General features: G+C 72.7%; 52 protein-coding genes (1 of these 52 only partly in view). 30 read left to right on the forward strand and 22 right to left on the reverse strand.

Translation table 11 applies throughout. From position 1 onward, the window contains the following. The coding region (locus tag BGM09_RS06970) for a PucR family transcriptional regulator ligand-binding domain-containing protein (protein ID WP_188280554.1) at positions 1–597 on the reverse strand (597 nt) is incomplete at its 3' end. 289 nt (positions 598–886) lie between these two features. On the opposite strand from BGM09_RS06970, the gene BGM09_RS06975 reads away from it, so the two are divergent. The 6 genes from BGM09_RS06975 (at position 887) to BGM09_RS07000 (ending at position 8,339) form a co-directional block, all read left to right on the forward strand. Next, a complete protein-coding gene (locus BGM09_RS06975) occupies positions 887–1,792 on the forward strand; it encodes an FAD binding domain-containing protein (RefSeq protein ID WP_188280555.1) in 906 nt (301 codons plus the stop codon). Beyond that, complete coding sequence (locus BGM09_RS06980; protein ID WP_188280556.1) at positions 1,783–2,259, forward strand: (2Fe-2S)-binding protein; 477 nt, start codon at positions 1,783–1,785, stop codon at positions 2,257–2,259. Before BGM09_RS06975 ends, BGM09_RS06980 begins: the two co-directional genes overlap by 10 nt. A 2-nt stretch (positions 2,260–2,261) precedes the next feature. Continuing rightward, positions 2,262–4,676: a xanthine dehydrogenase family protein molybdopterin-binding subunit gene (locus BGM09_RS06985; protein WP_188280557.1), complete on the forward strand. Its 2,415-nt coding sequence runs from the start codon at positions 2,262–2,264 to the stop codon at positions 4,674–4,676. 136 nt (positions 4,677–4,812) lie between these two features. Then, positions 4,813–6,279 carry an NCS2 family permease gene (locus BGM09_RS06990; protein ID WP_188280558.1) on the forward strand — a complete coding sequence of 489 codons (1,467 nt, stop codon included), beginning with the start codon at positions 4,813–4,815 and terminating at the stop codon, positions 6,277–6,279. A gap of 43 nt (positions 6,280–6,322) precedes the next feature. Further along, a complete protein-coding gene (locus tag BGM09_RS06995) occupies positions 6,323–7,183 on the forward strand; it encodes a dihydrodipicolinate synthase family protein (RefSeq protein WP_223186445.1) in 861 nt (286 codons plus the stop codon). Between the two features lie 109 nt (positions 7,184–7,292). Next, positions 7,293–8,339: an aspartate-semialdehyde dehydrogenase gene (locus BGM09_RS07000; RefSeq protein WP_188280559.1), complete on the forward strand. Its 1,047-nt coding sequence runs from the start codon at positions 7,293–7,295 to the stop codon at positions 8,337–8,339. 239 nt (positions 8,340–8,578) lie between these two features. Here BGM09_RS07000 and BGM09_RS07005 read toward each other — a convergent pair whose 3' ends face one another. Continuing rightward, positions 8,579–9,862, reverse strand: a complete 1,284-nt coding sequence (locus BGM09_RS07005) for a M14 family zinc carboxypeptidase (protein WP_188280560.1) — start codon at positions 9,860–9,862, stop codon at positions 8,579–8,581. 305 nt (positions 9,863–10,167) lie between these two features. On the opposite strand from BGM09_RS07005, the gene BGM09_RS07010 reads away from it, so the two are divergent. Beyond that, the gene (locus BGM09_RS07010) at positions 10,168–11,292 is read left to right on the forward strand and encodes a ThiF family adenylyltransferase (protein WP_317452576.1); all 1,125 of its coding nucleotides are present in this window, start codon (positions 10,168–10,170) and stop codon (positions 11,290–11,292) included. A 312-nt stretch (positions 11,293–11,604) separates the two neighbouring features. Here BGM09_RS07010 and BGM09_RS38445 read toward each other — a convergent pair whose 3' ends face one another. From BGM09_RS38445 to BGM09_RS07025, 3 genes are all read right to left on the reverse strand, one after another. After that, positions 11,605–12,900, reverse strand: coding sequence for a M14 family zinc carboxypeptidase (locus BGM09_RS38445; RefSeq protein ID WP_188280562.1), 1,296 nt, complete (start codon positions 12,898–12,900; stop codon positions 11,605–11,607). A gap of 178 nt (positions 12,901–13,078) precedes the next feature. Continuing rightward, the gene (locus BGM09_RS07020) at positions 13,079–13,801 is read right to left on the reverse strand and encodes a flavin reductase family protein (RefSeq protein WP_188280563.1); all 723 of its coding nucleotides are present in this window, start codon (positions 13,799–13,801) and stop codon (positions 13,079–13,081) included. Between the two features lie 134 nt (positions 13,802–13,935). Beyond that, entirely contained in the window at positions 13,936–14,607 is a 672-nt protein-coding gene (locus BGM09_RS07025) for a M15 family metallopeptidase (protein WP_188280564.1), read from the reverse strand. 170 nt (positions 14,608–14,777) lie between these two features. Between BGM09_RS07025 and BGM09_RS07030 the strand changes: the two genes are divergently transcribed. Continuing rightward, positions 14,778–15,794, forward strand: coding sequence for an ADP-ribosylation family protein (locus BGM09_RS07030; protein WP_188280565.1), 1,017 nt, complete (start codon positions 14,778–14,780; stop codon positions 15,792–15,794). A gap of 21 nt (positions 15,795–15,815) precedes the next feature. Here BGM09_RS07030 and BGM09_RS07035 read toward each other — a convergent pair whose 3' ends face one another. Continuing rightward, positions 15,816–16,934, reverse strand: a complete 1,119-nt coding sequence (locus BGM09_RS07035) for a MerR family transcriptional regulator (RefSeq protein ID WP_223186446.1) — start codon at positions 16,932–16,934, stop codon at positions 15,816–15,818. Between the two features lie 288 nt (positions 16,935–17,222). Here BGM09_RS07035 and BGM09_RS07040 point away from each other — a divergent pair, with 288 nt between their 5' ends. Then, positions 17,223–18,353, forward strand: coding sequence for an NAD(P)/FAD-dependent oxidoreductase (locus tag BGM09_RS07040; protein ID WP_317452575.1), 1,131 nt, complete (start codon positions 17,223–17,225; stop codon positions 18,351–18,353). Between the two features lie 41 nt (positions 18,354–18,394). On the opposite strand, the gene BGM09_RS07045 is transcribed toward BGM09_RS07040, so the two are convergent. Continuing rightward, a complete protein-coding gene (locus BGM09_RS07045; protein ID WP_188280616.1) occupies positions 18,395–18,844 on the reverse strand; it encodes a MarR family winged helix-turn-helix transcriptional regulator in 450 nt (149 codons plus the stop codon). Between the two features lie 243 nt (positions 18,845–19,087). Between BGM09_RS07045 and BGM09_RS07050 the strand changes: the two genes are divergently transcribed. Further along, positions 19,088–19,630: a potassium channel family protein gene (locus tag BGM09_RS07050; RefSeq protein ID WP_188280567.1), complete on the forward strand. Its 543-nt coding sequence runs from the start codon at positions 19,088–19,090 to the stop codon at positions 19,628–19,630. Between the two features lie 206 nt (positions 19,631–19,836). On the opposite strand, the gene BGM09_RS07055 is transcribed toward BGM09_RS07050, so the two are convergent. After that, on the reverse strand, positions 19,837–20,343 hold the full coding sequence (locus tag BGM09_RS07055; RefSeq protein ID WP_188280568.1) for an O-acetyl-ADP-ribose deacetylase: 507 nt from the start codon (positions 20,341–20,343) through the stop codon (positions 19,837–19,839). Between the two features lie 46 nt (positions 20,344–20,389). Next, entirely contained in the window at positions 20,390–22,465 is a 2,076-nt protein-coding gene (locus tag BGM09_RS07060) for an AfsR/SARP family transcriptional regulator (RefSeq protein WP_188280617.1), read from the reverse strand. A gap of 190 nt (positions 22,466–22,655) precedes the next feature. Between BGM09_RS07060 and BGM09_RS07065 the strand changes: the two genes are divergently transcribed. The 3 genes from BGM09_RS07065 to BGM09_RS07075 all read left to right on the forward strand — a co-directional run bounded on the left by BGM09_RS07065 (position 22,656) and on the right by BGM09_RS07075 (position 25,154). Further along, the gene (locus BGM09_RS07065) at positions 22,656–23,546 is read left to right on the forward strand and encodes an alpha/beta fold hydrolase (protein ID WP_188280569.1); all 891 of its coding nucleotides are present in this window, start codon (positions 22,656–22,658) and stop codon (positions 23,544–23,546) included. 166 nt (positions 23,547–23,712) lie between these two features. Beyond that, a complete protein-coding gene (locus tag BGM09_RS07070) occupies positions 23,713–24,291 on the forward strand; it encodes a carboxymuconolactone decarboxylase family protein (RefSeq protein WP_188280570.1) in 579 nt (192 codons plus the stop codon). Beyond that, a complete protein-coding gene (locus BGM09_RS07075; RefSeq protein ID WP_188280571.1) occupies positions 24,288–25,154 on the forward strand; it encodes an RNA polymerase sigma-70 factor in 867 nt (288 codons plus the stop codon). The genes BGM09_RS07070 and BGM09_RS07075 overlap by 4 nt, the downstream gene beginning before the upstream one ends. Before the next feature lie 8 nt (positions 25,155–25,162). Here BGM09_RS07075 and BGM09_RS07080 read toward each other — a convergent pair whose 3' ends face one another. The 3 genes from BGM09_RS07080 to BGM09_RS07090 all read right to left on the reverse strand — a co-directional run bounded on the left by BGM09_RS07080 (position 25,163) and on the right by BGM09_RS07090 (position 27,255). Further along, positions 25,163–25,492 (reverse strand): deoxyxylulose-5-phosphate synthase, encoded by a 330-nt coding sequence (locus tag BGM09_RS07080; protein ID WP_188280572.1) that lies wholly within the window; start codon positions 25,490–25,492, stop codon positions 25,163–25,165. A gap of 72 nt (positions 25,493–25,564) precedes the next feature. Then, positions 25,565–26,503 carry a class I SAM-dependent methyltransferase gene (locus BGM09_RS07085; RefSeq protein ID WP_188280573.1) on the reverse strand — a complete coding sequence of 313 codons (939 nt, stop codon included), beginning with the start codon at positions 26,501–26,503 and terminating at the stop codon, positions 25,565–25,567. 149 nt (positions 26,504–26,652) lie between these two features. Further along, complete coding sequence (locus BGM09_RS07090) at positions 26,653–27,255, reverse strand: helix-turn-helix domain-containing protein (protein WP_223186447.1); 603 nt, start codon at positions 27,253–27,255, stop codon at positions 26,653–26,655. A gap of 188 nt (positions 27,256–27,443) precedes the next feature. On the opposite strand from BGM09_RS07090, the gene BGM09_RS07095 reads away from it, so the two are divergent. After that, positions 27,444–28,550 carry an NAD(P)/FAD-dependent oxidoreductase gene (locus BGM09_RS07095; RefSeq protein WP_188280575.1) on the forward strand — a complete coding sequence of 369 codons (1,107 nt, stop codon included), beginning with the start codon at positions 27,444–27,446 and terminating at the stop codon, positions 28,548–28,550. On the opposite strand, the gene BGM09_RS07100 is transcribed toward BGM09_RS07095, so the two are convergent. After that, positions 28,547–29,188 carry a helix-turn-helix domain-containing protein gene (locus tag BGM09_RS07100; protein ID WP_188280576.1) on the reverse strand — a complete coding sequence of 214 codons (642 nt, stop codon included), beginning with the start codon at positions 29,186–29,188 and terminating at the stop codon, positions 28,547–28,549. The genes BGM09_RS07095 and BGM09_RS07100 overlap by 4 nt on opposite strands. Before the next feature lie 307 nt (positions 29,189–29,495). Here BGM09_RS07100 and BGM09_RS07105 point away from each other — a divergent pair, with 307 nt between their 5' ends. The 4 genes from BGM09_RS07105 (at position 29,496) to BGM09_RS07120 (ending at position 32,577) form a co-directional block, all read left to right on the forward strand. After that, positions 29,496–30,953, forward strand: coding sequence for an MFS transporter (locus BGM09_RS07105; protein WP_223186454.1), 1,458 nt, complete (start codon positions 29,496–29,498; stop codon positions 30,951–30,953). An 88-nt stretch (positions 30,954–31,041) separates the two neighbouring features. Further along, positions 31,042–31,497, forward strand: a complete 456-nt coding sequence (locus BGM09_RS07110; protein ID WP_188280578.1) for a helix-turn-helix domain-containing protein — start codon at positions 31,042–31,044, stop codon at positions 31,495–31,497. Next, positions 31,494–32,099 (forward strand): hypothetical protein, encoded by a 606-nt coding sequence (locus BGM09_RS07115; protein WP_188280579.1) that lies wholly within the window; start codon positions 31,494–31,496, stop codon positions 32,097–32,099. Before BGM09_RS07110 ends, BGM09_RS07115 begins: the two co-directional genes overlap by 4 nt. Positions 32,100–32,223: 124 nt before the next feature. Continuing rightward, positions 32,224–32,577: a DUF2516 family protein gene (locus BGM09_RS07120; RefSeq protein ID WP_188280580.1), complete on the forward strand. Its 354-nt coding sequence runs from the start codon at positions 32,224–32,226 to the stop codon at positions 32,575–32,577. 47 nt (positions 32,578–32,624) lie between these two features. Here the strand turns inward: BGM09_RS07120 and BGM09_RS07125 are convergent, their stop codons facing one another. The 3 genes from BGM09_RS07125 to BGM09_RS07135 form a co-directional block, all read right to left on the reverse strand. Then, entirely contained in the window at positions 32,625–34,055 is a 1,431-nt protein-coding gene (locus BGM09_RS07125) for a PP2C family protein-serine/threonine phosphatase (protein WP_188280581.1), read from the reverse strand. Positions 34,056–34,311: 256 nt separating this feature from the next. After that, entirely contained in the window at positions 34,312–35,412 is a 1,101-nt protein-coding gene (locus BGM09_RS07130; RefSeq protein ID WP_188280582.1) for a C40 family peptidase, read from the reverse strand. A gap of 139 nt (positions 35,413–35,551) precedes the next feature. Continuing rightward, complete coding sequence (locus BGM09_RS07135; RefSeq protein WP_188280583.1) at positions 35,552–36,340, reverse strand: class I SAM-dependent methyltransferase; 789 nt, start codon at positions 36,338–36,340, stop codon at positions 35,552–35,554. A 1,139-nt stretch (positions 36,341–37,479) separates the two neighbouring features. Between BGM09_RS07135 and mshA the strand changes: the two genes are divergently transcribed. Together mshA and BGM09_RS07145 are read left to right on the forward strand one after the other, a co-directional pair. After that, positions 37,480–38,775 carry a D-inositol-3-phosphate glycosyltransferase gene (gene mshA / locus BGM09_RS07140; RefSeq protein WP_188280618.1) on the forward strand — a complete coding sequence of 432 codons (1,296 nt, stop codon included), beginning with the start codon at positions 37,480–37,482 and terminating at the stop codon, positions 38,773–38,775. After that, complete coding sequence (locus BGM09_RS07145) at positions 38,768–39,307, forward strand: YbjN domain-containing protein (RefSeq protein ID WP_188280584.1); 540 nt, start codon at positions 38,768–38,770, stop codon at positions 39,305–39,307. The genes mshA and BGM09_RS07145 overlap by 8 nt, the downstream gene beginning before the upstream one ends. A 64-nt stretch (positions 39,308–39,371) precedes the next feature. Here BGM09_RS07145 and BGM09_RS07150 read toward each other — a convergent pair whose 3' ends face one another. Then, entirely contained in the window at positions 39,372–40,715 is a 1,344-nt protein-coding gene (locus BGM09_RS07150) for an MDR family MFS transporter (RefSeq protein ID WP_188280585.1), read from the reverse strand. A gap of 92 nt (positions 40,716–40,807) precedes the next feature. On the opposite strand from BGM09_RS07150, the gene BGM09_RS07155 reads away from it, so the two are divergent. Beyond that, on the forward strand, positions 40,808–41,566 hold the full coding sequence (locus tag BGM09_RS07155) for a phosphoglyceromutase (RefSeq protein WP_188280586.1): 759 nt from the start codon (positions 40,808–40,810) through the stop codon (positions 41,564–41,566). Positions 41,567–41,671: 105 nt separating this feature from the next. Here BGM09_RS07155 and BGM09_RS07160 read toward each other — a convergent pair whose 3' ends face one another. The 3 genes from BGM09_RS07160 to phoU all read right to left on the reverse strand — a co-directional run bounded on the left by BGM09_RS07160 (position 41,672) and on the right by phoU (position 44,539). Next, positions 41,672–43,222 carry a DUF11 domain-containing protein gene (locus BGM09_RS07160; protein ID WP_188280587.1) on the reverse strand — a complete coding sequence of 517 codons (1,551 nt, stop codon included), beginning with the start codon at positions 43,220–43,222 and terminating at the stop codon, positions 41,672–41,674. A 246-nt stretch (positions 43,223–43,468) separates the two neighbouring features. Further along, entirely contained in the window at positions 43,469–43,642 is a 174-nt protein-coding gene (locus BGM09_RS07165; protein WP_188280588.1) for a hypothetical protein, read from the reverse strand. Positions 43,643–43,855: 213 nt separating this feature from the next. After that, positions 43,856–44,539: a phosphate signaling complex protein PhoU gene (phoU, locus tag BGM09_RS07170; RefSeq protein WP_188280589.1), complete on the reverse strand. Its 684-nt coding sequence runs from the start codon at positions 44,537–44,539 to the stop codon at positions 43,856–43,858. Between the two features lie 182 nt (positions 44,540–44,721). Here phoU and BGM09_RS07175 point away from each other — a divergent pair, with 182 nt between their 5' ends. Both BGM09_RS07175 and BGM09_RS07180 read left to right on the forward strand, forming a co-directional pair. Further along, positions 44,722–46,083, forward strand: a complete 1,362-nt coding sequence (locus BGM09_RS07175) for a sensor histidine kinase (RefSeq protein ID WP_188280590.1) — start codon at positions 44,722–44,724, stop codon at positions 46,081–46,083. Further along, the gene (locus BGM09_RS07180) at positions 46,080–46,760 is read left to right on the forward strand and encodes a response regulator transcription factor (protein ID WP_093716893.1); all 681 of its coding nucleotides are present in this window, start codon (positions 46,080–46,082) and stop codon (positions 46,758–46,760) included. The genes BGM09_RS07175 and BGM09_RS07180 overlap by 4 nt, the downstream gene beginning before the upstream one ends. 74 nt (positions 46,761–46,834) lie before the next feature. On the opposite strand, the gene BGM09_RS07185 is transcribed toward BGM09_RS07180, so the two are convergent. Continuing rightward, a complete protein-coding gene (locus BGM09_RS07185; RefSeq protein ID WP_188280591.1) occupies positions 46,835–47,470 on the reverse strand; it encodes a DUF461 domain-containing protein in 636 nt (211 codons plus the stop codon). A gap of 570 nt (positions 47,471–48,040) precedes the next feature. On the opposite strand from BGM09_RS07185, the gene BGM09_RS07190 reads away from it, so the two are divergent. The 7 genes from BGM09_RS07190 (at position 48,041) to BGM09_RS07220 (ending at position 55,124) form a co-directional block, all read left to right on the forward strand. Further along, the gene (locus BGM09_RS07190; RefSeq protein ID WP_033174074.1) at positions 48,041–48,523 is read left to right on the forward strand and encodes a CarD family transcriptional regulator; all 483 of its coding nucleotides are present in this window, start codon (positions 48,041–48,043) and stop codon (positions 48,521–48,523) included. Positions 48,524–48,831: 308 nt separating this feature from the next. After that, complete coding sequence (ispD, locus tag BGM09_RS07195) at positions 48,832–49,563, forward strand: 2-C-methyl-D-erythritol 4-phosphate cytidylyltransferase (protein WP_188280619.1); 732 nt, start codon at positions 48,832–48,834, stop codon at positions 49,561–49,563. Then, positions 49,553–50,122, forward strand: coding sequence for a 2-C-methyl-D-erythritol 2,4-cyclodiphosphate synthase (gene ispF, locus BGM09_RS07200; RefSeq protein WP_223186448.1), 570 nt, complete (start codon positions 49,553–49,555; stop codon positions 50,120–50,122). The genes ispD and ispF overlap by 11 nt, the downstream gene beginning before the upstream one ends. A gap of 110 nt (positions 50,123–50,232) precedes the next feature. Then, the gene (locus BGM09_RS07205; protein ID WP_188280592.1) at positions 50,233–50,622 is read left to right on the forward strand and encodes a PPOX class F420-dependent oxidoreductase; all 390 of its coding nucleotides are present in this window, start codon (positions 50,233–50,235) and stop codon (positions 50,620–50,622) included. A gap of 109 nt (positions 50,623–50,731) precedes the next feature. Next, positions 50,732–52,123, forward strand: a complete 1,392-nt coding sequence (gene cysS / locus BGM09_RS07210; protein WP_188280593.1) for a cysteine--tRNA ligase — start codon at positions 50,732–50,734, stop codon at positions 52,121–52,123. Between the two features lie 133 nt (positions 52,124–52,256). Continuing rightward, complete coding sequence (gene rlmB / locus BGM09_RS07215; protein WP_188280594.1) at positions 52,257–53,216, forward strand: 23S rRNA (guanosine(2251)-2'-O)-methyltransferase RlmB; 960 nt, start codon at positions 52,257–52,259, stop codon at positions 53,214–53,216. Between the two features lie 237 nt (positions 53,217–53,453). Continuing rightward, on the forward strand, positions 53,454–55,124 hold the full coding sequence (locus BGM09_RS07220) for a DoxX family protein (protein WP_188280595.1): 1,671 nt from the start codon (positions 53,454–53,456) through the stop codon (positions 55,122–55,124). A gap of 203 nt (positions 55,125–55,327) precedes the next feature. Here the strand turns inward: BGM09_RS07220 and BGM09_RS07225 are convergent, their stop codons facing one another. After that, positions 55,328–55,620 carry the 3' portion of a Uma2 family endonuclease gene (locus tag BGM09_RS07225; protein ID WP_188280596.1) on the reverse strand. 256 nt of this gene lie beyond the right edge of the window, so the window shows 293 of its 549 coding nt (coding positions 257–549); its start codon lies beyond the right edge, outside the window; it ends in the stop codon at positions 55,328–55,330.

A 55,620-nucleotide genomic window follows, 5' to 3' on the forward strand; every position in this document is an offset into this window, starting at 1 on the left:
GGTGCGGGCGGCGGCCTGCTGGGCGCCGGCCAGCTCGGCGCGGACCGAGGCGGCCAGCGACTGTCCCGAGCCGCCGATCTCCCGGCCGACCGCCGACAGCACCCAGGCGCGCAGGTCCAGGTCGCTGCCGAGCAGGTCGAGCACGGCGTCGGGGCCGCCGCCCGCGGGCCCCGACGACATCAGCCGCCGGTGCCGGTCCACGACCGCCGCGAGATCACCCGCCCGGCCGCTGGAGACCTGTCGGACCACGTACTCGGTGACGGTCGCGAAGGCCACCGTCTCGTCCACCGCGAACAGCGGCAGCCGGTGCCGGGCGCAGGCGGCCACCAGGTCCTGCGGGATCGTGCTCAGCCCCGCCTCGCCCGCCGCGAGCGCCGCCACCCCGGCACCGGCCAGCAGCCGGACGAAGGGCTCGCAGTCGCCGGGGCCGCGCCGCCAGGCCAGACCGGTGAGGACCAGTTCGCCGCCGGTCAGATAGCGGCTGGGGTCGCGCAGGTCCGTGGTCATCACCCCGCGGACCGTACGGTCCAGCTCGTCCTCGCCGCCGAGCAGCCGCAGGCCGAGGGCCTCGGTGTCCAGCAGTGCGCGCAGCCGCATAGTCGTCGCCTTGTCCTCTGCCGGGTCGTGGTCGCGGTCCCGGCCGTCGTCGCGGGAGTCCGGGGTCGCGGGAGTCCGGGGTCGCAGTGTCGAACACCGGTGTTGCGGGTGGGCTGCCGCGAGGTTTCGGAGCGGACCCTTTAGGAGGAATCTACAAGACCCGCCCCCTGGCCACCCAACCGCTTCATGTTTTCGGTGACTGCACCCGGACGGCCCCACAGCCGTGTACTAGGGCCACGCCGCGTGTACAGGACATGAACAGCCCACTCGGATTCGAGAAGAGAACCCCATGGAATTCCTGCGCCCCGCCAGCTGGGAGGAAGCGCTCGCAGCCAAGGCCGAGCACCCCTCCGCTGTGCCCATCGCGGGTGGCACGGACGTGATGGTCGAGATCAACTTCGACCACCGCAGGCCCGAGTTTCTGCTGGACCTGAACCGCATCGGTGAGCTCCAGGAGTGGGAGGTGGCCGAGGACACCGTCCGGCTCGGCGCCTCCGTCCCGTACACCCGGATCATGGAGAACCTCAGAGCCGAGCTGCCCGGCCTCGCGCTGGCCAGCCACACCGTCGCCTCCCCGCAGATCCGCAACCGCGGCGGTGTCGGCGGCAACCTCGGCACCGCCTCGCCCGCCGGAGACGCCCACCCGGCGCTGCTCGCGGGCGGCGGCGAGGTCGAGGCGCAGTCCGTACGCGGCACCCGGCTGATCCCCATCGACGACTTCTACCAGGGCGTGAAGCGCAACGCGCTGGAGCCCGACGAGCTGATCCGCGCCGTGCGGCTGAAGAAGGCGACCGGGCCGCAGCAGTTCTCCAAGGTCGGCACCCGCAACGCGATGGTCATCGCGGTCTGCGCCTTCGGCCTGGCCCTGCACCCCGAGACCCGCGAGGTCCGGACCGGCATCGGCTCGGCCGCGCCCACCCCGATCCGGGCGAGGACGGCCGAGGAGTTCCTGGCCGCCGCGCTGGACGAGGCCGGGCTGTGGGAGAGCCGCGGGGTGATCCCGCCCGCCGTCGCCCGGCAGTTCGCTGAGCTGGCCTCCGGGGCCGCCAACCCGATCGACGACGTCCGCGGCACCGCGTCCTACCGGCGGCACGCGCTGGCCGTCATGGCCCGCCGCACGCTCGGCTGGTGCTGGGAGCAGTACCGCGGCAACGAGCCCCACGAGCTGGACGACAGGAGCAAGCCATGCGCGTGACCTTCACCGTCAACGGCAGCCCGCAGGAAGCCGACGACGTATGGGAGGGCGAGAGCCTGCTGTACGTGCTGCGCGAGCGGATGGGCCTGCCCGGTTCCAAGAACGCCTGTGAGCAGGGCGAATGCGGCTCCTGTACGGTCCGCCTGGACGGCGTGCCGGTGTGTTCGTGTCTGGTGGCCGCGGGCCAGGTGCAGGACCGCGAGGTCGTCACCGTCGAGGGCCTGGCCGGCGAGGGCGGTGAACTCTCCACCGTCCAGCAGGCGTTCGTGGACGCGGGCGCCGTCCAGTGCGGCTTCTGCACCCCCGGACTGCTGGTCGCCGCCGACGAGTTGCTCGAACGCAACCCCGAGCCGTCCGACGGCGACATCCGCGAGGCGCTGTCCGGCAACCTGTGCCGCTGCACCGGCTACGAGAAGATCCTCGACGCCGTACGGCTCGCCGCCGCCCGTACCGAAGGAGCGGTGTGAGCATGCCCAACACGCCCGCGCCCAGTGCCGGTTCGTCCGTCACCCGGACACCCACCAGCCTCACCCAGGGCACCGCGTCGAAGGGCGGCATCGGCGAGTCCACGCTGCGCCCCGACGGCATCTTGAAGGTCACCGGCGAATTCGCGTACTCCTCGGACCTGTGGCACGAGGACATGCTGTGGGGCTACACGCTGCGCAGCACCGTCGCGCACGCCGAGATCCGCTCCATCGACACCTCCGAAGCGCTGGCCACCTCGGGTGTCTACGCGGTGCTCACCTACGACGACCTGCCCACCGAGGTGAAGAACTACGGCCTGGAGATCCAGGACACCCCGGTCCTCGCCCACGGCAAGGTCCGCCACCATGGCGAGCCGGTCGCGCTGGTCGCCGCCGACCACCCGGAGACCGCGCGCCGCGCCGCCGCGAAGATCCGTGTGGAGTACGTGGACCTGCCGGTGATCACCGACGAGGCGTCCGCCACCGCGCCCGGTGCCGTACTGGTCCACGAGGGCCGCGACGACCACCACATCGGCCATGTCCCGCACCCCAACATCGTCCACCGCCAGCCCATCGTGCGCGGCGACGCGGAAGCGGCGGCGGCTCGCGCCGACGTCGTCGTCAGCGGCAGTTACGTCTTCGGCATGCAGGACCAGGCGTTCCTCGGCCCCGAGTCGGGCCTGGCCGTACCCGGCGAGGACGGCGGCGTCGACCTCTACGTGGCCACCCAGTGGCTCCACTCCGACCTGCGGCAGATCGCGCCGGTCCTCGGGCTGCCGGAGAAGAAGGTCCGGATGACGCTCTCCGGCGTCGGCGGTGCCTTCGGCGGCCGTGAGGACCTGTCGATGCAGATCCACGCCTGCCTGCTGGCGCTGCGCACCGGCAAGCCCGTCAAGATCGTCTACAACCGCTTCGAGTCCTTCTTCGGCCACGTCCACCGCCACCCCGCCAAGCTCTGGTACGAGCACGGCGCGACCCGCGACGGCAAGCTCACCCACATCAAGTGCCGGATCGTGCTGGACGGCGGCGCCTACGCCTCCGCCTCCCCGGCCGTCGTCGGCAACGCCGCCTCCCTGTCGGTCGGTCCGTACGTCGTCGAGGACGTCGACATCGAGGCGCTGGCCCTCTACACCAACAACCCGCCCTGCGGCGCGATGCGCGGCTTCGGCGCGGTCCAGGCGTGCTTCGCCTACGAGGCGCAGATGGACAAGGTCGCGGCCGAACTCGGCCTGGACCCTGTCGAGTTCCGGCAGATCAACGCGATGGAGCAGGGCACGCTCATGCCGACGGGCCAGCCCGTCGACTCGCCCGCGCCGGTCGCCGAACTGCTGCGCAGGGTCAAGGCCCGCCCGCTGCCGCCCGAGCGCCAGTGGGAGGTGGCCGGGGGAGCCGCCGACGTACGCGCGCTGCCCGGCGGGCTGTCCAACACCACGCACGGCGAAGGCGTCGTACGCGGTGTCGGCTACGCGGTCGGCATCAAGAACGTCGGCTTCTCCGAGGGCTTCGACGACTACTCCACCGCCCGGGTCCGGATGGAGGTCATCAACGGCGAGCCGGTCGCGACCGTGCACACCGCGATGGCCGAGGTCGGCCAGGGCGGCGTCACCGTGCACGCCCAGATCGCCCGCACCGAACTCGGCGTCACCCAGGTCACCATCCAGCCCGCCGACACCCAGGTCGGCTCGGCCGGTTCCACCTCCGCCTCCCGGCAGACGTACATGACCGGCGGCGCGGTGAAGAACACCTGCGAAGCCGTACGCGAGAAGGTGCTGGAGACCGGACGCCGTAAATTCGGCACCTACCACCCGGCGTGGGCCACCGCCGAACTCCTGCTGGAGGGCGGCAAGGTCGTCACCGACGGCGGCGAGGCGCTGGCCGACATCGCGGACGTCCTGGAGGACGAAGCCGTCGACCTGGAACTGGAGTTCAGGCACCGCCCGACCGTCGCGTTCGACCTGCGCACCGGACAGGGCAACGGCCACGTCCAGTACAGCTTCGCCGCGCACCGCGCGGTGGTCGAGGTCGACACCGAACTGGGCCTGGTCAAGGTGGTCGAACTCGCCTGCGCCCAGGACGTCGGCAAGGCGCTCAACCCGCTGTCGGTCGTCGGCCAGATCCAGGGCGGCACCACGCAGGGCCTGGGGGTGGCGGTGATGGAGGAGATCATCGTCGACCCCAAGACCGCCAAGGTCCGCAACCCGTCCTTCACGGACTATCTGATCCCCACGATCCTCGACACGCCGACCATCCCGGTCGACGTGCTCGAACTCGCCGACGAGCACGCGCCTTACGGGCTGCGCGGCATCGGCGAGGCGCCCACGTTGTCGTCCACTCCCGCGGTCCTCGCGGCGATCAGGAACGCGACGGGGCTGGAGTTGAACCGGACCCCGATCCGGCCGGAGCACCTGACCGGAACGTAGACGGCCGGGGGGCACCCGCCCCCCGGTCACCCTCTCTTGTTCGCCTCGGGCCGTCCCCCGGGTCGTGCAGGCCACGCAGATCCCAAATCTCGTACACCGCGTACGAGTGCCCCTGTGAACCTTGGGAGTTGGCACCATGACCCAGACGCCAGTAGAGCCGCGGACGGCGGCGGAGGACGCGGGCGAAGGCTCGCGACAGCCCGCCGGGAGATCCTGGCTCGACCGGTACTTCCACATCTCGGCCCGAGGCTCGTCGATCCCCCGCGAGGTCCGCGGCGGCATCACGACCTTCATGGCGATGTGCTACATCCTGCTCCTCAACCCGCTGCTGCTGTCGGGACCCGACGTCGCGGGGCACAAGCTCAGCCACGCCGCGCTGATCACCGCAACGGCGCTCGCCGCCGCCGTCTCCACCCTGCTGATGGGCTTCGTCGGCAAGGTGCCGCTGGCGCTCGCGGCGGGGTTGAGCGTGGCCGGGGTGATCTCCACCCAAGTGGCTCCGAACATGACCTGGCCGCAGGCTATGGGTATGTGCGTGATCTACGGCGGCGTCATCGTGCTGCTGGTGGCCACCGGGCTGCGCGAGATCGTCATGAACGCGATACCGCTGGCGCTCAAGCACGGCATCACCATCGGCATCGGCATGTTCATCGCGATGATCGGCCTGGTCAACGCCGGTTTCGTCGGCAAGGGCGACCCGAAGGGCTCGGCGCCTGTCGCGCTCGGCGCGGGCGGCCAGTTGCACGGCTGGCCCGTGCTGCTCTTCTGCGTCACCCTGCTGCTGATCTTCATGCTCCAGGCCAGGAACCTGCCGGGCGCGATCCTGATCGGCATCGTCGTCGGCACGGTGCTCTCGGTGATCGTCAACGCGGCGGGGAATCTGACGGCGGCCGACTGGGGCGGCAGCGCGCCCAAGCTGGAGGGCAGCGCGGTCTCGATGCCGGACTTCGGGCTCTTCGGCCATGTCGAGTTCGGCGGCTGGGGCTCGATCGGCGGTATGACCGTCGGCGTCATCGTCTTCACCCTGGTGCTCGCCGGATTCTTCGACGCGATGGCCACCATCATCGGCGTCGGCACCGAGGCCGGGCTCGCCGACGACAAGGGCCGGATGCCGGGCCTGTCGAAGGCGCTGTTCATCGACGGCGCGGGCGGCGCGATCGGCGGCGTCTCGGGAGCGTCGGGGCAGACCGTCTTCATCGAGTCCGCGACCGGCGTCGGCGAGGGCGCCCGCACGGGCCTGTCCTCGGTCGTCACCGGCATCCTCTTCGCGCTCGGCCTGTTCTTCACCCCGCTGGCCCAGATCGTGCCCGGCCAGGTCGCCGCCGCCGCGCTCGTCGTGATCGGCGCGATGATGATGAGCAACGCCCGGCACGTCGACTGGTCCGACCGCGCCGTGGCCGTACCGGTCTTCATGACCGTCGCCCTCATGCCGTTCACCTACTCCATCACCGCGGGAGTCGGCGCCGGCGTCGTCTCGTACACCGCCATCAAGGCCGCGCAGGGCAAGTGGCGCGAGCCGGGCCTGTTCATGTGGGTTCTCACGGCCGTCTTCGTCGCCTATTTCGCCCTGCACCCGATCGAGGGCTGGCTCGGCGTCAAGTGACGGCCGCGAAGCGCGAGTCGTAGGAAGAAGGAGCTGGAACGCCATGCTGGACATCGCTGACGAGTTGTACCGCTGGTGCGGTCTCGGGCGTCCGTTCGCCGTCGCGACGGTCGTCGCGACCGGCGGCAGCGCCCCGCGCCAGCCCGGTGCGGCGCTCGCCGTCGACGGCGGCGGCGACGCCATCGGCAGCGTGTCCGGCGGGTGCGTGGAAGGCGCGGTCTACGAGCTGTGCCAGGAGGTGCTGGCCGCGGGCCCCGACGCGGCTGCGGTCCTCCAGCACTTCGGCTATTCCGACGAGGACGCCTTCGCCGTCGGCCTGACCTGCGGCGGCGAGATCGACATCTTCGTGCAGCGGATCGACCCCGCGGTACGGCCCGAGGTCGTCGCGGCGCTGGCCGCGGCCGGTCCCGTACCGCTGATCGTCTACCACGTGCCGTACCGCACCGGGCAGCCGCTGACCGCCCGCACCCTGCGCGAGCTGGCCGCGCTGCCGGGCGTGACCGGTGTGAAGTACGCCACCGGCGGCATCGACGCCGAGACCGTGGACCTGCTCGGCGATCACCCGGACGGCTTCGAGATCCTCGCGGGCGACGACATCTTCGCGCCCGCCCTGTTCGCGCTGGGCGCCACCGGCGGCATCCTCGCCTCCGCGCACCTGGCCACCGCCCGCTGGGCCGAGCTGGCGGAGGCCGCTGCCAAGGGAGACGCCAAGGGGGATACGGCCCTCGGCCACCGCCTCGCCGCCCTGGCCGCCGCCCTCTTCCGCGCGCCGAACCCGACCGTCATCAAGGCCGTGCTGCACGCGGAGGGCCGCATCCCGACCCCCGACGTACGGCTGCCGCTGCTGCCCCCGACGCCCGCCACCGTGGACGACGCCCTGACCAGGCTGCGTCTCGTCCCCTGAAATGCCCCGCCGCCCCGCTCCCGCCCCGGGGGATACTCGACAGGGCGGCCACGCCGACGCGCGGGCCCGCGGCCGTACGCGACGGCACACATCGATCGGAGAGAGCCGGATGAGGATCGGAATCGTCGGAGCGACCGGACAGGTCGGCTCGGTCATGCGCAAGGTGCTGGCCGAGCGCGCGTTCCCGGTGACGGAGCTGCGGCTGTTCGCCTCCGCCCGGTCCGCAGGGAGCACCCTGCCGTGGGCCGGCGCTTCCGGCGGCGGGATCACCGTCGAGGACGCGTCCACCGCCGACTACAGCGGCCTGGACATCGTGCTGTTCTCGGCCGGCGGCGCCACCTCCCGCGCCCTCGCCGAGAAGGTCGCCGCCCAGGGCGCGGTCGTCATCGACAACTCCTCCGCCTGGCGGCGCGACCCCGACGTCCCCCTGGTCGTCTCCGAGGTCAACCCGCACGCCATCGCCCACCGTCCCAAGGGCATCATCGCCAACCCGAACTGCACCACCATGGCCGCGATGCCGGTGCTGCGCCCGCTGCACGCCGAGGCGGGGCTGACCGCCCTGGTCGCCACCACCTACCAGGCCGTCTCCGGCTCCGGCCTGTCCGGCGTCGCCGAGCTGCACGGCCAGGCGACCAAGGTCGTCGAATCCGCCGACCGGCTCACCTTCGACGGCGACGCCGTCGCCTTCCCCGAGCCCGCCGTCTACGCCCGGCCCATCGCCTTCAACGTCGTCCCCCTCGCGGGCAGCCTCGTGGACGACGGCAGCTTCGAGACCGACGAGGAGCAGAAGCTGCGCCACGAGTCGCGCAAGATCCTCGAGATCCCCGAGCTCAAGGTCTCCGGCACCTGCGTACGCGTCCCCGTCTTCTCCGGCCACTCCCTCCAGCTCAACGCCCGCTTCTCCCGGCCGCTCGGCGTCGCCCGTGCCTATGACCTTCTGCGGTCGGCACCCGGCGTCGAGCTCTCCGAGATCCCCACTCCCCTTCAGGCCGCCGGGCGCGATCCGTCCTACGTCGGCCGCATCCGGCTCGACGAGACCGTCGAGAACGGGCTCGCGCTTTTCGTCTCGAACGACAACCTTCGCAAGGGCGCTGCGCTGAACGCCGTCCAGGTCGCCGAGCTCGTCGCCGCCGAGCTCGCTGCCGCGAGGGTTTAACCCGCCCCGGACGGCTCCTCTACCTGGGCGGTACGCCGATCTTTTCAGGGGCGCGGGGAACTGCGCGCTCAGCCACGGCGGTGGCGCGCCTTTGAGAACCGGCCCGGGTGGGGCAGATGCGGTTGTTTTTGGGCTGACAGCCCGGTGGGGGCGGGCCGCGCAGTTCCTCGCGCCCCTGAAAAGATCGGCGTGCCGCCTCTCGCAGAGGCGAGGCACAGGGGCCGCGCCCCTGACGGGGGTCAGCTCTCGGCGAGGAGGCGGAAGGCTGCGAGAACTGTTTCCGACTGAAGGTCAACTTGGTCGGGGACGGGCACCCACGTCAACTCATGACCGGCGGCCAACTCGGCCGCCCAGCGGGCGTGCTGGGCGGCGCAGTCGCCGTGGAGGGTGCGCGCGGCGGAGCCGCCGTGGCCGTCGAGGAGGCGGAGCATGATCCCGGTGGCGCGCAGGGAGATGCGGCGGGCCGCGATGTCGAGGGCGTTGAGGTGCGCGAGGGTGAGGGGGACGGGGGAGGGGTGGAGCCCGTCCCAGTCGTCGGCGACGCTGCGCATGATGGCGGGCATGCCGCCGGTGATGCGCAGGAGGGGCCGGGCGGCGGGGGAGCCGGGGTCGGGAACCAGCGGCCGTACGGCGTCGAGCAGGGCGTGGGTACGGTCGGCGTGGCGGCGCAGGAGCGCGGCGAGAGCCGCGAGGGCGCGGGCCGGGTCCGGGTGCGCGGTGGTGTCGGCGACATCGCGGCTGGCCCACATCGGGACCTCGAAGAGCGCGGTCATCCCGCCGTAGCGGTGCGGGCGGATCCAGGTCGAGCGGTTGACGTCCTCGGGCAGGTTCTCGAACTGGGCGCGCTGGCCGGGCGCGGGCATCAGGTAGACGCCGGGCCCCGACACCGTCCAGTACAGGGCGTCGTACGTGCCGGTCTGCACGGGCACGTCCCGCTCGGCGGAGAGCTTGCCGAGAGGTTCGGCCAACCCCGGTATGTCACGCGTGAGTTGGACCCAGCTGCCGCCGAGGTCGTTGCCGTGCAGCGAGCACTGCAACTCCGGCCGCAGCTCGTCGATGAGGCTCACCAGCGTCTGGGACTCGGGGAGTTGGTCGTCCGGCGGCCGGATCGACGGCGCCCACTCCGGCTGTTCGTCGGCGGGCGGCCGGTACGCGTGCCGGAAGTGCTCGGCGGGCGTGCGCCGCACCGGCGGTCCGGCCTCGCTGCGTACGGTCCCGTCCGGGTCGAGACAGAGCAGGAAGTGCCAGGAGGCGTCCGCCCCCGCGTGCAGGCGGCTGTCGGCGGCGACCCGGTGCGCCAGCCGCAGCGCGGTCGCGGGCCCGACGCGCTCGTCGGAGTGCGGGCCCGCGACGACCAGGATGTGCCGCCGGCCGCGCCCGACGGTCAGCAGATGCAGCGGACGCCCCTGCCGGGACCGGCCGACCACCCGCAGGGTGCTCAGCACGGGCCGCGAGTACGCGAACGCGGAGGCCGCCGCTGCGACCTCCGCGACGCTGGGATAGGCGTCGGCGTCCGACGTCACGTGCCGTTGGAGTTGCTGTCGCCGGTGGTCTCTTCCTTGTCCAGCCGTCGGATGACGAGAGTGGTGTTCGCCACGGTGACTCCTCTCTGTCCAAGCAGGGTGCAGCGCTGAGGAGTTGAACGGTTTGGCCCCTGGATCCCCCACTGATTCCCCCGCACCTTGCCAAGGCTCCGGCGGCCCGGCGACAGTGTCAAGGTCCGTACGTACTCATGCGTACGGGCGGAGCACGAGGGGGTCGGCTGATGACGGCACCACCGCACACCGAACCGCACACCGACGAGTCCGAGGCGCTGCTCAGGCCGCGGATCAAACCCGAACACCAGGCATATCGCACCGCCGACGGCAACGTCAGGATCGGCAGCGTGATCTACGGGATCGGCGCCGAGATCGAGGACCCCGACGGCTGGATCTGGACCCTTACCGAGGCGATGGACGGCACACGCACCGCGGCGCAGATCGCCGCCGAAGTCGCCGCCGCGCACCCCCGCTTACTCCTGCCCGCCGCCACGATCGGCTCCGCGATGGCGGACTTACGGGAGGCGGGTTTCGTGGACGACGCGGCGGCGCCGCTGCCCGCGGGGCTCGTCGACCGCGACCGCGTACGGCACGCCCGCGGTGTCGCGCTGCTGCGCTGGATGGACCTCAGCTCACGGGCCAGTCCGTGGAACGCCCAACTGCGCCTGGCCGGCGCCCGCGTGCTGGTCCTCGGCGTCGGCGGCACGGGCGGCATGGCCGCGCAGGCGCTGGTCGCCTCCGGCGTCGGCCACGTCCACACCGTCGACCCCGACGTCGTGGAACTGTCCAACCTCAACCGGCAGACGCTCTACCGCGAGGCCGACATCGGACGGCCGAAAGCCGACGCCGCGGTGGCCGCGCTGCGCGCCCTCAACTCCGATGTCACCGTCACCGGTGAACGGCGGGAGATCCGCGGCCCCGACGCCCTCGCCGCGCTCCTCGCCCCGGACGGCGGCGGCCGGTCACCGTACGATCTGCTGGTCCTCGGCGCCGACCGGCCGCCGGAGATCCGCCGCTGGGCCAACCGTGTCTGCATCGCACTCAACCTGCCCTGGGTGGAAGGCGGTTACCGCGGTCCGCTGGTCACCGCGGGCGTCCACGTACCCGGCGACGGGCCCTGCTGGGAGTGCCAGCGCGCGGGCGAGGACGAACGGCGCGACCTGCGGCTGCGCCCCGGCCAGAGCGAGGACGCCGCCTCGCCCCGTATGCCGTGGAATCCGGCGAGCGCCGTCACCGCGGGCCTGTCCGGCACGCTCGTCGCCCACGCCGCCATCGCCCTGCTCACCGGCGTCCCCCGGATGCGCCCCGGCTTCCGCTACGGCATCAACCTCATGGCACTCGGCGACCCCGTACTCCAACGCCACCCGCGCCGCCCCGACTGCCCAGCCTGCGGCCCGCTGGACCACCCCACGTAAGGGCCAACTCCCCATCGGCGGCGGGCGACCCGCACGAGCGTCGTGCCCGAGCCCGCTCAACCGATCGGCTCGCCGCCCGGACGAAAGGCGGTGCGCCCCGTCAGGGGCGCGAGGAACTGCGCGAGCAAGCCACCACCGGCGGGTGGTCCGGACACGGCCGGGCTGCCCCTCTGGGGCGGGTGGTGGCCGGGTGCGCCTACGTGGTGGGTCGTGCCCGGAAGGGGCGCGGGGAACTGCGCGGTCGGCCCCCACCGGCGGGTGGTCTGTGGCCGACCGGTGTGCCCCTTTGGGGCGGGGTCTTGGGGGGGCGGGTCACCGCGCCGACGCGAGGTCGACGGTCGCCAGGACGGTCCTGGCCTGGAGTTCGGCCTGGTCGCCGACCGGCACCCAGTGGGCGTCGGTCGCGGCCAGCAGGTCACGGGCGCCGGAGTCGATCCGGCGCTCCAGCCGGCCGCGCAGGCGGCCGTGGTCGCCGCCGGGGTCGCCCTCGCCGCCGCGCTCCTCGTCGAGGAGCCGCAGCAGCATCCCGGAGGCGCGCAGCGGGATACGGCGGGCGGCGATGTCGAGGGCGGCGACGTGGGCCATGGTCAGGGGGACGGGGGAGGCGTCGGCGAGCGTCTCGTAGGCGTCGGCGAGGCCGGGAAAGGCGCCGACGGCCTGCTCGACACCGCGCAGCAGCGGGCTGTGCGCGGCCTGCGGGGAGAGCAGTCGCCAGGCGCGGTCCAGCGCCGACGCGGTGGCGGCGCCGTCCTTGCGCAGCCGGGCGGCGAGGGAGGCGACGGCCTGGGCGGGGTCGGGGTGCGCGTCCTGGTCGGCCACGCGCCGGGTCGCCCACATCGGGACCTCGACCACGGCGGTCAGCCCGCCGTGCCGGTGCGGGCGGGCCCAGGTGGACCCCGCCGCGCTCTCCGGCTCGCCGGCGAACCGCTCGGACGTGCCCGCGGGGGGCCGCACGAAGACTCCGGGCCCCGACCCGGTCCAGGACAGCGCGTCGTAGGCACCGGTCTGCACCGGGATCTCCAGTTCGGCCGCGTATTTGCCGAACGGCTCGGCCAGGCCCGGCACATCGGCGGTCAGCCGCACCCAACCGCCGCCGACGTCCGTGCCGTGCAGCGTGCACTGGAGGAACGGCTTCAGCTCGTCGATCGCCGCCAACAGGGCCATCGTCTCCGGCAGTTCGTCACCCGGCGCGCGGAAGGACCCGGCCCGCTCGGGCTGATCGGCCGCCGCCGGGCGGTAGATGTGCCGGTAGTGGACGGCGGGCGGCCGGGGCCCGGCCGGACCCGTCTCGTTGAGCACGCTGCCGTCGGGGTCGAGGCAGAGCAGGAAGTCCCAGGTCAGATCCGCTTCGGCCTGCCGCTGCCGGTCGGCGACCGCGTGCTCGGCCAGCCACAGCGCGCTCGCCCCGCCGGTCTGCTCGTCCGGGTGCGGCCCGGCCACCACCAGCACGTGCCGGCTGCCGTGCCCCACCGACAGCAGCCACAGGGGCCGCCCGGCCCGCGACTCCCCGGCCAGCCGCATCCGGCACAGGTCAGGATGGCGCCGGGTCAGTACGCGGGCCGCCGCCGCGACACCTGACACGGTCGGATACGCGTCCGGCCCCCGCATGACGGCTCCTCCTCGTCCCGCGTCCACGACCACGACGGCGTCCACCCGCCGTGCCCACCCCCGCCGCGCGCCGTCGTGCCGGCGCGCCGCGTATCGCACGTCGCGCGCCACCGGCGGGGTATCGGAGTTCGGGTGCCGTGGGCGCGCCACCCAAGGCTGTGCGGGCCGCCCCCGGGTGTCAAGAGCGCCCTGTGGCCGCCGAGTCGGCGCGCGACCGCTCGATGTCGGGTCCCCGGTAGAGGCGTTCGGGGATGGTGGCCAGCGCCGATTCCCGCAGCCGCGGGCCGAGCCCGTAGAAGTGCTGGAAACTCATCACCAGGGGGCGCCACTTGTCGGGATCGATCCGGTCCCGTGTGCCCGCCGCCCGTATCCTGTCGTGCACCAGCACGCGGGTGATCCGTACCTCGAACACCACGATTCCGCCGCGCTGTCGAGGGTCGTCCTCGGCCAGCGGGTGAGTGGCCTCGACCACCGCCTCCAGCGCCACCGGACACTGCGCGACGCGCGGCGCCGCGACCGTCTCCGACGCCGCCGGGGTCAGCCCGGCCAGCCCGAACTTGTCGCCCTCGTAACGGTATCCGCGCCGCGCCTTCCCCTCCGGCACCGGATCGCGGCCGGTGGTCAGCGCCAGCCGGTCCACGGCCGCCGCCATCGAGTCCTCGGGCAGATTCAGTACGCACGCGCCGTCGCGCAGCAGATTGCGCGCCGTCTGCGACCGCGCCCCGAGCCCCAGCATCGCCCGCCACCCCAGCCAGAACACCGACGACATCGGCGCGAGATTCGCCGAACCGTCCTCGTTCACGGTGGAGAGCAGCACGACGGGCGTGCCGAAGTAGAGGATTCCGGGCTCGATGCGTGAGTGGACGGCGGGCCCGGCCGCTGTGGTGATCTCTGAGGTCATACGGCCAGTGTTGTGCGCGGGGCCGCCGGACGCTGGCGGAAATCGGACGTCGCGTACGGCAGGCGTGGGCCCCGGTACGGGGGTGTCGGCGGTCAGGAACCGGTGGTCAGGAACCGGTGGTCAGGAACCAGTGGTCAGGAACCGGTGCGCTCGCGGGGGCCGTAGCGGGCGTGCGGCGCGCCCGTGGCCAGCGCCCAGTAGCGGTCGCCGTAGGACCAGTGCCACCACTCGGTGGGGTAGTTGACCAGGCCCGCGGCGGTGAGGGCGGCGGACAGCGTACGGCGGTTGGCGCGGGCCTCGGCCGACAGCCCCGGCGCGTCGGTGTAGCAGGCGCCCGCGCTCTCCTCGGGGTTGGCGTTCACGCGGGTGCCCATGTCCAGTTCGCGGCCGTCCGCGACGAGGGTGAGGTCGACGGCCGCGCCCGCGCTGTGCGGCGCGATCTCCGGCGGCGACACGTAACGGCTGGCCGCCTCCCTGATCCGCGCGGGCGTCCACCGCGGCCGAGCGGCGCGCAGCTCCGCCGAGTACCCCTCGAAATAGGCGCGTTGGAGGGACGGCGGCCGGTAGCCCTCCACGAACAGCAGGCCGACGCCGTCGGGCAGCAGCGAGCGCGCGTGCGCGAGCCGGGTCAGGACGCCCTCGCGCAGATGGGCGAAGCTGCCGTCGTCGTCCTGGCGGCGCGGGTCGACGGCGCCGAGCGGGCCGCCGCCCTGTCCGCCACCCCGTACGTCGAGCAGCGGCTCGTCGCAGTCCTCGACGGGGACGGCCGCGATGCGCGGGTCCGACATCAGCACGATTTCGCTCATGGTCCGATCATCGCCCGCCGCCCGCCCAAGTGCCGCGCCGACGCCGCGCCGACGCCGTCCCAACGCCGCCTCAACGCCGCCCCGGCACCGCACCCGCTCCGCGGCCTTCGCTAGCCTGCGCGGGTCAGGGACAGAGTCGGGTGCGGGGCGTCGTCGAACGGGGTGGACGGATGGGTGAGCGGGACCAGGACCAGGACCAGGACCAGGACCGTGACCGGCAGCGGGAGCGGCTGCGGGCGGCGGTCGAGGCGCGGGTGCTGGCGGACTGGGGGTTCGAGCTGCCGGACTCGCTGTTCCGGTTCCACGACTTCATCGGGTCGCTCGACCCGGTCGAGGCGTCTGCCTTCGCGGACCTGGAGCTGTGGCCGTACGGGATGATGGACCTCTTCGACGCCCCGGACGTGCGGGCCCGCGACGGCGTCGACATCCGCGCGCACGGCCGTTTCTTCCGCGACCCGCCGGAGTTCCTGACCTTTCTGCACGGCGGCACCGACGGCCTGCACTACGGCCTCTGGTACGACGACGGCCGCACCTGCGCGGGCGTCGCCTCGTACTACAACAACGACGGCGGCGGCATCGACCGCACCTTCCGCACCCCGCTGGAGGCGGTCCGCGCCACGCTCGAACGCCACTGGCGCGACCTGCACGAAGACACCGGCCGGGGGCCGGAGGAGGTCGCGGAGCGTGCGCCGGGGATGGCCCGACTCCGTTCGAAAGTGGGCGAGTTCGAGACCGGCGACCGTACCGGGACCGGCGCGGACTACGTACGCGCCCACACGTACGGCTACCGGCGCCCGCCGATCGACCCCGGCCGGATCACCACGCTCGACGGCGGCGGCGCCCTCGCGGAGGGCGAGACCGCGCTCGGCCGTCCCTCGCACAACGGCGTGGACGAGCACGCCTTCGGCACGCACATGGCCGCGGTCTTCGCGGACCCCGGCGAGCTGGCGGCGGCCGTCGCCGAGGCGCGGCGGCGCCTCGCGGCCGGTGACCCGACGGAGGCGCTGGTCCTCGGCCGCGACCTGCACTGGGCCTCGATCGGCGACGCGACCCGCGAGGGTCACGCACACGAGCTGCTGGCCGCGGCCTACCGGGCCCTGGACCGGCCCGCGTTGGCCGCCGTCGCCGACGCGCACCACCGGCACCGGGACCTCCCGCGCGTGGACGTGCTGGAGCCCAAGCCGTAGGTATGCGAGGGCGTACGGGCGTCAGGCGGGCAGCTCCACGATGTCCGCGACCACGCAACTGACGTTGTCCGGGCCGCCGTTGCGGTTGGCGAGGGCCACGAGCGCGCGGACCGCGTCGTCGGGGTCCGGGGTCGTCGCGAGCGTGGCGTGTACGTCGTCGGCGGGGACGACGGCGGACAGGCCGTCGGAGCAGAGGAGATAGCGGTCGCCGAGGCAGGCGTCCTGGAGCCGGATGTCGGCGCCCGCGCTCCCGTCGGTGGCCGGGCTCGTACCCGACAACGCCCTTGCCAGCAGGGACCGTTGGGGGTGGGACTCGGCCTCGGCCGGGCTGAGGCGGCCCTCGTCCACCATCGACTGGACCATGGTGTGGTCGTGGGTGATCTGGAACAAGCCGCCGTCGCGCAGCAGATACGCGCGGGAGTCGCCGATGTGGACGAGGGCGAGCTGGGAGCCGGTCCAGAACATCGCGGTGAGGGTGGTGCCGACGTGTCCCGGCTCGCGCTCGGCGGCGGCGACGCCGCGGACGGCCGCCCCGGCCTGCTCGACGGCGTCCTCCAGGGCGTTCAGCAGCTCGCCGGCCGGGACAGTGCCCGCGCCCGCGTCGAGGAGTTTCAGCACGTCGACGGCCGCGGCGCCCGCGGGGGCGCCGCCGGTCCCGAAGCCGTCGGCGACGGCGAGCAGGCGGGAGCCCGCGTAGGCGGTGTCCTGGTTGCTCTCGCGGACGAGCCCGGTGTCGGACAGGGCGGCGTAACGGATGCCGAGCGGTGCGGTGGCGGCTGACATGGCGGGGTCCTTCCAGGACAGGTAGTCGATGAGGAAGGTGGCCAGGTCCCGCCGGGCGGCGGTGTCGGCCTCGACGCGGGTCCAGTACGCGCGGACCGACAGGGCCGCTTCCGGGCCGTCCTGGGCGCAGACCTCCTGGATGCCGGCCAGCGGCATCCCGAGGCGGCGCAGCCACGCCACCAGGCGGGCTTTTTCCAGTTGTCCGGCTGCGTACCAGCGGTAGCCGGTCGCCGGGTCCACGCGGGCGGGGGAGAGCAGGCCCAGCTCGGCGTAGAGCCGCAGCGCCCGCTGCGACAGCCCGGCCGCCTTCGAGAAGGCCCCGATGCCCATCAGGCCGGGTCCCGTGTCCCGCTCCATACCCGCGCTCCTTCGTCCCTCCTCACGCCGGGCCTTCGTCCGGCGTGCGTCCGATGCTGGGGTCTTCCCCGAGGTGAGAGTCAAGCAGTGTCCGCGGCCTTCCGCCTCTCCCGTCGTCCGTGCCCCCACCTGCACGGCTTTACGGTTCGCTCTACGAACTAATATGGTTCGTAGAGCGAATGAAATGTCGAGGCGTGCGGGGGAGTGGTGACCATGGCGGGTGCGGGTGCGGGTGCGGGTGCGGGTGCGGGTGCGGGTGCGGGTTCCGGCGTCAGCGCGGAGGGCGCGGTGCGTACGGTGACGGTCGCGGTCGTCGGCGGGGGGTACGGGGGCGCCGCCGTCGCCAAGGCGCTGGACCAGGACACGGACGTCGTCCTGATCGAGCCGAAGGACGCGTTCGTGCACGCGGCGGGCGCGCTGCGCGCCCTGGTCAGGCCCGACTGGGCGGCGAACATGTTCTTCCCGTACGACCGGCTGCTGGCCCGCGGCCGGGTGCTCCGCGAGCGCGCTGCCTCGGTGGACCCCGGCGGCGTCACACTGGCCTCCGGCGACCGCCTCGACGCCGACTTCCTCGTCCTGGCCACCGGCTCCGACTACGCCTTCCCGGCGAAGACCGAGACCGACTCCACGGCCGAGGCGCTGCGCAGGCTCCGCGTCGGTCACGACGAACTGGCCCTATCCGAGCGGGTGTTGATTGTCGGCGCGGGCCCCGTCGGGCTCGAACTCGCCGGTGAGATCAGGGCCGTGTGGCCGGACAAGCACATCGTCGTCCTCGACCCGGCCGAGCGGTTGCTGCCCGGCTTCATGCCGGAGCTGCGGGGCGAACTTCTGCGCCAACTGGACGCGCTGGGAGTCGAGTTGCGGCTCGGTACGGCCCTGGCCGCGCAGCCGCCGACCGAGCCGGGTCAGGCCAAGACGTTCACGGTCGCCACCTCGACCGGTGGCCAGGTCACCGCCGACATCTGGTTCCGCTGCTACGGCGTACGCGTCAACGGCCACTACCTCGCCGACGGCCGCCTCACCGTCCGTACGCCCAAGGGGCAGGTCCGCGTGACCGACACGCTCAACGTCTACGGGAACGGCGGGACGTACGACCGGGTCCACGACCACGTCTACGCGCTCGGCGACCTCACCGACCTCGCCGAGGCCAAGACGGCGGGGTACGCCATGAAGCACGCCGCCGTCGTCGCCGAGAACATCCTCGCCCAGGTGCGCGGCGAACGGCCCACGGCGGTCTACCGGCCCTCGCCCGTACCGTCCGTGCTGCTGCCGCTCGGGCCCGGCGGGGGCGTCGGCCAGACCCTGTCCGACGACCGGCCGACCCCCGTGCCCGTGCTCCTGCCGGCGGAGCGGGTGGCCGCGTACAAGGGGCGGGATCTGCTCGTGGGGCGGTTCGCGGCGCTCTTCGGTACGGGCTGAGCTTTCGGGTACGGGACGTGGTGCGGGCTCAGTGCGCGGGCTCAGCGCGCGACGGGGCCCTCGTCCAGTTCGAGGAAGACGGCGGGCACCTTGTTGTCGCGGACCACGCGGCTGAGCAGGCCCGCGAGCGTGACGCGTTCCGCCTCGGTCAGGCCGGAGGGCAACTCCTCGACGCGGCGGCAGGTGTCGGCGTAGAACGCGTCGACCAGCGACCGCCCTTCGGCGGTGAGCGCGACCCGTACCGCGCGGCCGTCGCTCGGATCGGCCTCCCGCCGGACCAGCCCGCGCTGCGCGCAGCGGTCCACCAGACCGGTCAGGCTCGACTTCGCCAGCCCCAGGATGCTGCCCAACTCGCCCATCCCCAGCGGCTGTCCCATCAGCACGCACAGCAACTGCCCCTGTTGCGGCGTCAGTCCGTACCCCCGGCCCGCCTCCGCGTACACGGCGTTCACCAGGAAGGAGGAGCGCACCAGTGCGGTGACGACTCCCATGTGCTCGCCCACGTCCTTCCCCATAAGGCCAGCCTACGGGACAAGGGTGATCGGGTGGTGGTTCGTGGCACGAACTATGGAAGGGGCGGGAGGGGCGGAGGAGAAATGGGGAACGCGGTGCGTTCGCCGTCGTTCCCGTTCGGACCCGGCCGGATTGCCGTCAGGGTGCGGGCGTCGGACGATCGAGACCGGCGGTTCGTCCGGCGGTCTGTCCGGCGGTCTGTCCGGCGAGGGAGTGATGCGATGAGCGCGCGGCGGCTGGCCGACCTCGACCGCCCCGAGCGGCGCCGGGCGATGGCCGCGAGCGTGGCCCGCTGCGTACTCTCCACCGCGGCGATCCTGGTCCTGTACTACTTCCTGCCCCTCAACGGCGGCCGGCCCGACGCCGCCGCGCTGATCCGCCTCGGCATCGGCGCCGTCGTCTTCGCCGCGGTCATGGTCCTCGAACTCCGCCGCATCCTCCACGCCGACCTTCCTCAGCTCCGCGCCGTGGAGACCCTCGTCGTCACCTTCGCCCTCTTCCTCGCGCTCTTCGCCGGCGCCTACGTCTCCCTTTCCCACCTCTCGCCCGGCAGCTTCACCGAGCCGGTCAACCGCACCGCCGGGCTCTACTTCGCCATCGTCACCCTTGGCACCGTCGGCTACGGCGACATCGCCCCCACCAGCGATTTCGCCCGCATCCTCGTCAGCGTCCAAGTCCTCATCGACCTCGTCTTCCTCGCCTTTCTGCTCCGCCTGGTCATCGACCTCACCCGCCTCACCCTCCACCGCGACCAGCCCCCCTGACGGGGGGGGGTGCCCGTGTCTCCCCGGCCGCCGGTCCGGTGCGGCTTGCCCACCCAGTTCCCCGCGCCCCTGCGGGGCTGGGCTTCTCGGGAGTCGGGGGGCCGAGCTTTTTGGGGGCGCGGGGCTCGGCCTTGTTTGCGGCCGGCGCCGCGTGGGCGCGACAAGCCACGACGCGGCTGCGCGTCACCACGGGCCCCGGGGAGGGGTCAGGCTTCGGCGAGGGCGGCGGCGAGGGTGGCGTAGGAGGGACGGTCGAAGGCCATGAGGCGTACGTGTTCGACGCGAGTCGACGCGTGGGTGAGGACGGCGACGGCGATGCGAGCCGCCTGGTCGGCGGGGAAGCCGAAGATGCCGGTCGAGATGGCGGGGAAGGCGAGGGTGGTGACGCCGAGGGTGTCGGCCACTTCGAGGCAGCGTCGATAGCAGGAGGCGAGGACGTCGGCCTCGCCGGAGGCGCCGCCTTTCCAGACGGGACCGACGGTGTGGATGACGTGCCGGATCGGGGGGTCGAGGTCGAACCCGGGGGTGGCGACGGCTTCTCCGCGCGCGCAGGGCGCCAGGGCGGCGCCGGCCTCGGCGAGCCGGGGGCCGGCGGCCCAGTGGATGGCGCCGTCGACTCCGCCGCCGCCCTGGAGGGACTCGTTGGCGGCGTTGACGATGGCGTCGACGTCCTGCTTGGTGATGTCACCCTGGACGACCTCGATGTGGACCATGTTCCGATGATGTCAAGCGAAAGCGGGCGGGGCACGTCGATTTCGGTTACGGGGTCCGCAGGGCGGCGGTCAGGTCGCGCAGGTGGTCGTTGACGGGGCCGAGGCTCAGGAGCCCGCTGGCGGCGCCCGCCAACTCGTCGGCGGCGGGCAGCAGTTCGGCGTAGGCGCGCCGCGCGGCTTCCGTGGAGCCGAGCGCGAGGGCGGCGCGGGCCGTGAGGGTCCACATGGCCTCGTAGAGCAGGTCGCGCGGGGGCTCGGGGGCACCCCGAAGGGCGGCGGCGGCCTCGGAACGGCGGTCCTCGGCGAGCAGGAGCAGGGGGCGGACCCACGGGGCGTACGGGCCCCAGTCGACGTCGGTCCGCGCGAGGACGCGCAGGCCGCGGCCGTGCCGGAGCCGCAGGCTCAGGAGGGCGAGGGGGAGGAGCCCGCGCTCCAGACCCGGCATCCCGGCCCCGGTCAGCTCGGCGGCGGCCTCCCCGTACGCGGCCTCCGCCGCCTCGAAGGTGCCGGTCTCCGCGAGCCGCAGCGCCCCGTACCACCGCGTGAACACCTCGACGAGCGGCAGCTCATGACGCTCCGCCAGCCGGTCAGCGGCGGCGGCGTGCTCGTCCGCCGCCCCGAAGTCGCCCCGTGCGCACGCCGCTTGGAGCCGGATGAGCCGGCCGAGCACCTCGGACGTGAACAGGCCGTGCCGCGCGGAGAGTTCGACCAGCTCCGCGCCGATCGCATCGCGTTCCGGCGCCAGACCCGCCCGCTGAAACGTCTGCATGAAGGCCGCGTTGAGCGCGAACGCCAGCAGCACCGGATCATCCAGCCGCCGCGCCGCCTCCTCCGCCAACCGCGCCGCCTGCGCCCCGCGTCCGCCGCTTCCGCCGAGGGCCCCTCCGCCGACCCCGCCGCCGGCCCCGCCCCGCGACTCCAGCGCGATCGTCGCCAACAGCCGTGCGCGCAGGGCCTCTTCGGCGGGGCCCGGCGGCAGGGCCGTCAGGGTGCGTTCGGCGGCGGCCACCACGTGGGCGGCCTGGGCGGGGTCGTCGAGGCGGGTCCAGACGGCGGGGACGTCGTAGGCGCCGATGACGCGGGCGCAGAGGTGGGGGTCGCCGAGTTCCTCGGCGGCGGAGACGGCGGCGAGGCGGTGGCGGCGGGCGGACTGGAGCCCGTCGCCACCGGTGACGGCGAGGCCGCGCAGGAGGGTGACGGTGGATTCGAGGCGGGCGCGGGCGCCGGTGGGGACGGTGCGGTCGTAGGCGGCGGTGGCCTCGGCCCAGACGCGTTCGGCGCCGCCCGCGCCGGGGTCGAGCCGGTCGTCGGCCTGCCGGAGGATGTCGGCTTCGAGGGCGCGCAGGCCGGGCCCGGGGTCGACGCCGAGCTGTTCGACCAGGAGGGTGCGGGCGCGGCGCAGTACGGCCAGGGCGTCGCCCTGGCGGCCCGAGCGGTAGAGGGCGAGGGCGAGCAGCCGCCAGGCGTCCTCGCGCCAGGGGTGCTCCGCCGCGTGGGCGTCGAGGTCGGCGGCGGCCTCGGCGGCCAGGCCGAGGGAGAGCCGGGCCTCGGCCCGGCGTTCCACCGCGTGCAGCCGCAGTTCGGCGAGGCGGGAGCGTTCGGCGCGGGCCCACGGCTGGTCGGCGAACTCGGCGTACGCGGGCCCGCGCCACCACCCCAACGCCCTCTGGAGCAGGGCGAGTACGTCCTTCGGCGGCAGTCCGGCGGCCTCGGTCACGGCCTGTTCGAAGCGCCACGCGTCCACCGTGTCGGGCGCGGCGCGCAGCGCGTATCCAGGGCCCTCGGTGACCAGCAGCAGGGCGGGCGCGCGCGGCGGGCGGTCGGGTTCGAGGGTGCGGCGCAGGGCCGCGACGAAGGTACGGAGGGTGCCGACGGGGTCCGCGGGCGGTGCGGGGGAGCGGCCGGGACCCGCGCCGTCGTCCCCTGGCCGCTCGGGCCAGAGGTCCTCGACCAGCCGGGCGACCGGTACGACGCGGCGGCGGGCGATGACCAGGCGGGCCAGCACGGCCCGGTGCCGTGGCCCCCTCAGCGCGAGGGCCGCACCGCGTACCGCCTCGTCCGGGCCGTCCCCGCTCTCGGCCCAGGCCACCACCGGCCCCAGCACGCCGAACGCCACCCGCACCACGTACCGCCTCTCCGGGAGTTCCCCCAGGTCACGGTAGCGCGCTCATCGGCTGCTCATCCGCCGCCCACACGCTGGAAGCACGAGCCCGTTGACGCGCTCGGCCCGCGTACGACCGGACCGCCGTGTACGTACACGGTCCGCCCACGCGTACGGCCCGCGTACGTCCACCCACCGAAAGGGGCACCCCATGCCACCCGCCATCCCCGGCTTCGACCTCCGCCGCGTCCCCGCGGCCGACGGCGTCACCCTCACCGCCGCGGTCGGCGGCTCCGGGCCGCCCGTCGTCCTGCTGCACGGCTTCCCGCAGACCCACCTGATGTGGCGGCACGTGGCCGCCGACCTCGCGGCCGACCACACCGTGATCTGCCCTGACCTGCGGGGTTACGGCGCGAGCGACAAGCCGGCGGAGGCCGGGGGGATGACGACTGACGCCGTCTACGCCAAGCGCACCATGGCCGCCGACATCGTGGCCGTGGCCGCCGCCCTCGGGCACGACCGCTTCGCGCTCGCGGGCCACGACCGCGGCGCCCTGGTCGCCTTCCGCGCCGCCCTCGACCACCCGGGCACGGTCACGCACCTCGCCTGCCTCGACGTCCTGCCCACGCTCGACATGTGGGAGGCCATGCACGGCACCACGGCCGCCGTCGGCTTCCACCTCTACCTGATGGCGCAGCCGCCCGGTCTGCCCGAGCGGATGATCGCCGCCGACCCCGACCTCTTCTTCGGCCACTTCCTGGACCTGTGGGCGCGGGCTCCCGAGGCCGTCCCGGCCGACGTGCGCGCCGTCTACCTGGCCGCCTGCCGGGCCGCGGTCCCCTCGATCGTCGCGGACTACCGCGCCTCGGCCGGTATCGACGTCACCCACGACGCGGCCGACCGCGCCGCGGGCAACCGGCTCCGTATGCCCGTCGCCGTCCTCCAGCAGGACTGGGGCGCGGCCCTCGGGTTCGACGCCGCCGCGCTGTGGTCCGCGTGGGCCCCCGACCTGCGGCACACCACGGTCGACACCGGCCACTTCATGGCCGAGGAGTCCCCGGCGACGGTCGTCAGGGCCCTCCGCGACCTCCTCGCCCGCTGATCCGAAGGCCCGCCCGTCCAGACGCCAATACGTCCATACGTCTATACGCCCAAACGTACGTCGTACGGCTGTCACGCCCGCGCGTCGGCCGGTGTCTTCATGCACGGAGCCGCACGGCGCCGCACAAGGCGGCGCCGGGGCACCGAGGCACGACAAGGAGGCCACCATGGCGCTGCGTATTCCGAAGGCCGAACTCCCCGCCGAGGTCCGCGAGGCCCTGGCCGAGCAGCTCGGCACGGTGCCGGAGCCGGTCGAGGTGACGTACCACCACCCCGCGCTCGCCGCGGCGAACCAGGTCTTCGCGGCCGAAGTGGGCAGGTGGGACGTGGTCGACGCGAGCCTGAAGACGTTCGCGCACATGGCCGTCGCGGCGCAGATCGGGTGCGGTTGGTGCCTGGACATCAACTACTTCCTCGCACTGAACCAGAAGCTGGACCTGGCCAAGGCGAGCCAGGTCCCGCGCTGGCGCGCCGCGGACGTCTTCACACCGCTGGAGCGGGACGTCCTCACCTACGCCGAGGCCATGACCACCACCCCGCCGGACGTGACCGACGAGCTGTCGGCCCGTCTGCTCGACGTCCTCGGCCCGGCCGGGCTGGTCGAACTCACCGTCCACATCGGCTTCGCCAACCTGGCCGCCCGGTGCAACACGGCGCACGGGATCACCTCGCAGGGCTTCTCGGACGCGTGCGAGATCCCGCTGGCCACGCGCCCGGAGCCGTCCGACGTAGCGTCGGGCGCATGAAAGAGGACACCGCCGAGGACCCGTACGTCGTCCACCGCAGCCTGCTCTTCACCGTTGCCTACGAGATGCTCGGCTCGGCGGCCGACGCCGAGGACGTGCTCCAGGAGTCCTGGCTGCGGTGGGCGGACGTCGACCGGTCGCGGGTCGGCGACCCGCGGGCGTACCTGGTACGGGTCGTCACGCGGCAGTCGCTCAACCGGCTGCGTACGCTGGCGCGCCGCCGCGAGGAGTACGTCGGCGAGTGGCTGCCTGAACCGCTGCTGACGGCCCCCGACGTCGCCGAGGACGTCGAACTCGCCGACAGCGTCTCGATGGCGCTGCTCACCGTCCTCGAAACGCTCGGGCCGACCGAGCGCGCGGTCTTCGTGCTGCGCGAGGTCTTCGAGACGCCGTACGGGGAGATCGCCGAGGCGGTCGGGAAGTCCGTGACCGCGGTACGCCAGATCGCCCGGCGCGCCCGCGACCATGTGGCGGCCCGGCGGCCACGGGTCGAGGTCAGCCGCTCGGAGCAGCAGGCCGTCGTGGAACGCTTCCTCGCCGCCCTGCGCACCGGCCGGGTCCAGGACCTGCTCGACGTCATGGCACCCGACGTCGTCTTCGTCGCCGACGGCGGCGGCCTCGCCCCCGCCTCCCGCGTCCCCGTGCACGGCGCCGCCCGCGTCGCGGCCCTCCTGGCCGGCCCTGGCCGCCTGGTCTCCGCGCTCTGGCTCAACGGCGCCCCGGCCGCCCGCGTCGAAGTCAACGGCCGCGTCGCCGCCGCCACCTTCGTCGTCCGCGACGGCCGCGTCACCCACATCCACGCGGTGGCCAACCCCGAGAAACTCACCCGCCTCGACACCTCCCCGACCCGCCTCGCCCGTTGAGGGGTCTGTCAGGGCAACTCGGGCCGTACGAGGGCGCGTTCGAACGGCTCCCCGGTCCGGCGCGCGTACGCCGTCCGCTCACGTACTTCGCGGAGCGTACGCGGCCGGTATCCGGGGCCTGAGCAGCAGGACTTGTGGAAGCGGACGCCCGCGTTCAGCAGCACGCCGAGGGTCCGCCACGCCGCGACATCGCGGCGCCGGGGAGGGGCGAAGGCCGACCCCACGTGAATCAGGACCCCGGCACAGCGCGGACAGATCCGCTCCCGGTCCGCGCCGTAGGGCTGCTTGTACGAAGCCCGGCACGGCAGACACACGTAGGAAGTCCTGGCGTGGCTCATGAGCCCACGATAGGCGGCGACTCGGGCGGGCCGCCGCTCGATTTCGCCGCCCGCCGGCGGATGCCCCCGACGTCAGCGATGCCAGTCCGTGGCGGCCCCCTGGCGCCGCGCCGCCCACACCGTGCGCTCGGTCCGCACGGTCAGGTCGTCGCGGCGCGCGATGCTGTCCGGGCCCTCGGCGTCGAGGAGCCGGTCGAGCGCGGCGAGGTCTTCCGGCGCCAGGGTCTCGGCGATGCCGCCGCGCATACGGGTCAGGCTGGTGAGCGCGTACCGGCCGACGGCCTCGGTGTGAGGCGGGCCGATGTTCACGGTCACGACGCGCTCGCCCACCACGGTCAGACCCGCGGCGCTCAGCATGGGCCCCCAGTCGGCGCCGCGGTGCGGCACGTGCTCGGCGTGGTGGCGGTCGAGCGCGGCGTGGCAGCGCTCTTCGAGCCCCGGGCGCTCCGCGGGCGCGTCCTCGGGCAGGAAGCGCGGGAAGCCCGCCAGTTCGACGACGGCGAAGAGCCCGCCGGGCGCGAGCGTGTCGTGGACCTGGCGCAGTGTGCGCTCCGGGTCCGCCATGTGGTGCATGGAGGCCGACGCCCAGACCAGGTCGGGCGCGCCGAGTTCGGGCCACTGCGTGTCGAGGTCCGCCCGGACCGTACGGACGCGCTCCGCGACCCCGGCCGTCTCCGCCTTGTGGCGCAGACGGTGCAGGTGGTCGGCCGAGGTGTCGACCGCGGTGACCTCGGCCTCGGGGAAGCGCCGGAGCAGGGCGAGGGTCCCGGCTCCGGTGCCGCAGCCGAGATCCACGATGTGGCGGGGGGCGGTTTCGACGGGCAGCCACGCGGTGATCGAGGCGGTGTGCTCGGCGAGGACTTCCGCGTCGAGGTCGAGGATGTCCGCCTGGCTGTCGGCCTCGGCGTCGTGATGGCTGTCGGTGCCGTGAGCCTGAGCCTGAGCCTGAGCCTGATCGCGATCGTCGTGGCCGTGGGCGTCGTGGGCCGCGTGCGGGGCTGCGTGAGTCATGGCGCCCACCGTATGAGGGCCGCGGGCGGGCGGCCCGGTCGCTTTCGGGAACGGCAAGACGGTGGGCGTCCGGGCTGCCGGCGGCGCAAGTCGCGGGCCCCGACCTGCGTGATCTGCGGGCCCCGACCTGCTCGATTCGCCGAACGGGCTCAGGCCCCGGCCCCCGCACCGTTGCCCTTCTCGTCGCCGCGCTGGTGCCCGCGCCGCGCGTCACGGTCGAAGATGCCCAGCAGTTCGCAGGGCCCGCCCTCGGCGCCGATGGCGTGCGGCAGCATCGTCGGGAATTCGGCCGACTGGTTGGTCTCCACGCGGAAGCGCCGGTTGCCCAGCAGCAGCACGGCCGTGCCCGACAGGACGACGAGCCATTCGCGCCCGGGGTGGGCGCGCAGCCGGGAGGGGCTGTCCGGCGGCGGATTCGTCAGGCGCTGCCGTACGACCGTCATACCCGGGTCCGCCTTGACGGCCCAGCGCATCGCCTGATGTGCGGAGTCGATCATCGGACTGGAGATGACGTCCTCCGTGGCCGTCTCGACGAGCTGGTCGAGCGTGGTGTCCATGGCGCGCGCGAGGGTCACGAGCTGGTCCAGCGCGAGGCGGCGCTGACCGTTCTCGATCCGGCTGAGCGTGGAGGGGCTGAGCCGCGCGCGGCCGGCCAGTTCGTCCAGCGACCAGCCCTGCGCCACCCGCAGCGCGCGAATCCGTTTGCGTACCAGGCTGTCGAGATCTCCATCGTCTTGCGTCATAGGCAACATGTTATGCCTCCCACGCAAAGTCCGCTTAGCGTGGTCGTACCGGGCCCCGGACGGGACCCGCCCACCGCAAGGACGCAAGCCAGCAAGCCAGCAAGCCAGCAAGCCAGCAGGTCAGCAAGCCAGCAAGCCAGTAAGCCAGTAAGCCAGCAGGTCAGCAGGTCAGCCAGCATGTATGGAGAGGTACGCCCATGCCCGCGACGATTCCCGAGCACGTGAACGATCCCGCCGATGTGACCGACGCCTTCGCCCCGGCTTTCGACGCCGTGGTGATCGGCGGTGGCGCCGCCGGCCTCAACGGCGCCCTCATGCTCGCCCGCTCCCGCCGCTCCGTCGCCGTGGTCGACAGCGGCACCCCGCGCAACGCGCCCGCCGACGGCGTCCACGGCCTCCTCGGCCTCGAAGGCATCCCCCCGGCCGAACTGCTGCGCCGGGGCCGGGAGGAGGTACGCCGTTACGGCGGCAAGGTGCTGGTCGGCGAGGTGACCGCCGCCGAGGCAGTCTCCGGCACCGGGGCGGTCTCCGGCACCGAGGCCGTCCCCGCCGCCGGGGAGATCCCCGACCCGCGGTTTACGGTCACCCTCGCCGACGGCGCCACCCTCCGCGCCCGCCGCCTCCTGGTCGCCACCGGCCTGCGCGACGTACTCCCCGACGTCCCCGGCCTCGCCCGGCACTGGGGGCACGACCTCGTGCACTGCCCGTACTGCCACGGCTGGGAGGTGCGCGACGAGCCCATCGGCGTACTCGCCGTCGGCCCGGCCTCCGTCCACCACGCCCTGCTCTTCCGGCAGTTGACCGACGACCTGGTGTACTTCACGCGCGGCGCCGACCTGGACGACGAGACCCGTACGCGCTTCGCCGCCCGCGCGATCCGGGTGGAGGACGCCCCGGTGGCGGCGGTCGAGTCCGCCGAGTCGGCCGAGTTCACCGAATTCGCCGAGCCCGCCGCGATCGAGGCGGCGCGCGGGCACATCGCGGGCGTACGGCTGACCGACGGCCGGTTCGTACCGCGCCGCGTGCTGGCCGTCGCGACCCGCATGCTGGCCCGTACCGACGGACTGGCCGGGCTCGGTCTGCCGATGGAGGACCTGCCGGGCGGCATGGGCCGCCGCTTCGCCACCACCGGCCCCGCGGGCACCACATCGGTGCCGGGCGTGTGGGTCGCGGGCAACGCCACCGACCTGACCGCCCAGGTCGGCGCCTCCGCCGCCGCGGGCGCCCTGGCCGGTGCGCACATCAACGCCGACCTGGCCGCCGCCGACACCGAAGCGGCTCTCGCCGCACCGGACACGCCCTAGGCGCGCTCTGACGCGGCGGGGTCCGGCGCCGCCCGTACGTGCGCGCGCTCGCCCTGCTTGCCGACGAGGCTGAGGAATTCGACGGGCCCCGAGCCGGTGGAGCCGAACCAGTGCGGCGTACGGGTGTCGAACTCGGCCGCCTCGCCCGGCTTCAGTACGAGGTCGTGCTCACCGAGGACCAGCCGCAGTGTGCCGTTGAGCACGTAGATCCAGTCATAGCCCTCGTGGCTGCGCAGGACGGGCTCCACGGCGCCGCGCGGCGGGGCGGGCAGGACGAATTTGTACGCCTGGATGCCGCCGGGCCTGCGGGTCAGCGGCAGCACGGTCGAGCCGTCCTTGCAGGCGATCGGGCGCAGGTTGAGGCGCGGGTCGCCGGTGCGGGGCGCGTCGACCAACTCGTCGATGGTGACGCCGTACACCCGTGCCAGCGGCAGGAGTTGCTCCAGCGTGGGGCGGCGCAGGCCCGCTTCCAGCCGCGACAGCGTACTGACCGAGACGCCGGTCGCCGCCGCAAGATGCGTCAGCGTCAGGTCCCGGCCGAGCCGCAGATTCTTCAGGCGGGGGCCGACGGCGTCGAGGGTGCGGCCCACCTCGTCGTCTGAGCCGTCTGTTCCGTCCGTGCCAGCCGCGTCATCCATGAGCCCAGTTTGCCGATCGGCAAACAATTTTGCACATCGGGGCCGGTCGTGGCGACGATCGCACCCGCGTTTCCCCTTGTTGACCGTCCCTGGTGAAAGGTCCGTCCAGATGAGCACGGAGAGTCCGAACCTGCCCGCGCGGGTCAGCGCCGAAGCCGAGTCCGGAGCCGGAGCCGAAGCCGAAGCCGAAACCGAGGGCGCGGGCGCGGCCGTTGACGTACCGGCCGACGTAACAGCCCCTGATACGGCGGGTGTTGACGACCCGCGTCGGCGCCGCGCGATCCTGGTCGCGGTCTGCGTCGCGCTGATGGCCGTCATCGCCTCGGTGTCCGGCCTCAACGTCGCCCAGCCAGACCTGGCCGTCGCGTTCGACGCCTCGCAGAGCACGATCCTGTGGATCATCAACATCTATACGTTGAGCCTGGCGGCGCTGCTGCTGCCGCTCGGCGCGGTCGGCGACCGATGGGGCCGAAAGCCCGTACTGCTCACGGGACTTGCCGTCTTCGGCGGCGCCGGCGTCGTCGCGGGTCTGGCGACGTCGGCCGAGGTCATGATCGCGGCGCGGGTGCTGAGCGGTGTGGGCGCGGCGATGATCATGCCGGTGACGCTCGCCGTCATCACCTCGACCTTCCCGGCGGAGGAGCGCGGGCGGGCGATCGGGGTGTGGACCGGCGTCGCGGGCGGCGGCGGAATCCTGGGCATGTTCCTGTCGGCCGCACTGGTCGACGTGGCGAGCTGGCGCTATCTCTTCGTCCTGCCCGTGGCGCTCGTGCTCGTGGCCGCCGTGATGACGGTGCGGTCCGTGCCCGACTCGCGCGACGCGACGACGCACTCCTTCGACACGGTCGGGGCGCTGACCTCGGTGGTCGCGGTGGTCGGGCTGATCTTCGTGCTCCAGGAAGGTCCCGAGCGGGGCTGGGCCGCGCCCGTGACCCTGCTCAGCCTGCTGGTCGGCGTCCTGGCCGCCGTCGGCTTCGTGGTCTGGGAGCTGCGGCGGCACGGTCCGCTGCTGGACGTACGCCTCTTCCGCGAGCGCGCCCTGGCGGGCGGTTCCGTCGCGCTGCTGGCCGTCTTCGGTGTCCAGGCCGGGATCTTCGTCGTCCTCTTCCCGTTCCTCCAGGCCGTGTTGGGCTGGTCGGGCCTGCTGTCCACACTGGCCCTCATGCCGATGGCCGTCCTGATGATGGCCACCTCGGGCCTCGCGCCGCGGCTCGCCGAACGGATCGGCGGCCGTCACACCATGGCCCTCGGCATCCTCCTCGGCGGCGCGGGCCTCGCCCTCATGGCCACCCTCGTCTCCGTAAGCGGCGGCTACCTCTCCGTCCTGCCCGGCATGCTCGCCATGGGCATCGGCATGGGCCTCACCATGACCCCCGCCACCGAGGCCATCACCGGCTCACTGCCCAGCGAACGCCAAGGGGTCGCCTCCGCGCTCAACGACGTCACCCGCGAATTCGGCACCGCTCTCGGCGTCGCCCTGCTCGGCGCCCTCCTCTCCTCCGGCTACCGCGGCGCCATCGGCCCCCGTCTCGACGGCGTGCCCCCGGCCACCGCCGCCACCGCCCGCGAAGGCATCGCCAACGCCGTCGAAGCCGCCCGCGCCACCGGCGGCCCCGCCGCCCCCGCCCTCGTCCGCGCCGCCCGCCAGTCCTTCGTCGACGGCTGGCAGCAAGCCATGTGGGCCGGCGTGGCCGTCATGACCCTCCTCCTCGCCTACCTCCTTGTCCCGGACGGGCGGCGCGGGACTCGTCGCTCAGCCCGCTAAGGCGGGCGCGTCGGCGGCGGTCAGGCACAGGGGCACAGTTGCAAGCGGTGTGCTTGCAAAAGTTAGCGGGGTGGGGGATGGTGGAGGCATGGCTTCGCTGAAGGTGGGCAACGTCGGGGAGTACCTGCGGGAGCAGCGGCGGGGGGCGCGGCTCAGCCTGCGGCAGTTGGCGGAGGCGGCCGGTGTGTCGAATCCGTATCTGAGCCAGATCGAGCGCGGGCTGCGGAAGCCTAGTGCGGAGATCCTTCAGCAGTTGGCGAAGGCGTTGCGGATCTCGGCGGAGACGCTCTACGTGCAGGCGGGAATGCTCGACGCGCGGGAGCGGGACGAGCTGGAGGTGCCGGCGGTGATCATGTCGGACCCGTCGATCGATGAGCGGCAGAAGCAGGTGCTCATCCAGATCTACGAGTCCTTCAGGAAAGAGAACGCCGCCGCGGAAGCGGCCGCCAAGGCCGAAGAAGCCGCACGACAAGCCGTGGAAGAGCAGAAGAACGTGGAGGCGGATTCGTCTCCGACACTCGTACGGGAGGAATCCGAGAAATGACCATCACCGACGACATCGTCAAGAGCCTGCGCAACCCGACTCCGCTGTACGCGGTCGCGGGCACGGCGGACCTCGCCGCGGCGAAGCTCCGCGAGGTGCCCGCACTGCTGGAGAAGCTGAAGGACCAGGCGCCCGAGCGGATCGAGAAGATCCGCGGCACCGACCCCAAGGACGTGCAGCAGCGGGTCACCGCGCAGGCCAAGGACGCGTCGACCAAGGCGCAGACGCGGCTGAACGAGACGATCAGCGGCATCGACATGGACCTGAAGAAGATCGGCGGGTCCGTGCAGGACCTGGCGCTCCAGGGTGTGGGCCGGGCCGCCGAGTACGCGGTCAAGGCGCGCGAGACGTACGACGAGCTGGCCGAGCGCGGCAAGGGCGCGGTCGCGCAGTGGCGCGGCGGCGCGGCCGACGAAATCATGGAGATCCCGCCGGCCGTGAAGCTCGCGGACATCCCGGCCGACGAGCCGCTGACCGAGCCGCTGACCGAGTCGATCGGCGACCGGCTGGCCGCGAAGCCCGCCGACAAGCCTGCCGCCCGCAAGACCACGCCCCGCAAGCCGGGCGGCGCGAAGAAGGCGACCGACAAGTCCGCGGAGTGAGGCGAGGGCCGGGCACGCTTTGCGAGCCCGGCCCGTTGTCCGTACAGGAGCCGGTACGGTGGGGCGGGCGGCAAGCGGACGGCCGACAGGGTGCCGGCCGACAGCGACAAGGGCGGTGGACGGCGTGCTGATCACGGGGTTCTTCGGGGTGCTCGGCCTGGTGTCGTGGGCGCTCTTCCTCTTCGCGGCCTTCGCCTTCATCGACGCGGCGATCCGCCGCGAGGACGCGTACCGGGCGGCGGACAAGAACACCAAGGCGTTCTGGCTGATCATCCTCGGCATCGCGGCCGTGGTGATGAAGCTGTTCTCTGTGCTGTCGTTCCTGCCGATCATCGGCCTGATCGCCGTGATCGTGTACATGGTGGACGTACGCCCCGCCGTCCGGCAGATCACCGGACCCCGCCGTGGCGGCGGCCCGCGGCGGCGCCGCGGCGGTGGCAGCAGCAGCGACGGCCCGTACGGCCCGTACAACGGCTGACGTACCCACCGACCGGGCGGGCGCACCGGCACACCGGGGGACCGGCCTCAGATCCGCTTCGGCCGCTCCAGCAGCACAACCGCCACGTCGTCCGTCAGCTCGCCGCCGTTCAGCTCCCGCGCCTCCGTGAGCGTCGCGTCGAGCAGTTCCTCGCCGCGCAGGCCCTCGGCCAGCAGCCGGGCGGTGATCCGTACCATCCCGTCCTGCCCGAGCCGCTGCTTGCCCTGGCCGATCCGGCCCTCGATCAGGCCGTCGGTGTAGAGCATCAGGCTCCACTCGCCGCGCAGCCGTACCGGTATCCGCTGCCAGCGGGCGTCCGGGAGCAGGCCGAGCGCCGGGCCGCCCTCCGTGTACGGCAGCAGTTCCGGCACGCTGCCGGGAGCGCCGGGAGTCGAGAGCAGCGGCGCCGGGTGTCCGGCCAGATGCAGATCGGCGCTCCGCGCGTCCGGCGCGATGTCGACGGTGCAGAGCGTCGCGAAGATCTCGTCGTCCGACCGCTCGTGTTCGAGCACCTGCTGGAGCGTACGCAGCAGCGCGTCGCCGCCGAGCCCGGCGAAGGTCAACGCGCGCCAGGCGATGCGGAGTTGGACCCCGAGAGCGGCGGCGTCCGGGCCGTGGCCGCAGACGTCGCCGATCATCGCGTGGACGGTGCCGTCGGGGGCCCGGACGGTGTCGTAGAAGTCGCCGCCGAGCAGGGCGCGGCTGCGCCCCGGGCGGTAACGCGCCGCGAAACGCAGGCTCGCGCCGTCCAGCAGCGGGGTCGGCAGCAGGCCGCGTTCCAGCCGGGAGTTCTCCTGCGCGAGCAGCTTCGTCTCGGTGAGCTGCCGGTGCGCGAGGTCGGCGCGCTTGCGTTCGACGGCGTAGCGGACGGCGCGCGTGACGGTCCCGGCGTCGACCTCGTGCCGCGCGAGGTGGTCCTGAGCCCCGACCCGTACGGCCTCCGCGGCCCGCCCGTCGTCCGCGCCGTCGGTCAGGACGAGTACGGCGGTGCCGGGCGCGAGCCGCAGCACCTGCCGCAGGCCGTCCAGTACGTCGGGCAGGTCGAGCAGGATGCAGTGCACGTCGTCGGTGAGGAGACGGCCGGCCGCGGTGAGATTACGTGCCCGCAGGATACGGATCCGCGGCCCGCCGCCGTCCTGGAACCACGGCGCGGTGAAGGCGTCCGTCGCGTCCTCGCCGATCACCAGCAGCGTGAAGATCGCGGGACCGCTGCCCGGGTCCTGCCGCTGCCGGGGCAGCGAGAGGGCGCCGGACTCCGTAAAGGGCGCGCTGGACTCCGTGTAGGGCGCGCCGGACTCCGCACACGGCGTGACGGACGCCGGTACGGCGACCGACGTCGGTACGGACGGCGGTACGGAAATGGGCGCGGGCCCGGCCGTGGCAGCCGGCCCTGAACCGGGTACGGCAGCGGGGCCCTCGGCCCCGCGCGTCTCGTCGGTGGCTGAGGGCCGATCGGTGCCGCGTTGGGCTGCGGACATCAAGCGACTCCTTCCCTCCCCCGAGGATCTCCGGAGACCCTAGTGGCTGGAGGCAAGGTGACGGGAGGGTAGAGAGTGAACCGTCAGCGTCATATGCGGCGGTCAGCAGGGGATTTCACGGTGGATGTGTTGATCCGCACATGACCAAGGTCACGCGTGGTGGCCACAACCCCGCCCCCGCCGCGACCCGCGTCCGGACCGCCGCCCGTACGCGTACCCCCCCGTATCTCCACGCCCAGACGTGTGCCAACCGTCATCAACCCGGTCGTACGACCCCCAGGATCGGCATCGAACCCGCCCCCGCCACCACCACGTCCCGTCCCGGGCGCGGCGCGTGGACGATCGCGCCGCCGCCGACGTAGATGCCGACGTGGCTGGCGTCGGAGAAGTAGATGACGAGGTCGCCGGGGCGCATCCGGTCCACGGGCACGTGGGGGAGGCGCGCCCACTGTTCCTGCGAGGTGCGCGGGATGGGATGACCCGCCGCCGCCCACGCCTGGGAGGTGAGCCCGGAGCAGTCGTACGAGGACGGGCCCGCCGCGCCCCACACGTACGGCTTCCCGATCTGCCGGGTCGCGAAGGCCACGGCGCGGCGGCCCGCTGCGGAGGACGCCGTGGACGCGGCGGTGACCAGGCGTTTCGCGTCACCGGTCGCCAGCCAGTCGCTCTGCGCGCGGTACGCCGCCTCGTCCTCGAGCCGCGCGAGCCGGACGCGCTCCCGCTCCTTGAGCGTGGCCAGCAGCGCGGTGGCCTCGGCGAGCCTGGCCCGTACGCGCTGCCGCGCCCCGGCCGCCGTCTGCTGCGCGTCGACCAGTTGCTGCCACCGCTCGGTGGCGGCGTGCGCGTAACCGTCCAGCTTCCCGCGCGTGTCGGCCAGCGCGTCGATCGTGGCGCTCGCCGCGCGGGCGCCACGGGCGGCGAGTCCCGCGTCCGACAGGAAGGTGTCGGGGTCCCCCGACATCGCCAGCCGCAGCGTGTCCGGCACCCCGCCGGCCCGGTACTGCGCGCGGGCCAGCGCCCCCGCCTGCGCGGTGAGCGTGCGCAGCCGCGTCTGCGTACGGTCGATGGCCACCGCCAGCGCCACCAGGTCGTGCTGCTGAGCCCGTACGCGTTCCCCGGCCGCGTTGTACACGTCCGTCGCCGCCTCCGCCTGCCGGTACAGCGCGTCCACCTCGGCCTTGACCTGGGCCAGGGTGCGCGGGGGCGCGGCCTGCGCCGGGGTCGTGGCCGTGACCGTGACCGTGGCCGTGGTCAGCGCGACCGTGGCGGTGAGCGCCGTGAGCGCTGCCGCGCAGGTGCCGCTTCGGGTGCCGTTTCGGGTGCCGCTTCTGGTTCCGCTTCGGATTCCGCGGGTCATCCGGGCCTCCCTCACGTCACGGGCGCGGTGGCTCTTCGCTCGGTTCCTCGTACCCCTGAAAGCAGGGCTTATCTGACGGGCCGTCACATCTTGGCGGATGGTGGCACGGCGAGCCGTAAAGGGGAAGGGCGAGCGGGCGTTACCCGCGCGGGGCGAGGGCGGGCCAGGCGATCGTGACCTCGCCCTGGCGCCACCGGGCGGGGCCGTCCACGACCGGCCAGCCGTCCGCGCGCAGCGAGGTGACGGCGCGGATCCAGCGCTGGCGCGCGCCGAGGGCGGACAGCGGGGCGGCCGAGGCCCAGGCGCGGTCGAAGGCGGTGAGGAAGGCGTGCACGGGTTCGCCGGGCACATTGCGGTGGATCAACGCCTTGGGGAGGCGTTCGGCCAGGTCGGAGGGGCGGGCGAGCGAGCCGAGGCGGGTGGCGAAGGTGACGGTGCGGGGGCCTTCGGGGCCGAGCGCCACCCATACGTGGCGGCGGCCGATCTCGTCGCAGGTGCCTTCGACCAGGAGGCCGCCGGGGGCGAGCCGTCCGCGCAGCCGGGTCCACACGGCGGCGACCTCGCTTTCGTCGTACTGGCGCAGGACGTTCGCCGCCCTGATCAGGACGGGGCGGCTTCCGCCGGGGAGGGGGACCTCGAAGCCGCCGTGCACGAAGCTCAGGCTGTCGCGCTCGTAGGGTTTTGCTGCCGCCACGCGGGACGGGTCGATCTCGACGCCGACGATTTGGACGTCCGCTCTTATGGCTTGGAGCCGGCCCAGCAGTTCTACCGCTGTCCACGGGGCGGCGCCGTAGCCCAGGTCCACGGCTACCGGGTTTTCGGCTCGCCGCAGTTCCGCTTCCAGCGCGGTGGCGATCCACCGGTCCATCCGGCGCAGCCGGTTGGGCCCGGTGGTTCCTCTGGTCACCACCCCCACGATGCCGCGCATTCCTCGATTTTAGTCTTTCCCGCCCGCCCACCCGTGCGGGTGCTTTTTCCGTCTGCGGGTGCCGCTTGTGCCTGGTCGGTCCCGGTCCGGGGTACCTCCTCGAAATCCGTAACACCTGGCCCTGGGTATCCGGCACCCTTCCTGTCAACGTATTTCTGCGGGGGCACCCCGCCCCGTCCCCTCCTCGCCCGTCGGCGTCCGCCTGTCCGTTGTGGCTGAGGGGGTGGGGGTTCCTTCCGGCGAACCGCCCTCCGCCCCCGCCCCCCCCCGGGCCACAGCCGACCGCCCCCCTCCCCGGCCCCAAGCACAACCGACCTCCGCCACCCCCGCCCCCATGACCGGGCGACGGCCCGACGGGCTCCCCCCGCACCCCCCCAGTGGACGGTCGGTCGGGCATGGCCCGGCCCCCCCGTCTCTGCCCTCCGCCCAGCCCCCACGGGCGGGCGACCACCGCCAGCCTCAACCCCACCCCTCTCGGCCCCCCGCCGGACCCGGCTCCCGCCCACCCCCCTCCCTCCGCCCCCATGAGCGGGCGACGGCCGCCGGGCCCGGTCCCCGCCCACCCCCCTTCCTCCGCTCCCACGAGCGGATGACCGCCGCCGGGTCCGGCTCCCACCCACCCCCCTCCCGCCCGCCCCCACCGGGCAGGCGGACGCCGACGTACCCGAGCCCACCCACCCCGCCTCCCCGCCCACCCCCACCGGACAGGCACCCGCCGCCGTACCCGAGCCCTCCCCCCCTCCCGGCCACCCCCACCGGACAGGCGGACGCCGATGGACCCGGAGGGGACGGGGCGGGGTGCCCCCGCAGAAATACGTTGACAAGAAGGGTGCCGGATGCGCGGGGCCAGGTGTTACGGATTTCGAGGAGGTACCCCGGGCCGGGACCGACCAGGCACAAGCGGCACCCGCAGACGGAAAAAGCACCCGCACGGGTGGGCGGGCGGGCAAAAGAAACCAAGACACCAGCCAACCGCCAAGGTCACGCTTCGGCAACAAGGAAATGGAACCGCCAGTTCCGGCGTTCCCCATGGTTGACCGCGGGGGTACGGCCTTCGGAAGGAACGTATGGTGACCCAGCAGACGCCGTCCCGGCTCGCCGCGCTGCGCGGCGCGCAGAAGCACAAGCACGCGCTGGGGATGAGGGGCCGCCGGGCCGGAGGCCGCCGCGTACGCCGAGTCGCCATGCTGAGCGTGCACACGTCACCGCTGCACCAGCCGGGCACCGGCGACGCGGGCGGCATGAACGTCTACATCGTGGAGTTGGCCAAGCGCCTCGCCGACCTGAACGTGGAGGTCGAGATCTTCACGCGGGCCACTACGGGGGCGCTGCCCCCGGCCGTAGAGCTGGCCCCCGGCGTGCTGGTGCGGCACGTGGACGCGGGCCCGTACGAGGGCCTGGCCAAGGAGGAGTTGCCCGCGCAGCTCTGCGCGTTCACGCACGGGGTGATGCAGGCGTGGGCGGGCCACCGCCCGGGTTACTACGACCTGGTGCACTCGCACTACTGGCTCTCGGGCCACGTCGGCTGGCTGGCGGCGCAGCGCTGGGGCGTGCCGCTGGTGCACGCCATGCACACCATGGCCAAGGTCAAGAACGCGGCGCTGGCCGAGGACGACTGTCCCGAACCCGCCGCGCGGGTGATCGGCGAGACGCAGGTCGTCGCGGCGGCCGACCGCCTGATCGCCAACACCGCCGAGGAAGCGGACGAGTTGGCGCGGCACTACGAGGCGACCGCCTCGAAGGTCGCGGTCGTGCACCCCGGCGTGAATCTGGACCGTTTCCGCCCGGAGCCGGGCCGCGCGGCGGCCCGCCGGCGCCTCGGGCTGCCGCAGGACGCGGTGATCCCGCTCTTCGCGGGCCGGATACAGCCGCTGAAGGCCCCCGACGTGCTGATCCGCGCCGTCGCGGTGCTGCTGGACGAGGACCCGACGCTGCGCGACCGCCTCCTCGTGCCGGTCGTCGGCGGCCCCAGCGGCAGCGGCCTGGCCAAGCCGGAGGCGCTGCACAAGCTGGCCGCGCGGCTCGGCGTGTCCGACGTCGTACGGTTCCAGCCGCCGGTGGACCAGGAGCGGCTCGCGGACTGGTACCGGGCGGCGACCGTTCTGGTCATGCCGTCGTACAACGAGTCCTTCGGGCTGGTCGCCATCGAGGCGCAGGCGTGCGGTACGCCGGTGATCGCGGCGGCCGTCGGCGGGCTGCCGGTCGCGGTGGCGGACGACCGCACCGGCTTCCTGGTACCGGGGCACGACCCCCGGGACTACGCGCGGGTGCTGCGCCGCTTCGTCGACAACCCGGCGCTCGGCGACTCGCTGGGCGCGGCGGCGGCCCGGCACGCGCGGGAGTTCGGCTGGGGGAAGGCCGCGGCCGACACCACCGAGGTGTACGCGGCTGCGCAGGCCGACCACCGCCGTCACCTACGATCGGCGCATGGCTGAGGAGACCCCGGTGGACGCTGCGGACGCCACCGACGACACGCCGCGGGCGCGAGCCGTCCGCGCGCTCGAACAGGCCCTGTGCGAAGCCGACTTGCCGTGGGAGTCGCCGCGCCCGGACACGTATGTCACCCAACTCCCGGGCACCCGCAAGCTCTCCACCACCTGCTCCTTCCTGGTCGGCGCCCACACCCTGTCGCTGAACGCCTTCGTCGTCCGCCACCCCGACGAGAACCAGGAAGCCTTCTACCGCTGGCTGCTGGAGCGCAACCTCCGTCTGTACGGGGTGAGTTACGCCATCGACCGGCTCGGTGACGTCTACCTCAACGGCCGCCTCCCGCTGGCCGCCGTCACGCCGGAAGAGGTCGACCGGCTGCTCGGCGCGGTCGTGGAGAACGCGGACGGCTCCTTCAACACGCTGCTGGAGCTGGGGTTCGCCACCTCCATCCGCAAGGAGTACGCGTGGCGGGTGTCGCGCGGCGAGTCCACCAGGAATCTGGACGCGTTCACTCACCTGACCGAAGGTCAGTCCTAAGAATCACCGTACGGCCGAAGCATGGCGATGAGCCGCAGGAAGCTGCTGACCGCGAGCGTCCAGGTCACCTCGGCGCCCGGCCGCCGCGGGGAGCCGGGGTCTGGGCCGAGGTCTGGGCCGGGGCCGGGGCTTCGACCCCGGCCGTCACAGGGGCGCTGGGGAGAACCGGGGCGGCCGGGCGGCCGCGCAGCAGCAGGTAGTAACCGGCGCCCGCGAGCGTGCCGAGGACGGCGCAGCCCAGCCAGACGGTGTTACGGCCGAGCTGGTCGAGGGTGACGCCGCCGGCCAGGGGACCGGCGAAGGCGGCGGCGGACCAGGACAGGGTGTACATGCCCTGGTAGCGGCCACGGGCGGTGGCCGGGGCGAGGTCGGCGACCACGGACATCGAGGCAGGGGCGTGCACGATCTCGCCGAGGGTCCATACGACGACGGTCAGCGAGTAGAGGGCGACCGAGCCCGCGAGGACGGTCAGGCCGAAGCCCCAGGCCATCAGCAGTGAACCGACGCCCAGCAGCGCCGCGTTGCCGTACCGCCGTACCAGCCGGGTGACGGGGATCTGGAGCAGCACGATCACCAGGCCGTTGATGGCGATGACGACACCGAACTGGCGGGCGGACAGGCCGTGCGCGCCCATGTCGACGGCGAGCGTGGAGTTGGCCTGGTTCATCACCGAGCCGAGCAGGAAGGTCAGACCGACCAGAGCCATGAAGCGCTGGTCGCGCAGGACGTCGGACAGGCGGATGTCGGCGGACCCTACGTCGGCGGCCTCGCCGGGCCGTGCCTTCGCCTTCCCCGTCACGCGCGTCACCTTCGCCGTCACCGGCAGCGTCTCCTGCGCCTTCACGTACACGACCACCGCGCACAGCACGGTCGTCAGCGCGTCGCCGACGAACAGCCACACGTACCCCTCGGAGGCGATGAAGCCCGCGGCGGCGGCCGAGACGCCGAAGCCGATGTTGATCGCCCAGTAGTTGAGGGAGAAGGCGCGCACCCGGTCCTTCGGGGGTACGAGGTCGGCGATCATCGCGGAGAGCGCGGGCCGGGAGGCGCTGCTGGTCAGGCCGACGAGGGTGGCGACGGCGGCGATGGCCAGCGGGTTGGTGACGAAGCCGAGCACCGCGGTGGTGGCGGCGGCGCCGAGCTGGGTGGCGAGCAGCGTGGGGCGGCGGCCGATCCGGTCGGCCAGGACCCCGCCGAGCACCGCGCCTGCGGCGCCGCCGAGCCCGAACAGGGCCGCGACCAGGCCCGCGTACGAGGCGGAGTAGCCGCGCTGCACGGTGAGATAGAGGGCGAGGAACGTCACGACGAAGCCGCCGAGGCGGTTCACCAGGGTGCTGGTCCACAGCCACCAGAACTGGCGGGGAAGACCGCTCACCGTCTCCCGTACCGCCCGACTGAACGCCGTCACCGCGCCCCCTTTGTGTAATGACCTCTACCGGCTTGAGAATATTACAGAGGGCGGTCGGGTGACGCCAGGGGATTTCTATTAGGCTCGGGACCATGGCTGCTGCTCCGTACCAACTGATCCTGCTCCGTCACGGCGAGAGCGAGTGGAACGCGAAGAACCTGTTCACCGGCTGGGTGGACGTCAATCTCAACGACAAGGGTGAGAAGGAGGCGGTCCGGGGCGGCGAGCTGCTCAAGGACGCCGGTCTCCTCCCCGACGTGGTGCACACCTCCCTCCAGAAGCGCGCGATCCGCACCGCGCAGCTCTCCCTGGAGGCCGCCGACCGCCACTGGGTGCCCGTCCACCGCTCCTGGCGGCTCAACGAGCGGCACTACGGCGCGCTCCAGGGCAAGGACAAGGCGCAGACCCTCGCCGAATTCGGCGAGGAGCAGTTCATGCTGTGGCGCCGCTCGTACGACACCCCGCCGCCGCCCCTGGAGGACGGCGCCGAGTTCTCGCAGAGCGGCGACGCGCGGTACGCGGACATCCCGCCGGAGCTGCGTCCGCGCACCGAGTGCCTCAAGGACGTCGTCCTGCGCATGCTCCCGTACTGGTACGACGGCATCGTCCCCGACCTGCTCGCGGGCCGCACCGTCCTGGTCGCCGCGCACGGCAACTCCCTGCGCGCCCTGGTCAAGCACCTCGACGGCGTCTCCGACGCCGACATCGCCGGCCTCAACATCCCCACCGGCATTCCCCTGTCCTACCAGCTCGACGCCTCCTTCCGCCCCCTCAACCCGGGCGGCACCTACCTCGACCCCGACGCCGCCGCAGCCGCCATCGAGGCGGTCAAGAACCAGGGCAAGAAGTAACGGTCCTGCTCGCGCACACAAAGCCCCCCGCCCACGTGACCTCCGTGGGCGGGGGGCTTTGCGGCGCCCGGGGGCCGGGGGCGCCTGGTCGGGGGGTGGGGGCGGTCAGGGGTGGGGGCGTCGGCGGCGGAAGGTGAGGAAGGCGGCGGCGCCGAGGGTGAGGGCGGCGGCTGAGGCCGCGGTGATCAGGGCGACCGGCGCGGAGCCGGTGGAGGCGAGGTTGCCGGTGGCCGGGGCGGTGCCGCTCGCGGTCGGAGCGCTCGTGGGGCTCGGGGAGCCCGTACCGCCGCCCGTGCCCGCGCCCGTGCCCGCGCGGGGACTCGATGTCGGGGAGGCGCTGCCGCTGGGACCGCCGGTGACCGTCACCGTGATCGCGGCCGTGTCGTTCGACGGCACCGGATCGGCGGGCGGGCTGGCGACGTTCAGCTTGTAGGAGACCTTGCCGGGCCGGACGACCCGCTGGTCCACGTGGAAGGTGAAGTCGAGGGCGGTCGAGGTGCCGGGCGCCGACGTGTCGTCGTGGATCCAGCACTCGAAGCGGACGGCGTCCCTGTCCTCCGGATACCGGGTGCCGTGGGCGTCGATGCCCTCGCAGTCGTGCGGGAAGTACACCGGGTGCGTCCCCTTGGGCACCTCGACGTACACCACGGCGAAGATCCAGCCGGAGACCGTGGCGGGTCCGTTGTTGGTGAGGGTGACCCGCGCCTTGACGTTCGCGCCGACCGGGCCCGACACATGGGCGCCGGTGACCTGGAAGTCGGCCGTGGTGGCGACGTGCACCGCGATCGAGGAGCTGACCGAGAAGTGGTCGGGCACCGGCGCCCTGCCGGGACCGGGGGAGACCAGCGACGTGGTCTCGATGGTGATCCGCTCGTTGGACGCGGTGTCCAGGGCGTGGACGCGCAACGGCGGCAGGGCGGTGGCGCTCGCCCCCGCCGCCAGCTTCTCCGTATACGTACAGGTCGCGTGGTCCTCGCCCTCGCGCGTCGTGGCGTACGTACACGCCGGGTCCTTCACCAGCTTCAGGCCGGGGCTCGCGACGAGGTCGAGCCGGAAACCGTCGGCGGCATCGAGCCCGCGGTTGTGCGCGGTGAGCGGTACGGAGAAGGTGTCGCCGGGCTTTACGCCGGTGGGGTTCTGCCCCTGGGCGAGGACGTCGGACGAGGTGCCGACCTTCACCTCGGTACTGGCCGGGGTCGCCGCGACCCCGCCCCACGTACCGGTGTACGTGATGACGTGCGCCGGGCCGCCCTGGAGACCGCCCTGCGCGAAGAGGTTGAACCGGACGGTGTCGCTGCCGTCCGCCTTGTCGTGCGGCACCGTGCACACCGCGATGTTCGGCCGCTCGCTCTTCTGCGCGCACGGCGGATTGAGGAAGGTGACGTCCGCGACGCCGGTCAGGTCGCCGAAGTCGACGGTGATCGTCCGCGGGCCCGTGGGGTGGCCGGGGCGGTCCTTGCCGAAGCCGATGGCGACCTTGGTGACACCGTCGGGACCCGCCGCCACCTTGGGCGGCAACGTCACCGACGCGGTGGCGGAAATGGCCGGCGGGTCGGCCGCGACGGCCGGAGCGGCGGCGCTGACGGCACCCGCGAGGAGGAGAGGGAGCGCGGCGGCGAGCGCCGCGAAGCGCCATCTGTGACTGACGATCTCCATGAGCAAGTACGCCTCTCCCCATCGGAGTTGACCACCGGTCCGATCCGGGACCGCACGGTTGTGGGGAGGTAGACACGTGATGAAGCGCAAGGGTTGTAGAGGTGTCCCGCAGACGCAGGACGCGTACGTCTCCCGCGTCAGGACATGACGACGGCCCGCGTCCGTCAGGAAGCGCGGGCCGTCGTCCGTGTGAACGGTTGGTGCGACGGGACAGTACGGATCAGACGAGTCGGGACGGATGGGGCGTCAGCCGGTGCAGCCTCCGCACTGGCAGGCGCCACCGGACTGGCAGCCGCAGCCGCACCCCGAGCCGCAGCCGCACGCGGCGACCAGCGGCAGCGGGGTCCGCAGCGGCTGCGGGGCGTGGTCGGAAGACGGCTGGTCGCGTACGGGAGTTGGCGTGACGGGGGATTCCTGCATCAGTACACCCTCCTCAGGCTTGCCTACCACCAGTGAACTCCGCGCCGGCCGCACCCTTCAATAGCGCACCCCCGGCGCACGAGCGCACTCCGGCCTCCCCCGAATGCCTTACGCGCCCTACGCGCGGCGGCCGATCCGCGCGTCGCGAAAGACCTCCGTGCCGCCACCGACCCGCGACGCACCGCCCAAGCCCCCCGCCCCCGCCGGACGGCGTTACGCGCCCTCCACCGCCGACGGCGTCTGCGGCGTCATCTCGTCCGCGTGCTCACCGGTGACCAGGTAGACGACGCGCTTGGCGACCGACACGGCGTGGTCGGCGAAGCGCTCGTAGTAGCGGCCGACCAGCGTCACGTCCACGGCCGTCTCGATGCCGTGCTTCCAGCGGTCGTCCAGCAGGTGCTGGAAGAGCGTGCGGTGCAGCTCGTCCATGCGGTCGTCGTCCGCTTCGAGCTGGAGCGCGTCGTCCACGTCCTTGCTGATGATGACCTCGCCGGCCTTGGCGACCAGGCGCTGCGCGAGCTGGCCCATCTCCAGGATGGTGGCGTGCAGGTCGCGCGGCACGGCCGACTCGGGGAAGCGCAGGCGGGCCAGCTTGGCCACGTGGCGGGCGAGGTCGCCGGACCGCTCCAGGTCCGCGCTCATCCGCAGCGACGTGACCACGATCCGCAGGTCGGTGGCGACCGGCTGCTGCCGGGCCAGCAGGGTGATCGCCCGGTTCTCCAGCTCCCGCTGGATCTCGTCGACCTTCTCGTCGGCGGCGATGACGCTCTCCGCGACCTTCAGGTCCGCGTCGAGCAGCGCGGTGGTGGCGCGGCCGATCGCGGAGCCGACGAGCCGGGCCATCTCGACCAGACCGTCACCGATCGAGTCCAGCTCCTCGTGATATGCGTCCCGCATCGCTTTCCTTCCGTCCGAACAGAGGTTTCTCCTCCACGCTGCCACGCTGATGGGCGTACGCGTACCGACCGCACACCCTGAGTGAACCACTCCCCACGTGAAGGTGAACTCTTGGCAACGAGCATCCGAGAGGTAGCTTCCGGGGTTGTGAATCGCTTGCGCGACCCACCTAACCTGGGGCTATGGACGTGAACGCGGCAGTCGCCGCAGCCAGTGCGATAGCCGGTCTGCTGACCGGCGTGATCGCCGTGCTCGCGTTCCGCTGGAGCGAGCGGGAACAGGCCCGCCCCACCCGTACGGCCATGCGGCCCGACAATGTGACCGGCGCGCTGCCGCCGGGTGTGGACACCGTCCTTTCGGTCCTGCGGTCCTCCGCCGTCGTCCTGGACGAGGGCGACACGGTGGTCAAGGCCAGCTCGGCGGCGTACGCCCTCGGGCTGGTACGCGGCGGCCGGCTGGCCGTCGACCAGATGCTCCAGATGGCCCGCGAGACCCGGCGGGACGGCGAGATACGGCAGGTGGAACTGGACCTGCCGCGCCGCGGTGTGAGCCGCGGCGAAGGTCTCGCGGTCTCGGCCCGGGTCGCCCCGCTGGGCTCCCGGCTGGTGCTGCTGCTGGTCGAGGACCTCACCGAGGCCCGGCGGATCGAGGCGGTCCGCCGTGACTTCGTGGCGAATGTCAGCCACGAACTGAAGACCCCCGTGGGGGCGCTCTCCCTGCTGTCGGAGGCCGTCATGGACGCCTCGGACGACCCCGAGGCGGTCATCCGCTTCGCGGGCCGGATGCAGATCGAGGCCACCCGGCTGACCAGCCTGGTCCAGGAGATCATCGACCTCTCCCGGGTCCAGGACGACGACCTGCTCGACGACGCCGAGCCGGTGGCCGTGGACGACCTCGTCGCCGAGGCCGTCGACCGCTGCCGTCACCAGGCCAACACCAAACAGATCACCATGGCTACCGGAACCACCCCTGACCTGCACATATGGGGAAACCGGGGCCAGCTCGCCGCCGCCCTCGGCAATCTCGTCGAGAACGCCGTCAACTACAGTCCGGCCCGTACGCGGGTCGGCATAGCGGGGCGCAGGATCAACGCACCCGGCGGGGACCTCATTGAGATCTCCGTCACCGACCAGGGCATCGGCCTTTCCGAGAAGGACCGCGACCGGGTCTTCGAGCGCTTCTACCGGGTCGACCCGGCGCGCTCGCGGGCCACCGGCGGCACCGGGCTCGGGCTGTCCATCGTCAAACACGTGGCCGCCTCGCACGGCGGGGAGGTCACCGTGTGGAGCGCCGAGGGTCAGGGCTCCACCTTCACACTGCGGCTTCCCGAAGCCGGGATCGCCCGCGACCGCTCACTGCCGCCCGGCACCGATCCCGTGGCCGAGGCGGACGCGGACCCCGATTCCGACTCCGATCCCGACGACTCCGACTCCGACCGCGACTCCGATCTCGATTCCGACCAGGAGTCGCTGGACGAGCCGTCGGACGAACAGCTCTTCCGCTCTCTCCCCGAACACATCCCCGCCCCGGAGGTCCTTCCGTGACACGCGTACTCGTCGTCGAGGACGAAGAGTCCTTCAGCGACGCGCTGTCGTACATGCTCCGCAAGGAGGGCTTCGAGGTCGCCATCTCGGCGACCGGGCCCGACGCGCTGGACGAGTTCGAGCGCAATGGCGCCGACCTGGTGCTGCTCGACCTCATGCTGCCGGGCCTGCCCGGCACCGAGGTCTGCCGCCAGCTCCGGCTGAAGTCCAATGTCCCGGTCATCATGGTGACCGCCAAGGACAGTGAGATCGACAAGGTCGTCGGCCTGGAGATAGGCGCGGACGACTATGTGACCAAGCCGTTCTCCTCGCGGGAGCTGGTCGCCCGGATCCGCGCGGTGCTCCGCCGCCGCGGCGAGCCCGAGGAGATCTCCCCGGCCGCCCTGGAGGCCGGTCCGGTCCGGATGGACGTCGACCGGCACGTGGTCACCGTCTCCGGCGGCAAGGTCGACCTCCCGCTCAAGGAGTTCGACCTGCTGGAGATGCTGCTGCGCAACGCGGGCCGCGTCCTGACCCGTATGCAGCTCATCGACCGGGTCTGGGGCGCCGACTACGTCGGTGACACCAAGACCCTCGACGTGCACGTCAAGCGGCTGCGCGCCAAGATCGAGCCCGACCCGGGCGCGCCGCGCTATCTGGTGACGGTCCGCGGCCTGGGCTACAAATTCGAGCCGTAAACCGACTCGTATACGTGAACAGGCCCGGTGGCACGCTCGCCACCGGGCCGTTTCAGGTTGTCCGAAAACCGACCTCAGGAGGTCGGGGTGGCGGTGCCCGTCGGGGTCGCGGTGTCTGTCGGCGTGGCGGAGCCGGTGGGGGTGGCGGAGCCCGTGGGCGTGGCCGAGCCGGTCGGCGTGGTGGTCGGCGTCGGGGCCTGGGTGGTCGGCAGCGAGCTGGGACCGAACCGCTTGTAGTCGCCGGTGGCCGGGATCACGTTGAGCTGGATCGCGACGGGCCCGGCGGAGCTGAACTCGAACACCGCGTTCTGCACGTCGCCGTCGCGCAGCGCCTCGGTGCTGCTGTCCACGACGGCGGACGGGTTGCCCTTGCCGCCGAGGAGCACGCTGCCGTGGCCGGGGACGCTGACGGTCTGGCCGCCGTCCTTGTCCGCGAGCGTGACCCTGGTCGAGCCGAGCTGGACGGACTGGAGGGTCTGGGCGTCGTCGCCGTTGTTGAACAGGCGGGCGGAGACCGTCGCGGGTCCGTCGCCGGAGCTCTGGGTGAGCACCACGGCGTTCTGCACCTTGATCACGCCGTGGGTCACGGAGTCGTTGTCCGATTGGACCTTCAGGGTCTGCGCGTCGTTCCCGGCCGCGCAGGCGGCGAGCGGGGCGAGCGAGAGCGCGAAAACGGCGGCGAGGGCGCCGCGACGGAAGCTGCGGACCACGGCGGCGGCATCTCCTAGATCAGGTTCGGAAGATCTTCCAGCGGCCTTAGATTACCGAGCCGTTGAGGCGCCCGCGCACCGGGTGGCCGCTGGGAGCCCGGCGCACCCGCCCGGTTCACCCGCCCGGTTCACTCGCGCGGTTCACCCGCCCGGTGGCGGGCCGGGTGCGCGTACCCATTGCATTCCGCATTCCCCCGACGTGATTACCCGGTGCCGTTCATGATCGACGCGGCCGGTTTTCCGCGAGTGTTCCGCCGTTGTTCCACGACTGTGCAAAATTGGATCATCTGCGGGCAGGTTCCCGAACGGAGTAGCGATGACCCACTCGTCCGGGAGCGACAAATAGGGACGTACTGCCCGTTGTTCAGCGGCGGAGGGGCCCGTAACGGCAGCGTTTCAGCCTCCCCGTATACCTGCTCCCACCTGCGGATACCTCGCACGGGAGGCATGCTCCAGCACGTCCCGGGGGCCGTTGTCAAGCCCTGAGATATGCTCTGACCTGCGAAAACGCCATTCAGATGAGGGCGTTCCCGTGTTACCCTGGATAGCCACGGAAGGGGTACCTGTCACATGACGTTCAAGGTTGGCGACACCGTGGTCTATCCCCATCACGGGGCCGCGCTGATCGAGGCAATCGAAATTCGCCAGATCAAAGGCGTGGACAAGACCTACTTGGTGCTCAAGGTCGCCCAGGGCGACTTGACGGTACGTGTGCCCGCGGACAATGCGGAGTTCGTCGGCGTACGCGACGTGGTCGGTCAGGAGGGTCTGGACCGGGTCTTCGAGGTGCTGCGCGCGCCGTACACCGAGGAGCCCACCAACTGGTCCCGGCGATACAAGGCAAATCTGGAGAAGCTCGCTTCCGGCGATGTCATCAAGGTCGCAGAAGTGGTCCGCGACCTGTGGCGTCGTGAGCGCGAGCGCGGCCTGTCGGCCGGCGAGAAGCGCATGCTCGCCAAGGCCCGGCAGATCCTGGTCAGCGAACTCGCTCTGGCGGAGAACACCAACGAGGACAAGGCCGAGGCGCTGCTCGACGAGGTTCTCGCGTCCTAAGATCCTCGCGCGCGCCCACCACGTGCCATCGAGGTTCTCGTTTCTCGTCTCAATCGGCGTGGCCACGCCGACCGTGACGTACGGCGACGCACTGCCCCCGGAAACACCACCCGAGGGAATTACCGCAGCACCCGGTCGGGCATGACGACCGGGTGCTGCGGCATGCTTGTGCCCGCGTACGGAGACGTACGCGACCGCTCACCAGGCGGTACCGGGCGTGGCACAACCCCGCGGACTTCACGGAAGGGGTCCGCGGTGAGCGCCTGCCCGGCACTGTCCCCCATATCGCCTGGGGGTACTCCCAGGCGATACCCACCTCATACAAGGACACAAACCTGCGTACCGCAGCAGTCATTCCCGCCGCCGGCCGTGGACTTCGGCTCGGCCCCGGCGCGCCCAAGGCCCTGCGCACCCTCGGCGGGGTGCCCATCCTGGTGCACGCCGTCCGCGCGATGGCCCGCGCCCGCGCCGTCGACGTGATCGTGGTCGTCGCCCCGCCCGAGGGCGTCCCCGAGGTCAGGGCGCTGCTCGACGCCCACGGCCTGCCCGAGTCCACCGACATACGGGTCGTCCCCGGCGGTGACGTACGGCAGGAGTCGGTACGGCTCGGCCTCGCCGCGCTCCCCGACGACGTGGACGTCGTCCTCGTGCACGACGCGGCCCGCCCGCTGGTCCCGGTGGAGACCGTGGACGGCGTGGTCGAGGCGGTACGCGGCGGCGCTCCCGCCGTTGTCCCCGCGCTGCCGCTGGCCGACACCGTCAAGAGCATCGACGCGGCCACCCACCTGGTCACCGGCACTCCGGAGCGCGCGCTGCTGCGCGCCGTCCAGACCCCGCAGGGCTTCGACCGCGGCACGCTCGCCAAGGCGCACGCCACCGTGACCCGCGATGTCACCGACGACGCGAGCATGGTCGAACAGCTCGGCGTGCCGGTGCTGGTCGTGCCGGGCCACGAAGAGGCGTTCAAGGTGACCCGCCCGCTGGACCTCGTACTCGCCGAGGCCGTACTCGCCCGCAGGAGGGCCACCGATGGCTACTGACGGCACCCCGAGCGGCGGCGGCACCCCGAGCGTCGGCGCGCTGCCGCCCGGTGACGTACCGCCGACCGGCTACGTGCTTCCCCAGGTCGGCATCGGCACCGACATCCACGCCTTCGAGGAAGGCCGCGAGCTGTGGTGCGCCGGGCTCCTGTGGGAGGGGGAGGGGCCGGGGCTCGCCGGGCACTCCGACGCCGACGTGGTCGCCCACGCGGCCTGCAACGCCCTGTTCTCCGCCGCCGGGCTCGGTGACCTCGGCGCCCACTTCGGCACCGACCGGCCCGAGTGGGCGGGCGCGTCCGGAACCGCCCTGCTCACCGAGGCCGCCCGGATCGTGCGCGACGCGGGCTTCGTCATCGGCAACGTGGCGGTCCAGGTCGTCGGCAAGCGCCCCAAGATCGGCCGCCGCCGTGAGGAGGCCCAGAAGGTCCTGACCTCGGCGGTCGGCGCCCCCGTCTCGGTGAGCGCCGCCACCAGCGACGGTCTGGGCTTCCCCGGCCGTGGTGACGGCCTCGCGGCCGTCGCGACGGCACTGGTGGTCCTCGCTCACCCGCACGAGTGAGCGAGGAAATCCCGCGGGCGGGTGAGGGAATTCCCGGCCCGTCCGGCACGTTGCGTAGCCGGAAGATCACCGCTCCGGATCACCGCTCCGGCATGTGAAAGGACCCGCTCATGGCCGCTCTCTCGGACTCCGCCCGCGCCCTGATCGACGACAAGAATTTCGCGACCATCGCCACCCTCCAGCCGGACGGCCAGGCCCAGTTGTCCGTCGTGTGGGTGACGCGTGACGGTGACGACGTGCTCGTCTCCACCAAGGAGGGCCGTCGCAAGCACCTCAATCTGCTCAAGGACCCCCGCACCACCGTGCTGGTGACCCCGGTCGACAACCCGTACACGTACCTGGAGATCCGGGGCACGGCCACCCTCACCCGTGAGGGCGGCGACGATCTGATCAACGCGCTGAGCCGGAAGTACACCGGCGAGGCGTACGGCAACGACGAGCCGGGGGACGTGCGTGTCGTCGTACGGGTGAGCGCGGATCGGATCGTCGAGCACGGCTGAGCCGGGCGGGGCCGGGTCGCGGGGGCCGCCGTACAGCCGATTGTCACCGTTGTGTGTGGCCTGTGTCAGACCGCACAAGGCACCCGCTCCGGGCCACTACCCTTGTGGGGTGACTATTCGCCTGTACGACACCAACGCGCGCCAGGTCCGCGACTTCGTCCCGCTCACGCCGGGCCGCGTCTCGATCTACCTGTGTGGCGCCACCGTGCAGGCGGCCCCGCACATCGGCCACATCAGGTCCGGGCTCAACTTCGACATCCTCCAGCGGTGGTTCCGCTACCGCGGCTACGACGTGACGTTCATCCGCAATGTGACGGACATCGACGACAAGATCATCGCCAAGGAGGCCGACCAGGGCCGCCCCTGGTGGTCGATCGGGTACGAGAACGAGCGCGCCTTCACCGCGGGCTACGACGCGCTGGGCTGCCAGCCGCCCACGTACGAGCCGCGCGCCACCGGCCACGTACCGGAGATGATCGAGATGATGCGCGGCCTCATCGAGCGCGGGCACGCGTACGCCTCGGAGGGGAACGTGTACTTCGACGTGCGCTCGTTCCCCGAGTACCTGGAGCTGTCCAACCAGGAGCTGGACAATCTGCGGCAGCCCGAGGGCGAGGGCGAGACCGGCAAGCGGGACCAGCGGGACTTCGCGATGTGGAAGTCGGCCAAGCCCGGCGAGCCGTCGTGGGAGACCCCGTGGGGCCGCGGCCGTCCCGGCTGGCACCTGGAGTGCTCGGCGATGGCCCACAAGTACCTGGGCAGCGTCTTCGACATCCACGGCGGCGGGATCGACCTGATCTTCCCGCACCACGACAACGAGATCGCGCAGGCCAAGGCGTACGGCGACGAGTTCGCCCGCTACTGGGTGCACAACGCCTGGGTGACGATCGCCGGTGAGAAGATGGCCAAGTCGCTCGGCAATTCGGTGCTGGTCTCGGAGATGGTGCAGCGCTGGCGGCCGATCGTGCTGCGCTACTACCTGGGCACCCCGCACTACCGGTCGATGATCGAGTACAGCGAGGAGGCGCTGCGCGAGGCCGAGTCGGCGTTCGCGCGGATCGAGGGCTTCGTGCAGCGGGTCATCGAAAAGGCCGGGCCGGTCGAACCCGCCGCCGAGGTGCCGCCCGCCTTCGCCGAGGCGATGGACGACGACCTGGGCGTGCCGCAGGCGCTCGCCGTGATCCACACCACCGTCCGGCAGGGCAACAGCGCGCTGACGGCGGACGACAAGGAGACCGCGGTCGCGCGGCTCGCCGAGGTCCGTGCGATGCTCGGAGTGCTGGGCCTCGACCCGCTCGACGCGCACTGGACGGGCGCCGACCGCGGCGACGACCTGCACGGCGTCGTGGACTCCCTGGTCCGGCTGGTCCTCGAACAGCGGCAGTCGGCCCGCGCCCGCAAGGACTACGCGACCGCCGACGCGATCCGCGACCAGCTCGTACAGGCGGGTCTGGAGATCGAGGACACACCGACGGGTTCGCGCTGGACGCTGCGCGGCTGACCGATCCCGCGGCCGGCCGCCTCCGCGGCCCCGGCCGACGAGCCCCGACCCGCCGAACCGCCGACCCGACCCGTATATCCGTACGCCGGACCCACGTCCGGCGAGCATGACCGAAGCGAAGTGAGAGTGCCCCATGGCCGGGAACAGCCAGCGCAGGAACCGCCGTACATCCAACAAAAAGGGCGCCACGGTCGGCAGCGGCGGGCAGCGGCGCAGGGGCCTTGAGGGCAAGGGCCCGACGCCGCCCGCGGAGGCGCGCAAGGGCCACAAGAAGAACCGCGTCGCCAACGCCGCGGCCAAGCGGGCCGTCTCCTCGCAGTCCCGGCGCCCGTCGGGCCGCGGCTCCAAGTCGACCTCCGAGCTGGTCGTCGGCCGTAATCCGGTGGTGGAGGCGCTGCGCGCCGACATCCCGGCCACGGCTGTGTACGTCCAGCAGTTCATCGAGAACGACGACCGGGTACGGGAGGCGCTGCGGCTGGCCACCGACCGGGGCGTACCGCTGCTCGAAGCCCCGCGCCCCGAGCTCGACCGGCTCACCGCGGGCCTGAACCACCAGGGCCTGGTGCTCCAGATCCCGCCGTACGAGTACGCGCACCCGGACGATCTGGCCGCCGCCGCGCACGACGCTGGCGAGGACCCGCTGATCGTCGCGCTCGACGGTGTCACCGACCCCCGTAACCTCGGTGCCGTCGTCCGCTCGGTGGCGGCCTTCGGCGGGCACGGCGTCGTCGTGCCCGAGCGGCGCGCGGCCGGGATGACGGCCGGTGCGTGGAAGACGTCCGCGGGTACGGCGGCGCGGGTGTCGGTGGCGCGCGCCACCAACCTCACCCGCACCCTGGAGTCGTACCAGAAGGCCGGGCTCACCGTCGTCGGCCTGGCCGCGGACGGCGACCTCGAACTGCACGAGGTGGACGCCCTGTCGGGGCCCGTCGTCATCGTCGCGGGCAGCGAGGGCAAGGGCCTGTCGCGGCTCGTCAGCGAGACGTGCGACCTGTTGGTGCGGATTCCGATGCCGGGCGGCGCGGCGGAGTCGCTGAACGCCGGTGTGGCGGCGGGTGTGGTGCTGTACGAGGCGTCGCGGCGCAGGGCCTGAGACGTTGTCGTGGCCCAGGGCCTGAGCCGTGTCGTGGGACAGGTTCTGAGCCGTGTCGTGGTGCGGGGTCTGAAAAGCCTGCGTGGCGCAGGCTCTGAGCGGCCTTGGCGACGGGGTCTGAGGCGTTCTCGGACGCGTCTTCGAATCGTCATCGCCGGGGCGCTGACCGGGCGTTGACGGGTCTCGGACATCGTGGGGGCGCGAAGGCAGTGTCCTAAACGTCCGTCACTCGGTTAGATGAGTGTGGACACCAGAACACCCCGCACTCCTACGGGGGGAGGGTTGCCCGGCTTCGACGAGCCCGCTCCGTTGAGCATGGCCAGGGTGCCGAGCGATCCCGCCCAGGTCATCGTCAATCACGCGAGCTTCCGGGTGCAGCTCGGCGCGACCCCGGGCCGTGCCCTCAGCCTCGACGACACCGCGCAGATCCCCGTCGTGACGCAAGCGCAGCCCGGCGCGGCCGGGCGGCGGAAGTTGTCGCCGGTGGTGTGGTCGGGCCGCTCCACCCCGGGCGACCCGGCGGCCGGGGAACTGCTCCAGGCGGTCCGCCGCGCGGGCGTGGCCGGCGGTGCGAACTCCTCCGGCGCGGCCACCCAGGTGCTGCCGCGGATCGACGACACCACGGCGGCGCCTCCCGTGCCGACCGTCGTGGGCCAGCGGGGCGCGCAGTCGCCGACCGGCCTGCTCAGCGGCGTACGCCCGGCGACCGGCGCGTACGACGAGGGCGGGGACGGCGGTACCGACGAGCAGCGGGTGGGCTATGTCGGCGACTCCTCGTCCTTCGACGGCACCGGCTCTGACGGCACCGAGCGCAGGCCGCGTACCCGCAACGGCGAACCGGCCAAGCACGCCTGGTACCCCGACCGCCGGATGAACCTCGGCATCGTGCTGCTCCCGCTCCGGATCTTCCTCGGCTTCGTGTCGATCTACGCGGGCATGGGCAAGCTCTGCGACCCCGTCTACTTCGACGGCGGCAAGCGCGGCTCGATGGTCACCTGGCTCAACTCCCTGCACCCGTGGGCCCTCGCGGAGCCGCTGCGCGACGCCGCGCTCAACCACCCGGTGGGCGCGGGCCTGAGCATCGCCTTCCTCCAGGTGGTCGTCGGCGTCCTGACCGTCTGCGGCCTGTGGCAGCGCGTCGCGGCCTTCTTCGGCGCGGGGCTGTCGATCGCGCTGCTGGTGACGGTGAGCTGGCGGACCGTCCCGGTGTACGACGCCCCGGACTTCATCTACCTCGCCGCGTGGAGCCCGCTGATCATCGCGGGCGCGCCGATCTACTCCATCGACGGTCACCTCGCCGGTGACGCCTGGCGGCGGCTCGGCCCGCGCGTCACGGTGTGGGACCTGCGCCGCCGCGTGCTGCGCCGCGGCACGGTGCTCGCCACCGTGATCGCCGGTCTGACGCTGCTGATCGGCTCGGTGCTCGGCGCCGCCGTCCGCTCGTCCAGCACGCACGACGACAGGCCACAGCGGCCGACGGTCATCCCGACCAACAACCTGCCGGGCGCACCGCTGCCGGAGGTCTCGGGCGACGGCGACGGTTCGCAGGGCGGCGCGTCGCCGAAGCCGTCGGCGTCGGCGAAGTCCAAGAAGAAGGGCGAGGACAAGAAGAAGGCCAAGGGGCAGCCGACGTCCAAGGCGCCGTCGTCCACGTCGTCCACGTCCTCCACCTCCACCGGCGGTGGCCGCTCCACGGGCTCCAGCCCCACCAGCGGCTCGACGTCCACCTCCAGCGGCGGTTCCTCCGGCGGGACTTCGCAGGCCCCGCCGCCCGCCCCGCCCTCCCAGCCGGAGGCTCCCGCCCCGTCCGCCCCGGCCCCCAAGCCCACGCAGGGCGCCATCGGCGGGCTCCTCGGCCTCCACGTCCTCGGAGACCCCTCCTCCCCGTCCCCCACCCGCACCTCCTGACCCCCCACCCCCAGGACCCCACCCCCAGGACCGCGCCCCCGTCGCAGAGGGCGCGGTCCTCGCCCCGCGGTGACCCCCCCGGCCCACCCGGCCCCCCGGCCCGCACGAAGCCGTTGGCTGGTTGCCGTCAGTTCACTTCGGTTTCCGCGGCCATGTGTGCTGAATCCGTGCTCGGACATCAGCCCACATGCGGCCCTGCGGCTTCAGGAATAGGGCAGCAGCGTCGCAGTGTCCAGGTCGAAGTCGAACGGCTCCGGGATGCGAAGGCTTTCACCGAAGTCGGCGTCCTCGCGGCGGTGATACTTCCAGCCGTCGGGACGGCTGAAGAGTGTGACCGTCTTCAGCCTGGCATCGACCACGAGGTACAGCGGGATTCCCATCATCGGGTAGTCCCGGACCTTGCCCACCCAGTCGTTCTCAGGGTTCGAAGGCGAGACCAGCTCGACGGTGATGGCTGCGCTCTCCGCGGGGACCTGGTTGTCCGTGGTCTCCAGGA

Source organism: Streptomyces sp. CBMA29, assembly GCF_014596445.1.
Lineage (GTDB): Bacteria > Actinomycetota > Actinomycetes > Streptomycetales > Streptomycetaceae > Actinacidiphila.

What these genes read in the sequence shown, in the direction of transcription:
- BGM09_RS06995 (WP_223186445.1), top strand. Translation starts at nt 6,323, where the DNA reads ATGCTGGACATCGCTGACGAGTTGTACCGCTGGTGCGGTCTCGGGCGT.
- BGM09_RS07055 (WP_188280568.1), bottom strand. Translation starts at nt 20,343, where the DNA reads ATGGTCCACATCGAGGTCGTCCAGGGTGACATCACCAAGCAGGACGTC.
- BGM09_RS07190 (WP_033174074.1), top strand. Translation starts at nt 48,041, where the DNA reads ATGACGTTCAAGGTTGGCGACACCGTGGTCTATCCCCATCACGGGGCC.
- BGM09_RS07145 (WP_188280584.1), top strand. Translation starts at nt 38,768, where the DNA reads ATGGCTGAGGAGACCCCGGTGGACGCTGCGGACGCCACCGACGACACG.
- BGM09_RS06980 (WP_188280556.1), top strand. Translation starts at nt 1,783, where the DNA reads ATGCGCGTGACCTTCACCGTCAACGGCAGCCCGCAGGAAGCCGACGAC.
- phoU (WP_188280589.1), bottom strand. Translation starts at nt 44,539, where the DNA reads ATGCGGGACGCATATCACGAGGAGCTGGACTCGATCGGTGACGGTCTG.
- BGM09_RS07095 (WP_188280575.1), top strand. Translation starts at nt 27,444, where the DNA reads ATGCCCGCGACGATTCCCGAGCACGTGAACGATCCCGCCGATGTGACC.
- BGM09_RS07135 (WP_188280583.1), bottom strand. Translation starts at nt 36,340, where the DNA reads ATGCGCGGCATCGTGGGGGTGGTGACCAGAGGAACCACCGGGCCCAAC.
- BGM09_RS07085 (WP_188280573.1), bottom strand. Translation starts at nt 26,503, where the DNA reads ATGACTCACGCAGCCCCGCACGCGGCCCACGACGCCCACGGCCACGAC.
- BGM09_RS07165 (WP_188280588.1), bottom strand. Translation starts at nt 43,642, where the DNA reads ATGCAGGAATCCCCCGTCACGCCAACTCCCGTACGCGACCAGCCGTCT.
- BGM09_RS07035 (WP_223186446.1), bottom strand. Translation starts at nt 16,934, where the DNA reads ATGGAGCGGGACACGGGACCCGGCCTGATGGGCATCGGGGCCTTCTCG.
- BGM09_RS07175 (WP_188280590.1), top strand. Translation starts at nt 44,722, where the DNA reads ATGGACGTGAACGCGGCAGTCGCCGCAGCCAGTGCGATAGCCGGTCTG.
- rlmB (WP_188280594.1), top strand. Translation starts at nt 52,257, where the DNA reads ATGGCCGGGAACAGCCAGCGCAGGAACCGCCGTACATCCAACAAAAAG.
- BGM09_RS07075 (WP_188280571.1), top strand. Translation starts at nt 24,288, where the DNA reads ATGAAAGAGGACACCGCCGAGGACCCGTACGTCGTCCACCGCAGCCTG.
- BGM09_RS07155 (WP_188280586.1), top strand. Translation starts at nt 40,808, where the DNA reads ATGGCTGCTGCTCCGTACCAACTGATCCTGCTCCGTCACGGCGAGAGC.
- BGM09_RS07045 (WP_188280616.1), bottom strand. Translation starts at nt 18,844, where the DNA reads ATGGGAGTCGTCACCGCACTGGTGCGCTCCTCCTTCCTGGTGAACGCC.
- BGM09_RS06975 (WP_188280555.1), top strand. Translation starts at nt 887, where the DNA reads ATGGAATTCCTGCGCCCCGCCAGCTGGGAGGAAGCGCTCGCAGCCAAG.
- BGM09_RS07030 (WP_188280565.1), top strand. Translation starts at nt 14,778, where the DNA reads ATGGGTGAGCGGGACCAGGACCAGGACCAGGACCAGGACCGTGACCGG.
- BGM09_RS07160 (WP_188280587.1), bottom strand. Translation starts at nt 43,222, where the DNA reads ATGGAGATCGTCAGTCACAGATGGCGCTTCGCGGCGCTCGCCGCCGCG.
- BGM09_RS07220 (WP_188280595.1), top strand. Translation starts at nt 53,454, where the DNA reads ATGAGTGTGGACACCAGAACACCCCGCACTCCTACGGGGGGAGGGTTG.
- BGM09_RS07000 (WP_188280559.1), top strand. Translation starts at nt 7,293, where the DNA reads ATGAGGATCGGAATCGTCGGAGCGACCGGACAGGTCGGCTCGGTCATG.
- BGM09_RS07125 (WP_188280581.1), bottom strand. Translation starts at nt 34,055, where the DNA reads ATGTCCGCAGCCCAACGCGGCACCGATCGGCCCTCAGCCACCGACGAG.
- mshA (WP_188280618.1), top strand. Translation starts at nt 37,480, where the DNA reads ATGAGGGGCCGCCGGGCCGGAGGCCGCCGCGTACGCCGAGTCGCCATG.
- BGM09_RS38445 (WP_188280562.1), bottom strand. Translation starts at nt 12,900, where the DNA reads ATGCGGGGGCCGGACGCGTATCCGACCGTGTCAGGTGTCGCGGCGGCG.
- BGM09_RS07110 (WP_188280578.1), top strand. Translation starts at nt 31,042, where the DNA reads ATGGCTTCGCTGAAGGTGGGCAACGTCGGGGAGTACCTGCGGGAGCAG.
- BGM09_RS07105 (WP_223186454.1), top strand. Translation starts at nt 29,496, where the DNA reads ATGGCCGTCATCGCCTCGGTGTCCGGCCTCAACGTCGCCCAGCCAGAC.
- BGM09_RS07050 (WP_188280567.1), top strand. Translation starts at nt 19,088, where the DNA reads ATGAGCGCGCGGCGGCTGGCCGACCTCGACCGCCCCGAGCGGCGCCGG.
- BGM09_RS07020 (WP_188280563.1), bottom strand. Translation starts at nt 13,801, where the DNA reads ATGACCTCAGAGATCACCACAGCGGCCGGGCCCGCCGTCCACTCACGC.
- BGM09_RS07130 (WP_188280582.1), bottom strand. Translation starts at nt 35,412, where the DNA reads ATGACCCGCGGAATCCGAAGCGGAACCAGAAGCGGCACCCGAAACGGC.
- BGM09_RS07070 (WP_188280570.1), top strand. Translation starts at nt 23,713, where the DNA reads ATGGCGCTGCGTATTCCGAAGGCCGAACTCCCCGCCGAGGTCCGCGAG.
- ispF (WP_223186448.1), top strand. Translation starts at nt 49,553, where the DNA reads ATGGCTACTGACGGCACCCCGAGCGGCGGCGGCACCCCGAGCGTCGGC.
- BGM09_RS07205 (WP_188280592.1), top strand. Translation starts at nt 50,233, where the DNA reads ATGGCCGCTCTCTCGGACTCCGCCCGCGCCCTGATCGACGACAAGAAT.
- BGM09_RS07025 (WP_188280564.1), bottom strand. Translation starts at nt 14,607, where the DNA reads ATGAGCGAAATCGTGCTGATGTCGGACCCGCGCATCGCGGCCGTCCCC.
- BGM09_RS07100 (WP_188280576.1), bottom strand. Translation starts at nt 29,188, where the DNA reads ATGGATGACGCGGCTGGCACGGACGGAACAGACGGCTCAGACGACGAG.
- BGM09_RS07065 (WP_188280569.1), top strand. Translation starts at nt 22,656, where the DNA reads ATGCCACCCGCCATCCCCGGCTTCGACCTCCGCCGCGTCCCCGCGGCC.
- BGM09_RS07080 (WP_188280572.1), bottom strand. Translation starts at nt 25,492, where the DNA reads ATGAGCCACGCCAGGACTTCCTACGTGTGTCTGCCGTGCCGGGCTTCG.
- BGM09_RS06985 (WP_188280557.1), top strand. Translation starts at nt 2,262, where the DNA reads ATGCCCAACACGCCCGCGCCCAGTGCCGGTTCGTCCGTCACCCGGACA.
- BGM09_RS06990 (WP_188280558.1), top strand. Translation starts at nt 4,813, where the DNA reads ATGACCCAGACGCCAGTAGAGCCGCGGACGGCGGCGGAGGACGCGGGC.
- BGM09_RS07115 (WP_188280579.1), top strand. Translation starts at nt 31,494, where the DNA reads ATGACCATCACCGACGACATCGTCAAGAGCCTGCGCAACCCGACTCCG.
- BGM09_RS07090 (WP_223186447.1), bottom strand. Translation starts at nt 27,255, where the DNA reads ATGTTGCCTATGACGCAAGACGATGGAGATCTCGACAGCCTGGTACGC.